Below are 55780 nucleotides of genomic sequence, written 5' to 3'. Positions count from 1 at the left end.
GAGACCATGGAGGACGGTGGTGTACTGGTGGTGGAGGCGGGTACCGGGGTGGGTAAGACCTATGCCTACCTGGTGCCGGCGCTGCTCAGTGGCGCTAAGGTTCTGGTATCCACCGCGACCAAGGCCTTGCAGGATCAGCTTTTTAGTCGTGATATTCCGGAGCTGCTGCAAACCCTAGGCATTGGCTCCCGGGTTGCGCTGTTGAAAGGGCGCAGCAGCTATGTGTGTTTGCAGCGGCTTTCAACCGCCCGGGTCAATGGCAGCTTGCAAACCGCCGCGCCACTGCGGCTATTGGCGGCGGTAGAGGTGTGGGCCCAGGCCACACGGAGCGGTGATGTGGCAGAAGTGCCCGCGGTGGAGGAGTCGGTGCAAGTGCTGCCCCTGGTGACGTCCACCCGGGATAACTGCACCGTGTCCCAGTGCCCCAAATATCAGGAATGTTTTTTGTACAAGGCCCGGCGTGAAGCCATGCAGGCCGATGTGGTGGTGATCAACCACCACCTGTTTTTTGCAGATGCCAACGTGCGTGAGTCCGGCGTGGCCGAGTTGTTGCCCACCGTGAACACGGTGGTGTTCGACGAGGCACACCAACTCAATGAGGTGGGCGTGCAGTTTTTGGGGCGGCAGTGGTCTACCGGGCAACTGCTTGCCTTCGGCAGAGATGTGGTGTTTGCAGGTCTGCAATGGGCGAGGGGCCTGGCCGACTGGCAGTGGCTGGTGGAGCAACTCGAAAGTGCGGTGGTGGATTTGCAGACGGTGTGTCAGGAGTCCGGTCAGGCTGCACCACGTTTGCCATGGCAACAAGCCGTGCCGTCCGGAGTCTCTGCGGCACTGTGGCAAAGGCGTATGGCCCGGCTCAGGGTGGTGTTTGATGCGGTGAAAGATGCCTTGATGCAGCTCGCGCCTGCCCACGCAGATTTGCAGCTAATGGCGGAGCGGGCCGAGGTGCTGTCTACCCACCTCTCCAACGCGGAGTTGCCCGCGCAGGGCGATTGGATACGCTGGATAGACAACGGCACCCGGCTGCGATTCGTGGAGTCTCCCCTCGATATATCGGAAGCCATGCAGACCCGTGTGGGGCCTTCACTCGCCCTGGAGGCTAAAACCAGTTGGATATTTACCTCCGCTACCTTGGCGCAAGGCGCGCAGATGCAATGGTTTTTGGACACCACCGGCTTGCAGGGCGCGCGCACTTTGCAGGTGGAGAGCCCGTTTGACTACGCGACCCAAGCAGCGGTGTACGTGCCAGCCAATTTTCCCGCGCCATCTTCCGTAGACCACAGTGCACGGGTGGCGCAACTGGCGGCAGAGTCTGCCCAAGTGTTGGGCGGGCGTACGCTGGTGCTCACCACCACGCTGCGTGCCATGCGTTTGATCGCGCAGACAGTGCGCGCTTTGCTGCCCGCGCATCTGGATATGCAGGTGCTCGTGCAAGGCGAGTCCTCCAAGCGGGATTTGTTCGCCCGTTTCCAGCAGCCCGGCACAGGGGGCTGCTTGATGGTCGCTTCTGCCACTTTCTGGGAGGGCGTTGATGTGCCGGGTGAGGCCCTGCAGCTCTTGGTGATCGACAAAATACCGTTTGCGCCGCCGGACGACCCGCTGGTCCAAGCGCATTGCAGCCGGGTGGAGGCCGCAGGTGGGAGTGCTTTTGCCGAGGTGCAGCTGCCCATGGCCGCGATAGCGCTTCAGCAGGGCGTAGGGCGATTGATACGTCGGGAAACCGACCAGGGGGTTCTGGTCATTTGTGATGTTCGCTTGGTGCGCATGGGATATGGCCGCCAGCTGTTGGCAGCCCTGCCACCCATGCCATTGCTACGAAAAGAGGAGCAATATCAACAGGCGCTATGGGCGCTTACCAGAGTTTCCACCATGGATCCGTACTTGCCTTACCGCCTTTGAGCACATAGTCGGATTGGGGATAATTTTTCTCCAGGATGCGTTTGGCATCGTCCCGGAGTTGTTCCATACCCAAAGCGTCGTAAGACTTGTACAAAATGAACAAAGCCTCTTCCGTGGCCGGCACATCGCGGTAATCGGTCAGCGCCTGCTGCGCACGATTGGCCGCAGCCAAGTAAGCGCCGCGTTTGTAGTAGTAGCGCGCCACATGCACCTCGTACTGCGCTAGCGAGCCAACGATGTAGTTCATGCGCTGGCGTGCATCCGGGGTGTACTTGGAGTCCGGAAAGCGGCTGGTCAATTCCTTGAAAGCTTCAAAAGACTCTTTGGCCGCTTTTTGGTCACGCTCTGCCAAATCCTGGCGGGTGATGGACGACAGCAGGCCCAAGTCATCGTTGAAGTTGACTATCCCTTTGAGATAAATCGCGTAGTCTAGAGCCGGGCTGGCGGGGTGCAGCTTGATGAAGCGCTCCAGCGTGGCCAGTGATTGGGCTTGCTCACCGGCCTTAAATTGGGCGTACGCCTTGTCCAGCTGGGCTTGTTGCGCCAAGGGTGTGCCGGCAGCGCGGGCTTCCAGTTTCTCCAGCAAGGGAATGGCTTTGTCCCACTGCGACGACCCCATTTCATCCTTGGCTTCCGCATACAGGCGGTTGGGGCTCATGCCCGCAGTCTTGTCCACCGGGGCACTGGAGCAAGCTGCCAGCAGTGTGACCGTGGCCGCCAGCATCGTGGCACAAACGACCGATAATTTCGCACGCAGCATCTTGGGGACTTTCTTGAATCAAACCGTTGGAATTATATCGACGCACTCTATCGAGGCAGAGGCGGATGAGGCTTCTGATATCGCAAGCGAAGCCGAGTTCCGCAGCTTTACCGTAGACCCCGCCTCCCATGCCGAGCGCTTGGACCGTGCGTTGGCAATCCATGTTACAGAGTTCTCTCGCAGTTACTTGCAGCAACTGATTGAGGCCGGTTTGGTTCAAGTCAATCACAAAGTGGTGACCAAAACCTCGGTGAAGGTCAAAGTAGGCGATGCCGTCGCGGTGGAGCTGAAGCCTACACCCCAAAGCCAAGCCTTCAAGCCCGAGGCCATGGCCTTGGACGTGGTTTTTGAGGACGAGCACGTATTGGTCATTAACAAGCCGGCAGGTTTGGTGGTGCACCCCGCGCCGGGCAATTGGAGCGGCACTTTGTTGAATGGATTGCTGTCGTATAGCGCTCACGCAGCGCAAGTGCCCCGGGCGGGCATCGTGCACCGCCTGGACAAAGACACCAGTGGTCTGATGGTGGTGGCGCGTAGCCGGCAGGCCATGGATGCGTTAGTCAAAGCGATTGCTGCCCGGGAGGTAAGCCGCCAGTACTTCGCCATTGCCCACAAAACTTGGCCTTGGATGCAGTTGAAAGAGGTCAATGCGCCTATTGGACGGGACCCCCGCAATCGTCTGCGCATGGCGGTGGTGGATTTGGCGCACCAGTCAGGCAAAGAAGCGCGGACGGACTTTGAGCTCCTCGCCAATAGCCAAGTGGCGTGCTGGGTGCGCTGTATTTTGCACACCGGGCGGACCCACCAGATCCGGGTGCACATGGCGCATATCGGCCACCCTTTGGTGTCGGATGCGGTGTACGGAGGCTCTCCAATGGCGGATATGACGCGTCAGGCCTTGCACGCATGCCGGTTGGCGTTTACGCACCCCTTAACTCAGAAGACGTTGACGTTTGAGTGTGCACCGCCTTCCGATTTTGTAGCGCTTTCCGCTGCATTGGGGCTCAGTTACAATACAGGCCTCAAACCGGGAGGTTTGTAGCTACGTCTCGCGTAGGGTAGTCATGAGAGGTCGATAGCTCTCCTACCGTCGGCAACTGTTTTCCGGTCTGCCCTTATTTCCGGTTTTCCTTCATTACGTCAAGACTATGAACATGGTCGATGCCAAGCGGGTCCTTGAAACCGCTTTAATTTGTGCCCAGCAACCCTTGCCGGTCAAAGCGCTGCGGGAGCTGTTTGCAGACTCCGTCGGGGCGGATACGGTCAAGACCTTGCTGGCTGAGTTGCAGACGGAGTGGGTGGGGCGGGGTGTCGAGTTGGTGAATGTGTCTACGGGCTGGCGGTTTCAGAGCCGTCCGGAAATGCGTGAGTTTTTAGATCGTTTGCATCCGGAAAAACCGCCCAAGTACACCCGGGCCACTTTGGAGACCTTGGCCATCATTGCCTACCGGCAGCCGGTGACCCGGGGGGATATGGAAGATATCCGGGGTGTAACCATCAGCTCTTTGCTGATCAAGCAGCTGGAAGACCGGGGTTGGGTGGAGGTCATCGGACACCGTGAGGCGCCTGGTCGGCCTGCTTTGTTTGCGACGACGAAGCAATTTTTGGATGACCTGGGGCTGGTCTCGCTCGATCAGTTGCCGCTTTTGGTGTCTGCAGAGCGCGGGGCCGATGCGGTGGCTGACTTCAGCGAGTTGCTTGGTGCTGCTGCGAAGGATGCAGAGCTGCCAGTAGCGCAGGCCCTGGATGCCGACGGCCCTCAAATGACAATGCCCCTGCAGGCAACAGCAGGCGAAATGGATAACGGAACACAACTATGAACGAAAACGACAATTTGCCAGAAGCCGCTGGAGTGCCTGTGGACCTGTCTGCCCCGGAGGCAATGCCTGCTGCAGTGGCGGGACTGTCCAACCGATTTGATGATGTGATTTCGGGCCAGTTCGATGCGGATGAGGAGGCGGAAGACGTTGTATTGCCCAAGCGCGTCCTGTTGCCTCAAGCGGAAACTCCCAAGCTGCACAAGGTGTTGGCGCAGTCTGGCATGGGCTCCCGGCTGGAGATGGAGCAGCTGATTCTGGAGGGGCGCATCTCCGTCAACAACGAGCCGGCCCATATTGGCCAACGGATCCAGTTCGGGGACAACATCAAGGTCAACGGCAAGCCCATTCGTTTTCGTATTGATCCGCCGCCCGCCCGTGTAATCGCGTACCACAAGCCTGTTGGTGAAGTGGTCACCCATGATGACCCGCAAAATCGGCCCACCGTATTCCGACGTCTTCCCAAGTTGCACCAGGGCAAGTGGCAGTCAGTAGGGCGCTTGGACTTGAACACCGAGGGCTTGTTGCTCTTCACCAGCTCCGGGGAGCTTGCCAATAACTTGATGCACCCTCGCTTCGGCTTGGAGCGTGAATACGCTGTCCGCGTGCTCGGCGCACTGAGCAAAGACGAAAAGCAGGCTTTATTGAATGGTGTGCAGCTAGACGACGGCATAGCCCAGTTCGGCTCGATTGAAGATGGTGGTGGTGAAGGCTCCAATTGCTGGTACCGCGTCACGATTTCCGAGGGGCGTAACCGTGAGGTTCGGCGCATGCTGGAATCGGTCGGACATGCGGTGAGCCGCCTGATTCGCATCCGCTACGGGGCCATGGTGCTACCGCGAGGCCTGAAGCGGGGTGCTTGGATGGAGCTGGACGAGGCGGACATCCGCGCTTTGGTGCAAGCTGCCGGCGCAGGCAAACCCCGAGCACACGATGAGTCGGTTGCGGGTGGGGGCAACACGCAACGTCCGCGTGGGCGGGGTGGTCGCCAAGGTGGGCGCGGGCCTTCCTTGCCCAAGGCGGGTAATGCCCCGGCTCCGCAGGCACGCCAGCGAGGCGGTAAGCCTGTCCGGCAGGCGCCTCGGCAAGAGGGTGCAGGGCAGCCGGATCCTATGAAGACGTCATTGGGCTACATCGGCGCAGACAGTTTTTCACGCCAGCGCCAAGATGCGAACGGTCGGGGTCGTCCTGGCGGCGGACAACGCCGGAACGGCGGTCGCAGCCGCTGAGCTGAATGCTAGAATCGCGCGCTTTGTCTTTGACAAACAAATAATTTTTATACCTTTTTGGGAATTACTATGGCTATCGAACGCACTCTCTCCATCATCAAGCCTGACGCAGTCGCTAAGAACGTCATCGGCCAGATCTACGCCCGTTTTGAAGCTGCTGGCTTGAAGGTCGTAGCTGCTCGCATGGCGCACCTGTCTCGCGGTGAAGCAGAGGCCTTTTACGCTGTTCACAAAGAGCGCCCCTTCTTCAAGGATCTGGTCGATTTCATGATCTCCGGCCCTGTGATGATTCAAGCGCTGGAAGGCGAAGGCGCTATTGCCAAGAACCGCGACCTGATGGGCGCCACTGATCCTAAGAAGGCTGCACCTGGCACCATTCGCGCTGACTTCGCCGACAGCATTGATGCCAACGCTGTGCACGGTTCTGACGCTCCCGAAACTGCAGCTGTGGAAATCGGGTTCTTCTTCGCTGGCATGAACGTTTACTCGCGTTAATTCACTATGGCGGTCAACCTGCTCGATTTTGATCTCGAGGGTCTGGCCGCCTTCTGTGAAACCTTAGGCGAAAAGAAGTTTCGCGCCACCCAGTTGTTTCGCTGGGTGCATCAAAAAGGCGCCAGCCAGTTTGATGAAATGAGTGATCTTGCAAAGTCGCTCAGAGAAAAATTAAGAGGACACGCGGAGGTCCTGGCCTTACCGGTCATTACTCAGCACATTTCTGCAGACGGCACCATCAAGTGGCTCTTTGATGTGGGCGCGGGTGATGCGGTCGAAGCTGTTTTTATTCCTGAGTCAGACCGTGGCACGTTGTGTGTTTCGTCTCAAGCGGGTTGTGCGGTCGGTTGCAGGTTTTGCTCTACCGGGCACCAAGGATTCAGTCGGAATCTCAAAACCTGGGAAATCCTCGCCCAGCTTTGGTTTGCCGAGCATTTTTTGCGCAAGCACCTGGGTACGCAGGATCGGGTTATTTCCAATGTAGTGATGATGGGAATGGGTGAGCCGCTGCAGAACTACGCAGCGTTGGTCCCCGCTCTCAAGGTCATGCTGGATGATCACGGGTATGGTTTGTCTCGCCGGCGAGTGACCGTGTCCACCTCTGGCGTAGTGCCGATGATGGACCGTCTCGGACAGGATTGCCCCGTTGCACTGGCCGTGTCCTTGCATGCGCCGGATGATGTGCTGCGGGACAACCTGGTGCCGCTGAATAAAAAGTACCCCTTGAATGAGTTGATGGATGCGTGCAAGCGCTACCTCGAGAGGGCTCCACGCGATTTCATCACCTTCGAGTACTGCATGCTGGACGGCGTGAACGACAGTCCGGCGCAAGCGCAAGCGCTGCTCCAGTTTGTGAAGCGTGCGGATGTTCCGTGCAAGTTCAACCTTATTCCATTCAACCCATTTCCCGCATCCGGCCTATTGCGGTCTACTAACCAAGCGGTACAGGCATTTGCTCGCATTTTGGTAGAGGGTGGGGTGGTGACCACCATCCGTAAAACACGCGGAGATGATATTGATGCAGCTTGCGGACAGCTCGCCGGCGATGTCAAAGACCGTACCAACGTAGAGACACGTATTTCCAAGCAGCGCACCGTTATGCTTCAGCAGGTTCACAGCCTTGAACCTCGCGAAGGCCATAGGACAAGCAATGACTGATTTATTCGGCGGTTGGGTGGTGCGCGGGCACTTATTGGTGCGTGTGCTGGGGGCGACTTTGTTGTTGTGCTGCGTCGCTGGTGGCTTGTTTGGTTGCGCCAGTGGGGCACCTAGTTCCGCCTCAACCGGAGACCTCGTTACCGATTCGGATGAGACTCCAGCCCGCAAGCGAGCCAAAATCCGCCTGGAATTGGCTGCGGGTTATTACAACAATGGACAAACAACGGTCGCTTTGGACGAGTTGAAGCAGTCCATCAGCGCCGATGCCGGGCTCTTCGAGGCCCACAATCTTCGAGGCTTGATTTACATGCGCCTGAATGACTTCGCCCTGGCAGAGGAGAGTTTTCGGCGTGCCCTTCAACTGAATCCCCAAGCCGCCAGCGTGCAGCACAACTATGGCTGGTTGCTGTGCCAGAACGGCCGGATGCAGGATTCCTATACGCAATTCCAAGGCGCCATAGCCAATCCTAATTATGCAGACCTCTCCAAATCTTGGATGGCCATGGGTGTCTGCCAGTCCAAAGCGGGTGCGCGTAACGAGGCCATCAATAGCTTGACCCGCGCGAGTGAGTTGGATCCTGCGAATCCGGTGGCCGGTTACAACTTGGCGTTGTTGTTGTTGCAGCGCGGTGAGCTGGCCAAAGCGCAGTTCCAGGTGCGTCGAATCAATAACAGCGATTACGCGAATGCCGAATCGTTGTGGTTGGGTATCAAGATAGAGCAACTTCTGGGCAACAAAGATGCGGTGACTCAATTGGGTTCCCAGTTGCGCAAGCGTTTTGCGCAGTCCAAAGAAGCGGCGTCGTTCGAGAGGGGAGCTTTTGATGAGTGAGTTGGATGTGAGCGAGCAATCCCCAGCAGATGTTCCAGCGGCCCCCAAGCCCGTCACGGCAGGTAGTTTGCTGCGTGCAGCGCGTGAGGCCTCCGGCTTGCACATTGCTGCGTTGTCTGTATCCATGAAAGTACCGGTGAAGAAGCTGGAGGCCTTGGAGTCGGACAGGACGGACTTGCTGTTAGATGCCGTGTTTACGAGAGCGCTGGCCTCTAGCGTTTGTCGCACCTTGAAGATTGATCCACGCCCGGTCTTGGAGCTGCTTCCCCAGACGTTGGCTCCGAGTTTGGGCTCTGGGCAGAAAGCAATTAACGCGCCTTTCAAAGCATCTGGTGCAGCGCGCCACATGAGCTGGGCTGAGTTTTTGCGACGTCCTCCTGTCCTTGCGGTGATCGCTTTATTGTTAGCTGCGCTGGTTGTGGTTTTCATGCCGGACATCGAATGGACGGAGTCAACGACTCGCACCGATGCGGTATCACCTACCGTCGAGACGACCAAAGAGGCGCCGGTTGAGCCAGTGTCTCCCGTAAAACTTGAGGAGAAAACGCCCGCAGTGGAGGTCGTGCCTGCTCCTGTAGCTCCCGATCCCGTGAAATCTCCGGTGGTGGTGGAGGCGGCTGCGGCGGAGGCCGCCCCGGCTTCTGCGCCTGTGGCGAAACCGGCAGATATGGTACTTATCCGCGCCAAGGGAACCACTTGGGTGGAAGTCGTCGACTCTACTGGCGCGGTACTGGTGCGTCGCACGCTGCAACCGGATGGCGTGACCTCTGCCACCGGTGTGGCTCCACTGGCGGTGGTTGTGGGTAAGGCGGACGCGGTAGATGTGCAGGTCCGCGGTAAGCCTTTCAGCCTTACCGGGGTATCAAAAGACAACGTAGCCCGATTCGAGGTGAAATAGTGAGCCAAACTGAGCCTATCGCCCTTGCAAGGCCTTTGTCGCGTTCTACTCTTCAGTCCGTGGTGAAGTGGGGTAGCCACGTCGTGACAGTGGGCGGAGATGCGCCTGTGCGCATCCAGTCCATGACGAATACGGACACAGAAGATGCCGTCGGTACAGCGATCCAGGTTAAACAGCTTGCCGCAGCCGGGTCCGAGCTGGTCCGTATTACCGTGAACACCCCGGAGGCCGCCCAGGCGGTTCCCTATATCCGTGAGCAGTTAGACCGCATGGGCGTGAATGTGCCGCTCATTGGGGACTTCCATTACAACGGCCACCGTTTGCTGAGTGAATTTCCGGAGTGCGCAAAGGCGTTATCCAAGTACCGTATCAACCCCGGCAACGTGGGCAAGGGCGATAAGCGTGATCGCCAGTTTTCTCAGATGATCGAGGCTGCTATTCAGTGGGATAAGCCGATACGTATTGGCGTGAACTGGGGTAGCTTGGACCAAGAGTTACTCGCCAGTTTGATGGACGAGAATAGTCGTCGTCCTGTCCCCTGGGATGCCAAGCAAGTGATGTATGAAGCGTTGATCACTTCTGCATTGGAGTCTGCGCAGCGTGCAGAGGAGATCGGTCTTGCCGCAAACCAAATTACGCTTTCTTGCAAAGTAAGCGGCGTGACCGATTTGGTCGCGGTGTACCGTGAGTTGGCTAAGCGCGCCAAGTATCCGTTACACCTTGGTTTGACCGAGGCGGGGATGGGCACCAAAGGCACGGTTGCCTCTGCAACCGCTTTGGGTATTTTGCTACAAGAGGGTATCGGAGATACCCTTCGCGTTTCTCTCACGCCTGCGCCGGGCGAGGCCCGCACGCAAGAGGTTGTTGTGGCCTCTGAGATTATTCAGTCTCTGGGCCTGCGCACATTCGTTCCCAGTGTGACGGCTTGTCCGGGTTGCGGTAGGACGACCAGTACGACCTTCCAAGAGTTGACAAAGCAGATTGATGACTTCCTCCGTGATCAGATGCCAGTATGGCGGTCGCAGTATCCGGGTGTTGAAAACCTCAAGGTCGCGGTGATGGGGTGCATCGTGAATGGCCCTGGAGAGAGCAAGCATGCTGATATCGGTATCAGCCTCCCTGGCACCGGAGAAGCCCCGGCTGCACCGGTTTTTATTGATGGTGAAAAGCGGATGACCCTGCGTGGGGATGCCATTGCCGTCGAATTTCAGAACGTAGTAGAAACTTATATCCGGGAGCGCTTTACGCCCCGGTCTTCCCCAGTTTGAGGATTTATGTCAGAGAGTCATAGTCTGCGCAAGGCGGACAAAATCGTTGCCGTTAAAGGCATGAACGATATTTTGCCGCCCGAGTCCGCAGTGTGGGAGGCCTTGGAAGCGCGCGTTCGTGATTTGATGCGTCGCTTTGCGTTTGAGAATGTACGCACGCCCATCGTAGAGCCGACTGCGTTATTCGTACGTGGTCTTGGTGAAGTGACGGACATCGTAGAGAAGGAGATGTATTCCTTTGAAGACCGGCTGAACGGCGAGGCGCTTACCCTGCGGCCTGAGAACACTGCCGGTGTGGTGCGTGCGGCCGTGGAGCACTCCTTGCTGTACAACGGGCCCAAGCGGCTTTACTACATGGGACCGATGTTTCGCCACGAGCGCCCCCAGCGAGGGCGGTACCGGCAGTTTCATCAGATCGGGGCGGAGGCATTGGGTTTCGGTGGGGCAGAAATTGATGCCGAGGTCATTTTGATGGCCCATATGCTGTGGCAGGAGTTGGGCCTCACCGGGGTTGAGTTGCAGATCAACAGCTTGGGACAGCCGGCGGAGCGCAATCAACACCGTGCCGCATTGATTCAGTACTTCGAATCTCATGTCGATGTGTTGGATGAAGAAGCCAAACGCCGTTTACACCTGAATCCCTTGCGACTTCTGGACTCCAAAAATCCGGCCATGCAGCCTGTCATTGAAGCTGCACCGAAATTGATTGATTTTCTGGGGGATGCCTCCCGAGCCCATTTGCAGGCAGTTAAAGATATTCTGGACAGTCACGGGGTGCCGTATGTGGTGAATCCTCGTCTCGTCCGTGGCATGGACTATTACAACTTGACGGTGTTTGAGTTTGTTACGACCAAGCTGGGTTCTCAAGGCACGGTGTGTGCAGGTGGGCGCTATGACTATTTGATCGAACAAATCGGCGGCAAGCCTGCTCCCGCGGTGGGGTGGGCTATGGGAGTGGAGCGCGTGCTCGAACTGCTCAAAGAGAGTGGTTCAGCGCCCGCATTGCCGGTGCTGGATGCATTTGCTGTCATTACTGACGTATCGTCCCTCTCAAAGGTCATGCCGGCACTGCAGACACTGCGGCAAGCTGGCGTGTCTGTGCAGATGCAGGCAAGCGGCCCGGAAGGCATGCCCAGCATGAAGGCGCAATTCAAGCGAGCAGATTCCTCGGGTGCACGGTTCGCACTGATTTTTGGTGCGGATGAGGTACAAGCCGGACACGTGACAATCAAATCATTGCGGGATGGGGAGATTCCTCAAAAGACCATTCCACTCAGCGACATGGCAGCATGGGCTGCCGGTATGACGTCAGTCGCATAAATCAATCAGGTACATCATGGCAAATCATTTAGATCTTGAAGAACAAGAGCAGCTGGATCAGCTTAAGCATTTTTGGAAACAGTATGGAAATGCGATTTCTTGGGTGTTGATTATTGTGTTTGGCGCGTTTGCCGCTTGGAACGGATACCAATGGTGGAACAAACGGCAGGCTGAGCAAGCTTCGGCGATGTACGAGGAAGTGGATCGAGTGATTTCTGCTGGCGACACCGTGGCTGCGGAACGTGCATTTGCGGATATGAAGCAACGCTTTCCTTCCACGGTCTACACGCAACAAGCAGGTTTGAACTTGGCCAAAGTGGCATATCTGTCTGGTAAGGCCGATATTGCTCAAGCGACGCTATCCGCGGTTGTGGAGTCTGGTGCAGACGAGGGTTTGAGTAACTTGGCCAGAGTTCGCCAAGCAGGATTGTTTATTGAACTCAAAAATTATGATGCTGCGGCCAAATTGCTGGACGGAAAGTTCTCTGCGGAGTTCGCCGGCTTGGTGTCAGACAAGAAGGCGGATGCCCTATTGGCGCAAAGCAAGAAAGAAGAGGCGGTGGCACTTTATAAAGATGCCATCAAGCAACTTCCTGAGCGTGATCAGTATCGTCGTCTTGTTGAAGTGAAATTGACCGCTTTGGGCGCAGGCGAAAGCAAGTGATTTCAATTCAAAGAATGCGTCGGATTAAAGATTTTCTAATCGTAAGTGCTTTGCTGGCGGGCTTGTGCGCCTGCTCCGGCCCTGCTAAGCCGAAGCCCGCGGAGCTACAGCCCGTAGCCTCTTTGTTGGGGGTCAAAAAGGCGTGGACATTCAACGTGGGGGAAGTGGCATACCCATTGGAAGTCAAGGTTGTTGCGTCCGACTTGTACTTGGCATCCAGTGCCGGGGTTGTCAGCAAGCTCAACGCGGATACCGGAGCGATTCGGTGGTCGGTGGAGTTGGGCTCACGCATCGCGGCCGGTGTGGGGGCAGATGGTGATAAGGCTGCCGTGGTGACGACTTCCGGTGAACTGGTGACGTTACTCAACGGAAAGAAGTTGTGGCAGCAGAAGTTGGGTGCTGTGGCCATTACCCCTCCTTTGGTCGCAGGCGGGCGGGTGTTTGTCATCACTCCGGATCGGACCATTTCCGCCTTTGACAGTGACACTGGCAAACGACTATGGCAACAGCAACGAGGCGCGGACACATTGGTGTTGGACCGTGCGGGCGTTTTGTTGCCTGTGGGTGATACCTTGGTTGCAGGTATCGGCGGGCGTTTGGTCGGGTTGAACCCTTTGAACGGTGCCCAGCGCTGGGATATTCCCATCGCTCTCAGCCGGGGCACCAATGAAGTAGAGCGTTTGGTGGATGTTGTGGCGGGTGTGACCCGTGCTGGTAGCGAGGTGTGTGCCCGTGCTTATCTCAATGCGGTCGCGTGCGTCAATCTGGCGAAGGGGCAAGTAAATTGGACCAAGCCGGCAAATGGATTTACCGGTCTGAGTGGGGATGATCGTCTGCTGTTCGGTGCGGAGTCCGATGGGCGGCTGATCGCATGGCGTCGTATTGACGGTGAGCGGGCTTGGCAGTCCGACGCATTGAAATGGCGCGACTTGGGATCCCCGGTTGTGCTCGGTGAGTCGCTGGTCGTGTCGGATGGCTCTGGCTTGTTGCACTTACTGTCCACTGCCGATGGGTCTTCTTTGGGGCGCTTGTCCCTGGATGGTTCGCCTTTGAGTGCGTCTCCGGTGCTTGCCGGGAAGACATTGGTCGCGGTGACCCAAAAGGGGGGTGTTTACGCCTTCCGCCCGGAATAAGAAAGGTCTTCCATGAAGCCAGTTATCGCCCTTGTGGGGCGCCCCAATGTGGGAAAGTCGACGCTATTTAACCGGCTGACCAAAACCCGTGATGCGATCGTTGCGGACTTTGCGGGGCTCACCCGTGATCGTCACTATGGCAATGGCAAACACGGCAAACACGAGTTTATTGTCATTGACACCGGTGGTTTCGAGCCTGATGCTGGTAGCGGTATTTTCAAAGAAATGGCCAAGCAAACCCGTCAGGCCGTGGCGGAGGCGGATGTTGTCGTTTTTGTAGTGGATGCGCGTGCGGGTTTGTCAGCCCAAGACCATGACATCGGGAATTACCTGAGAAAACTCGGTAAGCCCTGTCTGGTCATCGCCAACAAAGCAGAAGGCATGAAGGCGGGCGCCCAGCTTTCCGAGTTTTTTGAGCTGGGTTTGGGTGAAGTGTTTCCGGTGTCTGCTGCGCACGGGCAGGGTATGCGCTCTTTGATTGAAATGGCATTGGATGCCTTGCATCTTGAGGAGCCAGAAGACGATCCAGAAGCTGCTGACCCGTCCATCATTAAGCTGGCTGTTGCAGGGCGTCCCAATGTGGGAAAATCCACTCTGATAAACACGTGGTTGGGTGAGGAGCGTTTGGTCGCATTCGACATGCCGGGTACCACACGTGATGCGATCTCTGTGCCTTTTGAGCGCAATGGTCAAAAATTCGAGTTGGTTGACACCGCAGGTTTACGTCGCAAAGGCAAAGTGTTTGAGGCGATTGAGAAGTTTTCGGTCGTGAAAACTTTGCAGGCAATTGAGTCTGCCAGCGTGGTCTTGCTCTTGATTGATGCCGAGCAAGGTGTGACCGATCAGGATGCCCACATCGCTGGTTACATTCTTGAATCCGGCCGCGCGGTGGTGGTGGCTGTTAACAAGTGGGATGCCGTCGACGAATACCAGCGTGAGCTGGTGAAGCGCTCATTGGAAACCCGGCTGGGTTTCTTAAAGTTTGCTGCACTGCATTTGATTTCTGCCAAGAAGCGTCAAGGCTTGGGGCCTGTGTGGGATTCGATTGCACAGGCTCACAAAGCTGCAAATTGCAAAATGCCTACTCCGGTTTTGACGCGTCTTTTGTTAGAGGCTGTGCAATTCCAGACGCCCAAGAAAACGGGCGCCTACCGGCCCAAACTGCGCTACGCGCACCAGGGCGGTATGAACCCGCCAATTATTGTGATCCACGGAAACTCTTTGGAGCACGTGACCGAAGCCTACAAGCGGTTTCTGGAGGGGCGCTTCCGTAAGGAGTTCAATTTGATTGGTACGCCACTACGTATCGAAATGAAGTCTTCCCAAAATCCTTTTGCGGACAAAGACTGACTTTGAGAGGCGGCCTCGCACGGTATCTCTCCCGTGGGGCCTAGGTTTAGTGTGGTATCGTCAATCCCTCATCAATTTTTGAACACGGAGAATATCGTGAGCAACAAAGGCCAACTCCTTCAAGACCCTTTTCTCAACGCATTGCGTCGGGAACATGTACCAGTTTCCATCTATTTGGTGAACGGTATCAAGTTGCAAGGGCAAATTGAATCTTTCGACCAATACGTTGTGCTTTTGCGCAATACGGTGACACAAATGGTTTACAAGCATGCCATTTCCACTATCGTTCCGGGTCGTGCCGTCAACTTGGCCACTGCCACCGAAGAGTCTCCCTCTGCGTAATAGTCCCTCAGCAATACCTCTTCGATCGGATATTGCTGGTGTGATGAATTTTTACCATTGACCAATCCGCTTGACAGCAAGGCCGCTCCTACCATTCTGGTGGGCGTTGATCTGGGTGGTCCCAATTTCGATTCTGAACTCGAAGAACTCGGCTTGTTAGCCCAGACGGCCGGGTTGCAACCCGTTGCTCGGGTGGTGTGCAAACGCCGCGCTCCGGATGCTGCATTGTTTGTGGGCTCCGGTAAAGCTGAAGAAATCCGCCAATTGGCGTTGCAGACCGGCGCTACCGAAATTCTGTTTGACCAGGCACTGAGTCCCGGTCAGCAACGCAATTTGGAGCGACACATGCAACTTCCGGTCAATGACCGGACGTTCCTGATTCTGGAAATTTTCGCGCAACGCGCGCGTAGCCATGAAGGTAAGCTTCAGGTCGAATTAGCTCGCCTTCAGTACTTGAGTACACGGCTGGTGCGCCGTTGGTCTCACTTGGAGCGCCAGCGGGGGGGCATCGGTACCCGTGGTGGCCCCGGTGAAACCCAGATTGAGCTGGACCGGCGCATGATCAGCGAAAACATCAAGCGCACTAAAGAGCGGCTCACCAAGGTCAAGAAGCAGCGGCAAACCCAGCGCCGCCAGCGTGAACGACGCGATGCGTTCAATATTTCGCTGATTGGCTACACGAACGCAGGGAAATCAACGTTGTTCAATGCGTTGGTCAAAGCGCGGGCGTACGCTGCAGATCAGTTGTTCGCAACCTTGGACACGACTACCCGCCAGTTGTATCTGGGGGCGGCCAATCGTTCTGTGTCGCTATCCGATACGGTGGGGTTTATCCGGGATTTGCCCCACGGCTTGGTTGACGCTTTTCAGGCTACTTTGCAGGAAGCGATAGACGCTGACTTGCTCTTGCATGTCGTGGATGCTGCCAATCCCGAGTTTCCAGAGCAGATTGCACAAGTGCAGGCGGTGCTTAAAGAAATTGGAGCAGACGACATTCCGCAACTGTTGGTGTTCAACAAGGTAGATGCGATTGCGCCGGATGCGCAACCGCTGCGCATGGAAGACACCTATGACATCGAAGGTTTGCAGACGCCGCGTCTGTTTGTCAGCGCCCGTTCGTTGCTGGGCATACCTTTGCTCCGTCAAAAGTTGGCCGATATCGCGAAGTCCGATGCGGGAGCGCCCGACGAGTTATCACCAATTCACCCTGAGTCATCCGGGGACGACGTCTGAGTTGGCACAATGCAGTTCATAGCACTAAAGAAATTTCCATGAAACTATCTGCGTTTCGAATGAAGAGCATGCCCTTGGCGCTTCGGTTACGTCATGTTTTCAATCTCAACGACTCCCGCTGGGGGCGTGGTGAAGACAAGCAGGGCGACGCCAACCCTGATGGGCAGACAAAGCCTGACGTGGAGCCGCCACGGCAGAGCGCGGGGCCGCAAACCGGTGGCCCCAAAAATACAGCCCAGTCCGGCCCTCCCGATCTGGACGAGTTGTGGCGTGATTTCAACCGCAAATTGGGCGGCCTCTTTGGTGGAGGCAAGAAGCCTCCTGCCGGTAATGGCGGTGGCGGTTTTCAACCGGATATGAAAAGTGCAGGCATCGGGGCCGGGCTGATCGTGGGTGTTCTGGTGCTGATTTGGCTGGGCACGGGTTTCTTTATCGTGCAAGAGGGCCAGCAAGCGGTGATCACGCAGTTCGGCAAGTACAAATCTACTGTAAACGCCGGTTTCAACTGGCGCTTGCCGTATCCGATTGAGAAGCACGAACTGGTCTTTGTGAGCCAGATTCGGTCTGTGGATGTGGGGCGGGATGTGGTGCTGAAAGCCACGGGCTTGAAGGAGTCCGCGATGTTGACGGAAGACGAAAACATCCTCGACATCAAGTTTGCAGTGCAGTACCGGTTGAGTGATGCCCGTGCGTTTTTGTTTGAAAGCAAAAATCCTGGAGATGCGGTGGTGCAAGCGGCGGAAACCGCCATCCGTGAAGTCATGGGCAAGATGAAGATGGACGCGGCGCTCTCTGAAGAGCGTGACCAGATTGCTCCCCGCGTGCGGGCCTTGATGCAAACCATTCTGGATCGCTACAAGGTTGGTGTGGAAGTGGTGGGGGTTAACTTGCAGCAGGGCGGCGTGCGTCCTCCTGAGCAGGTGCAGTCGTCCTTCGATGATGTGCTGAAGGCCGGTCAAGAGCGCGAGCGAGCCAAAAACGAAGCGCAAGCCTATGCCAACGATGTGGTGCCTCGCGCGGTGGGCTCGGCATCCCGTCTGAAAGAAGAGGCGGATGCCTACAAGGCCCGCGTGGTAGCACAAGCGCAGGGCGATGCACAACGCTTCCGCTCGGTGTACGCGGAGTACCAGAAGGCGCCCCAAGTCATGCGTGATCGCATGTATCTGGACACCATGCAGCAGATTTACAGCAATGTCACGAAAGTCATTGTGGATTCCAAGCAAGGCTCCAACATGCTGTACCTGCCTTTGGACAAAGTGTTGCAAATGACCGCAAGTACTCCTGCGGCAGACACTGCCGGCGTGCCAGCAGCTACCTCAACATCCACACAGCCCGCGACGGTTGGCAGTAACCCTGCCAGTGGCGATGTGCGCAGCCGGGATGCATCCAGAACCCGCGAACGTGATGTGCGCTAGGACATTGTTATGAACCGTATTGGATTTATTTTTTCTTCGCTGTTGGTGTTGTTGGCTTTGGCCAGCTCCACGTTGTTTGTCGTGGACCAGCGCCAATTCGGCGTGGTGTACGCCTTGGGTCAAATCAAGGAAGTGATTACGGAGCCTGGCTTGAATTTCAAGTTGCCGCCGCCGTTTCAAAACGTTTCTTACATCGATAAACGCTTGCTGACGCTGGACAGCACCGATGCGGAGCCCATGCTCACTGCAGAGAAGCAGCGTGTGGTGATCGATTGGTATGTTCGCTGGCGCATTACTGAGCCGTCGGATTACATCCGCAATGTGGGGCTCAACGAGAGTGCAGGTGCCAGCCAATTGAACCGTGTTGTGCGCAATGCGTTCCAGGAAGAAATCAACAAGCGCACGGTGAAAGAGTTGCTCTCTCTCAAGCGTGAAGCTCTCATGTCTGACGTGAAGGCTGAGGTGTTGGATAAAGTACGTGGCGCCAAGCCTTGGGGCGTGGATGTGGTGGATGTGCGTATCACCCGCGTGGATTACGTGGAAGCCATAACCGAATCGGTATACCGCCGTATGGAAGCGGAGCGCAAGCGGGTTGCCAACGAACTCCGATCCACAGGTGCTGCGGAGGGCGAAAAAATTCGTGCGGACGCAGATCGCCAGCGCGAAATTGCGATCGCCAATGCCTACCGGGATGCACAGAAGATCAAAGGCGAGGGTGACGCCGAGGCTGCACGTATTTATGCCGAAGCATTCGGTAAAGATCCTCAGTTCGCACAGTTCTACCGCAGCTTGGAAGCCTACAAGAGCAGCTTTGCGAACAAGAGTGATGTGATGGTTCTCGACCCTTCCGGCTCCGAATTTTTCAAAACCTTTCGCAATGGTGGCGGCTCGGCGCCTGCCGCCAAAAAATAGGTGAGCTCTGACGCGGTGTGGCTGGCACTGGCCTTGGTGTTGGTCGTGGAAGGCCTCTTCCCTTTTGCGTCACCCCAAGGGTGGCGCAAAATGTTTTCCCAACTGTTGCAATTGCAGGACGGGCAGATCCGGTTTTTTGGTTTGTGCAGCATCTTGGCCGGATTAGTCTGCATTTGGTGGTTGCTGCCCTGAAATCCGGGGCCCAAGGCCGGTAAAATCTCGGTTTTAACAGCCTCCCTTCAATTCCATGTCTGCTTGGGTCCTTCCGGATCACATTGCCGATGTGCTGCCTTCCGAGGCTCGCCACATCGAAGAAATACGTCGAGATCTGCTGGACATGGCCCGTTGCTATGGCTACGAGCTCGTGATGCCGCCCATGTTGGAGCATCTGGAGTCCTTGCTCTCCGGCACCGGCAAAGCGCTGGACCTGCAAACCTTCAAGCTGGTAGACCAGATTTCTGGCCGCATGCTGGGTTTGCGTGCCGACAGTACGCCTCAGGTCGCCCGTATCGACGCCCATTTGCTCAACCGCAACGGCGTGACACGTCTTTGCTACTGCGGCCCGGTTTTGCACACCATGCCTGCGGCTCCTCATGCCACGCGGGAACCGTTGCAGTTTGGCGCCGAAATTTATGGCCATGCGGGTCTGGAAGCGGACCTGGAAATCCTTACCTTGACCTTGGATGCTCTGAAGGCCTCCAAGGTAGGCGCCGTGACCGTTGATTTGGCAGATGCCCGCATTGTCAGCAGCCTGCTGGACCAATCGCATTTGGCCGCCTCGCAAAAAAATGAGGTGCTGGCGGCTCTTGTGTCCAAAGACAGCAGCACTTTGCATGCATTGACTGCTGCTTGTCCTGCCGAGATTGCGCAGGCGTTGCGGAGCCTGGTCGGTTTGTATGGCGGTGCTGATGTGTTGGTGCAGGCGCGCGCAACGTTGCCCGCCTTGCCGGGTATCACCGAAGCCTTGGACCATTTGCAATGGTTGGCCGGTCATCTGGATGGCGTCAGGGTGTCGCTTGACCTTGCAGATTTGCGAGGCTACGCCTATTACACCGGCATGCGTTTCTCCATCTATGCAGCAGGCGCCAGCGACGCCTTGGCCCGTGGTGGTCGCTACGACGAAGTCGGCTCCGTGTTTGGGCGTAAACGTCCTGCCGTGGGCTTCAGTTTGGATGTGAAAGTATTGGCCCAAGCGGCACAAGTGCGTCCCCTGCGGGCCGCCATCCGTGCACCTTGGGGCGAGGCCGCGGCCTTGCGTGCAGCAATTGCGGATTTGCGCCAACAGGGCGAAACCGTGGTGTGTGTCCTCCCCGGGCATGAAAGTGAAGTCGATGAGTTCCATTGCGACCGTGAGCTGGTGCAAGCCGCTGGTCAGTGGGTCGTAACAGCTATTTAATCCAGAGCGAAATGAATACAACCAAAGGTCGAAATGTAGTGGTCGTCGGCACCCAGTGGGGCGATGAAGGCAAGGGCAAACTGGTCGATTGGCTCACGGAAAGCGCCCAAGGTGTGGTGCGCTTTCAGGGCGGTCACAACGCAGGTCACACCCTGGTGATCAATGGCGTCAAGACCGCTTTGCATCTGATTCCCTCCGGCATCATGCGTCCGGGCGTCAAGTGCTACATCGGCAACGGCGTGGTGCTGTCGGCTGCCAAGCTGTTTGAAGAAATCGAAGGTCTGGAAAAAGCAGGCGTGGAAGTCCGCTCCCGCCTGCGCATCAGCGAGGCCTGCCCGCTGATCTTGCCTTTCCATGTGGCCCTCGATGTGGCCCGTGAAGCCTTCCGTGAAAAGGGCGGCACCGCCAAGATCGGCACCACCGGCCGCGGTATCGGACCTGCTTACGAAGACAAAATTGCCCGCCGTGCCCTGCGCGTGCAAGACTTGAAGCACCCTGAGCGCTTCGCAGCCAAGCTGCGTGAGTTGCTGGACCTGCACAACCATGTGTTGGCCACCTACCTCGGCTCCGAAGCCTTCGACTTCGGCCCCTTGCTGGCGCCTTTTATGGCTAACGGCCGTGTTCAGTTTGAGGCAGTGTTCCAGCAAGCCATGGAACATGCTGCCTTGCTCAAGCCCATGATCGCCGACGTGTCCCGCGAGTTGAACGAAGCCAATCTGGCCGGCGCCAATCTGCTGTTTGAAGGTGCCCAAGGCACCTTGTTGGACGTGGACCACGGCACCTACCCGTATGTCACCTCCAGCAACTGCGTGGCAGGCAATGCGGCTGCGGGCTCCGGTGTGGGCCCCGGCATGTTGCATTACATCCTCGGTATCACCAAGGCGTATTGCACCCGTGTGGGTGGTGGTCCGTTCCCCACCGAGTTGGAGTGGGAAGTGCCCGGCACCCCCGGTTACCACATGAGCACCATCGGTGCCGAAAAAGGTGTGACCACAGGTCGCTCACGCCGTTGCGGCTGGTTTGATGCTGCTTTGCTCAAGCGCTCGGCCCAAGTCAATGGCTTGTCCGGTTTGTGCATTACCAAGCTCGACGTGCTGGACGGCCTCAAGGAGTTGAAGCTGTGCACTGGCTACGAAGTGGATGGCGAGAAAGTCGACATCCTGCCCATGGGTGCCGATGAGATCGAGCGCTGCAAGCCCATCTATGAAGTCATGGAAGGCTGGAGCGACAGCACGGTCGGTGTGACCCAGTACGACAAGTTGCCCGTGGCAGCGCGCCTGTACTTGCAGCGCATTGAGCAGGTGACCGGTGTACCTATCCACATGGTGTCCACCAGCCCGGACCGCGACCACACCATCATGATGCGCCATCCCTACCTGGCTGACTAAGCCGGTTTGGATGCCATTTGAACCTCTAGCCCCCGTAAATCCTGCGCGAGCAGCTACTTTTTTAGGAGCACTCTGATGTTGACTGAAGACGGCAAACACCTCTACGTAAGCTACGACGAGTACCACAACCTGATCGAAAAGCTGGCCATCAAGATCTTCCAGTCCGGCTGGGAGTTCGACACCATTTTGTGCCTGGCCCGTGGCGGCATGCGCCCTGGTGACATCCTGTCGCGCGTGTTCGACAAGCCCTTGGCCATCATGTCCACCAGCTCGTACCGCGCCGAAGCCGGTACCCAGCAAGGCAACCTGGACATCGCGCGCTACATCACCACACCCAAGGGTGAGATCGCCGGCAAGGTATTGTTGGTGGACGATTTGGCCGACTCCGGCCACACCCTGAATGCGGTGATCAACCAGCTCAAAAACAACTACGCGCCCATCACCGAGCTGCGCAGTGCGGTGATCTGGACCAAGGCCGTCAGTGTGTTCACGCCGGATTACTCGGTGGAATTTTTGCCGACCAACCCCTGGATTCACCAGCCCTTCGAGAGCTACGACTCCCTGCGTCCGCAGCAGCTGATCCAGAAGTGGAGCGTCTGACGCCCCCAGGCTTTCGGAATTACGTGGCATGACAGACCGGATTACCCACCTCATTCACCATCCTTACCAGCCGCCGGGCGGTTTTGAAGCGCCCCAGGCGGGCGTCTTCAAGGCCTCCACGGTGTTTTTCCCCACGGTGGCCGCCATGCGCAGCCGCGAGTGGAAGGACAAGTCGGCCTACACCTACGGTCTGCATGGCACGCCGACCAGCTACGCGCTGGAGGAGCGTTTGGCGACGCTGGAGGGGGGCGCAGAGTGCCTGCTGGTGCCCAGCGGTTTGGCTGCCTTGGGCTTGGTGGCGATGTCATTGCTCAAAAGCGGTGATGAGGTGCTGGTGCCCGACAACGCCTATGGGCCCAACAAATCCATTGTGGAAGGTGAGTTGAAGGGCTGGGGCATTACGCATCAGTACTACGACCCCATGGATCCGCAGGACCTTGAGGCCCAGATTTCCAGCCGCACCAAGCTGGTCTGGCTGGAGGCCGCCGGCTCCGTGACCCTGGAGTTCCCCAACCTGGTGGAGATGGTGCGCATTTGCCAGCGCCGGAAAGTGTTGACCGCCTTGGACAACACTTGGGGTGCGGGCCTGGCCTTCAATGCGTTTGATCTGGTACCCGGTGCCCAGGTGCCGGTGGCCGTTGATATCTCGGCCCATGCGCTGACCAAATACCCCAGCGGAGGGGGTGATGTGCTCATGGGCAGTGTAGTCACCCGCAACCCGTCCCTGCACCTCAAACTCAAGCTCACGCACATGCGCTTTGGCATTGGCGTGGGCATGAACGATGTGGAGGCCGTGCTGCGCTCCTTGCCCACCATCGGCCTGCGCTACCGCGCGCATGATGTGGCTACGCGGGCCTTGGCGGTCTGGGCACAAACCCAGCCCGAGTTTGTGCAGGTGCTGCACCCGGCTTTGCCCAAGTCGCCGGGTCACGGCCATTGGATGGCACTGACCGGGGGCGAAGAGGGCACTGCGGCAGGGCTGTTCAGTGTCATGCTGGATGCCCGCTTTACCCAGGCCCAAACTGATGCGTTTTGCGATGCGCTCAAGCTCTTCAAACTGGGCTACAGCTGGGGCGGGCCGATCAGTCTGGTTGTGCCTTACGAATTGGAGACCATGCGCACCGCGTGGCCTGCCCATTTGCTGCCGGGCACGCTGGTGCGTTTCTCGGTCGGCCTCGAAGACGCTGCCGACCTGCAGGCCGACATTGCGCAAGCGCTGGAAGTCTTGCGCTGACTGCGTGTTTTCCTGAGTAGTCAAACGCCGCCATGCCGCATACGCTGGCGGTTATGACTACCACCGCATCTAGCCGCTCTACCGCAGAGTCTCCCGTGATCGATCCGGTGGACAGTGCACCGGAGCCGTATTTCCCTCCACCGTCTGAGGCTCCCCGCAAAACCGTGCGGGTGCTGCCGTTCAGCGCACCGTTCGGGTGGTTGGCTGCTGCGTGGCGTGATCTGGTGTCTCAACCCGGCATTGCGGCTTTCTATGGGGTGGCCTTCACCATCATGGCGGTGATTTTGAGCGCGGTGTTTCGCAACAGCCCGGAGTACACCATGACGATTGCCTCTGGCTGCTTGCTGGTGGGCCCGTTTCTGGCCATGGGCTTGTACGAGGTGAGCCGTCGACGGGAGGCTGGCATCACGCCTACGCTGGGGTCGTCCATTACCTGCTGGGATGCACATTTGCCCAGCATGGCGATGCTGATTCTGGTGTTGATGGTGCTGGAGTTGCTGTGGGGCCGCGCGTCCTTGGTGGTGTTCGCGGTATTTTTCAACACCGGCATGCCTTCCACCACGGGGGTGATCCAGGCGGTGTTCAATCCGGAGAACTGGGAGTTCGTGGCGGCCTACACGGTGGTCGGGGGGGCTTTTGCGGTGCTGGTGTTTGCGACCTCAGTGGTGTCCATTCCGATGATTCTGGATCGCGATACCGATGCCATTTCTGCCGCTATCACCAGCATCGAGGTGTTTTTCCGCAATGTGGCGGTCATGGTGCTGTGGGGTGGCTTGCTTACCGGGCTGTTGGTACTGGGCATGTTGTTGCCTTGGCACACCGGCCTGCTCGTGGTCGGCCCCTGGTTGGGGCACGCGAGCTGGCATGCCTACCGCGGCGCCGTGCTGTGGCCGGAGGCCGAAACGCCCCCAGAGGCCGCCGAAAACGCAGCAGGCCCGGGTGACCGGAGCGCCTGAGGTGGTAAAGTGCTTCCAATTAACGAAAGCACACATTGGCAACACCCAACTACGGATACGAAAAACGTCAGAAAGAACTGGCTAAACGCAAGAAAAAAGAAGAAAAGCTCAAGCAAAAAGCAGAGCGCAAAACCGGTGACGGCGTGGAGCTGACGCCCAACGAAGCCGCTGAACAAGCCGCTTCGGCAGGCGGCGAAGCCCCGGCAGAACCCGAAGCTTCTTAAGCCTTCTGATTTCCCCTTGGCGCGCCAGCGCCGGCAACGACCTCTTGTGGCTTTACGACCTCAAGAGGTTTTTTATTGCCGGCCACATGGTGTTGAGGATGGTGGGATGCGCCTCTTCCTTGGGGTGGATGCGATCGGCCTGAAACAAGGCAGTGGCGTTCGGGGCATCGGCCACCCCCTTCAATAAAAACGGCACCAGGGCTGCCTTGGTGCTTTTGGCCACGGTGGCAAAGGTGTCGCTGAAGCGCTTGGTGTAGTCCTGCCCGTAGTTGGGCGGCACCTGCATGCCGGCGAGTACTACCTTGGCGCCGCTGGCCTGGGCGGTCTGGGTCATGGCCAGCAGGTTGTCGTGCGTCATGGTGAGCGGCAAGCCGCGCAGGGCGTCGTTACCCCCCAGCTCAATCACGACCACCGTGGGTTGGTGCTGGGCTAACAGCGCGGGCAGGCGGGAACGGCCACCGGAGGTGGTGTCGCCGCTGATGCTGGCGTTGACGACGCTGGCTGCGAGCTTGTCTTTGGCCATGCGCTGTTCCATCAGGGCCACCCAACCGGTGCCGCGCTTGAGGCCGTATTCCGCGCTCAGCGAGTCGCCCAGCACCAGCACCTTGGCAGGGGCATCCTTGGCATGCGCGGCATTTGCCCCTGCAAAAGAGGCCAAAATGAGCAGCGCGATACAGTGTCTACGAACTACAGAGAGCCCCATGAGTGATTCCATTATTTCGGTTGAGCATGTTTTCAAGGCGGTGACAGATTCCACCGGCACGCTGGAGATCCTGCGTGACATTGATTTTGCACTCAATGCCCGTGAGACCGCAGCCATTGTGGGGGCTTCAGGCTCGGGCAAAAGTACCTTGCTGTCCATCATTGCCGGGCTGGATACACCCACCGGCGGCACCGTGCGGCTGGCCGGGCAAGACATTTTTGCGCTGGACGAAGATGCCCGCGCCGCGCTGCGTGCCCGGCAGGTGGGCTTTGTGTTCCAGAGCTTTCAGCTCTTGGGCAACCTGACCGCGCTGGAGAATGTGATGCTGCCGCTGGAGCTGGATGGCCGAAAGGATGCCCGCACCGCCGCCACCGAAATGCTCTCGCGCGTGGGCTTGTCGCAGCGCTTGAACTCGTACCCCAAGGTGCTGTCAGGTGGTGAGCAGCAGCGCGTGGCGCTGGCCCGGGCCTTTGTGGTCCAGCCCGCTGTGCTGCTGGCCGACGAGCCTACCGGCAGCCTGGACTTCGCCACCGGCGAAAAAATCATGGAGCTGATGTTTGACCTGAACCGTGAACAAGGTACCACGCTGGTCATGGTGACCCATGACCGCAGCATTGCTGCACGCTGCGACCGCCGCATCCTCATCGAAGCGGGTCGGGTGGTGGCTGAGTAAATACGGCCGGTCTGTGGTTTTGCTATTGAATTGATAGCTTCTTGCGTACGTTTTATAAGCGCTGGAGCCCGATAAGGCTCTAAATCTCCCCTTGGGGGATCTGTAGCTCCACCACTGTGCCGAGCCCGGGGTGGCTCTCAATCTGCAGCCGGGCCTTGTGCAGGTCAGCGATCAGTTTGGCGGTACTCAGCCCCAAGCCGAAGCCCGGGTGTTTACCGGACTCGTCTGCGCGGTAAAAGCGCTCAAACAGGTGCTGCTGCACCTCCTGCGTCATGCCCTGGCCCTGGTCGGCAATGCGAATGCGCACGCCCCCGGGGTGGTCTGCATCGTTGTGCAAGGGGCCCACATGTACCGTGACCGGCGTACCCGCTGGGCTGAAGGCATAGGCGTTGTGCAGCAGCTCGGTCACCGCCATGGTGATGGCCACCGGGTCCACCCGGCACCAGGGAATCGGGTCGGCGTGCTGCAGCACAGGCGGCTCGCGCCCCTCGGGGAGCTTGAGGGTCTGGGCGGCGGTGGCGCAGAGGGCGCCCAGGTCGGTGAGGCGGGTACGGCGCAGGTCCAGGCCGTTCATGTCCAGCTCCGAGAGGTCCAGCATGCGCTGTAGCAGCTGGTTCAGGTCCTGCGATTTGCGCAGGATGTGTTGCCCCATTTCCTTGACCGCCGCCGTGTTGTGTTCGCGTGCGGCCAGCAGGTCGGCATAGCCATGGATCACCGTGAGCGGCGTGCGTATTTCATGCGCGGCAAACGACATGAATTGCGATTTGCTGCGCTCCAGCTGCATCTCCGGTGTGGTGTCGTGCAGCAGCACGATGGTGCGCAGGCCGGGGTCTTCAAAGGTGTGCACCCGCATGTCCAGGTACCGGGCGGCTGTGTCGGAGCGCACCGGAATGAGGTCGCGGTAGACGTGGTGCTCTTTGTTGTTGCGCACACTCAGCATGCTTTGGGTGACCGACAGGGCCTGCGCCTGCTCCAGCTGAAAATGGCTGCCGATGTGGCGTGCCACCGTGAGGTAGCTGCCGCGCTCCGGCCCCGGCGGCAGGGCCACGAGGGTAAAGCTCTTATCGTTGGACAGCACCAGTTGGCCATCGGCGTCGAAGCCCATGTAGCCCTGGTCCATGGCTTCGAGCACCGAGCGCAGTTGCACCGATTGTTGTTGCAGGCGCAGGTTGGTGGCTTGCAGGGCGTCGTCCGCCTGCTGGAGTTGCCGGGTGCGTTTGTCCACAGCAAGGGTGAGGCGCTGGGTGGAGCCGGTCAGCATCAGGCTGGCCGCCAGCGCGACCCAGGTGAGGGCCATGCCGATGCCCAGCGCCAGAAAGGGCGTGCGGTTGAGTTCATCGGTCCAGAAGTCGCCATGGGGCAGGGCTTGCAAGGCGTATTGCCGGTCGGCAAAGGTGAGGGGGCGGCTCACCGGCTCGGGCACCCGCAGGCTGAGCAAACCGTAGGTGTGGAAGGGGTTGGTCAGCGCGGGCTTGGCCGTGTTGCCGTCTTCAAACAGCACCTGGGTGTCGGCGGGCTCGCCTAGGTCCACAAAACGGTAATGCACCACATGGCGGCGCGCGCTCTCGCCACTGGCGAGGCGGAAGTTGGCAAACCGCAGGGCTTGCACCGCACTGCCCACAATGTCTTCCATGCGCAGCACCGCCACCGTGAAGCCTGCCGGCAGCGGGCGTGCTGCCGCGTTGGTGGACGCAGTGCCGGGGTGGTGGGTGTAAAGCGGGCTGAGGTAGAGCGCGCCCCAGGACTTGCCCGTTTCTTGTGCCAGCTGAATGCGCGGGGTAATGGCCGGCTGGCCGTTGGCAATCGCCCGGTCAATGGCGGCGCGGCGTGCCGGGTTGGCGTGGATATTCAGGCCCAGAGCCGGGCGGTTGCTCTCCAGCGGGGTGATGTGCTCCACCGCGACATAAAAATTGGCGTCCCGGCTGGGCACCAGTTGGCCATCCGGTGCACGGTCGCGCAACGCGGCCTCGGGGCCATAGGCGGCCCGAAGACGGGCCTCAAACGCGGGGCGCTGCGCTTGCGGAATCAGCGGGTTCCAGCTCAGGGCCTGCAGATGGGGGGAGCCGGCGCGCAGGGCGGTGGCGACCTCTTTGAAGTCGTCGGCTTGGTTGCGCGGGCTGGTCAGCAGATAGCTTTGCAGCACATGCACCGCTTGCCGGGTGCTGTGCAGGTCGGTGTTCAGGCGGCTGGCCAGGGCGGCGTTGGAGTCTTGAAAGCGGGTGAGGGTTTGCTGCTCGTTGGTCCAGATGGCGCGTGCCGTCAAGCCCAGGGTGACGGCGCCGGCCAGGGCCACCAAGAGCGTTACCCGCCACTTGCGGGGCTCGTACCAGGCGTCGTCTTGCAGCCAGAGAATGATCAGTGGCAGCAGAATGGCAATGCCCGCCCACTCCGGCAGCAAAAGGCCCGCCGCTTGCAGGCCCCAATGGTTTACCGGCATGGAGCCGGGCCACAGGGCCAGGCCCAGCAGTTGCACCGCGGTGCCCACGCTGGTTGCGAGCAGACCCACACCGCAGATTTGCAGGCTCTTGCGCAGGCGGCGCAATTTGCTGGGCAGTATTTGCAGGGCCAGAATCGCCAGCCGGGCCAGCTCGGTTTGCAGCACCAAGGCGCTGGCCTCTAGGGCGGCCAAGCCCCCATCGTCGGGGGTAGGGGCGCCTTCTCCGAGGCACAGGCTCCACAGCAGGCGCGCGATCCACAGCCCCGGCAGAACCTGGCGGCCGCACATCAGCGCCATGGCCACCGCCACCCCCGAGGCTGCCGAACCGGCTACCCACAAGGCGTTGGGCAGCGCGTAGGTCAGCTGCACCACGGCAGCCACCAGCAGGTACGCCACAGCACTCACGCCATTGGCCGCCAACGGCGACAAGGCCATGAGCCAGGCTGCGGGTCGGCCCACGGTGAGGGCAGGGAGGTCGGGGGTATTCATGAAATTGAAATACTGAGCGAATATCACATTAAAACACCTTAAATGATAAAAGTGAACATTTTTGATTCAATAAGTGTTGAAAAAGACGCTGCCGCCAGTCCGATCGCTGCCCGCCTGTGGGGCTGTGTGTGGTGGCTGCGGGGATAATCCGGGTATGTCATCCCCCAAAGTTCTATTCGGCTTTCATGCCGTGGGTGTGCGCCTCAAGACGGCACCCAAATCCATCATCGAGATTTACTACGAGCCCACGCGCCGTGATGCGCGTATGCGCCAGTTTTTAGAGAAGGTGGCGGAAAGCGGCGTGCGCCTGATTGAAGCCGATGGCATGCGCCTGGCCAAGCTCGCGGGCAGCCACGGCCACCAGGGTGTTGCGGCCCGCGTGCAAGAGATCAAGCAAGTGCATTCGCTGGACGAGCTGCTGGAAAACCTTGAAGCCGCCAACGCCGAGCTGCCGCCAGCAGAGCGCACTAATCCGCTCATTTTGGTGCTGGATGGTGTGACCGACCCGCACAACCTCGGCGCCTGCCTGCGGGTGGCCGATGGCGCGGGCGCCCACTGCGTGATTGCCCCCAAGGACCATGCCGCCGGCATCAACGCCACCGTGGCCAAGGTGGCCAGCGGTGCGGCGGAGACTGTGCCCTACTTCATGGTGACCAACCTGGCGCGCACGCTCAACGAGCTCAAAGAGCGCAACATCTGGATCATCGGCACCAGCGACCAAGCAACTGGCACGCTGTACCAAGCCGACCTCAAAGGTCCCGTGGCCCTGGTGCTGGGCGCTGAGGGCGATGGCATGCGCCAGCTCACTGCCAAGACCTGCGACCAGCTCGTCAGCATTCCCATGCAAGGCGCGGTGGAGAGCCTGAACGTGTCGGTGGCCAGCGGCGTGTGTTTGTACGAGGCCCTGCGCCAGCGCACCGCCGTTGCCCCTTAGTTTGAACCGCAGGGAGTGAGCATGATTGCTATGAAATCAGGAGCTGTTCGGGCATTGTTGGTGAGCGCAATGGCTGCTTTTGTCTTGATGGGCTGCACCCAGGAGCAGCAAAACAAGATCAGCCGCGACATCCAGAACTGGACCGGCACCGATGGTGTGCTGGAGTTTTATGCGGGCGACAAGCTGGTGCGCCGCTTTCTCAAGATCGACAAACTCAGCACCGCCATGGGCACGGACGATGGCAAGCCCCGCAGCTACCGCTTCGGCTATGGCGTGCTGGATGAAAACCTGAACATGCAGGCGGACCCGGGCGAGAAGAAGGTGTACTTCGAAATCAGCGACTTCGGCTCCAACTATCTGTTCTTCGAGAACCCGCGCTAAACGCATTCGCAATGCAGCCCTCCACCGCCTCCCTCAAGCTGGTTGCCGTGGTGGGTGTGCTGTGCTTTTGCGGTCTGACGGTGTACCTGGCACCGCTGCAACCCAGTGTGGTGGCACTGCAGTTCACCTTCACCCCCGATGCGTTTGCCCGCGTGCTGCAATCTTGGGGCCCGGAGGGCGTGCAACTGTTTCGCCGCCACCTGCCGATTGACGGGCTTTTGCTTCTGAGTTACGGCGCTGTCGGATATCTGGCCGTGGTGCGCACCTGCTTTTTTGGCCCCCTCACAATCCGGCTGCCCGTGCGCGGGCTCGCCTTGCTGTTGCCGGTGGCGGCGGCTTTTGATGCGGCAGAAAACTTGCTGCACTGGACGCTGACCGGGGCTGATGCAGGGGTGACGCCAGCCAGCACTGGTTGGTATCTCGCCGCTGGTCTCTGTGCGTCGCTCAAGTGGGCGGGGATTGCGGCGTTTGCGTTTGCCGCAGTGATTGCGTGGGTGCGGCGTTAGGAGGGCTCGGTAGGGCACAAGTGCTGAGTGGTTGTAGACCCAAAACGGCCCTCCGCACGCTTGGAATACCTGCCCAATAGCGGGCATTCGATCTGTTACAAATGAGTCGCCTCTACCGAGGTCGCCTATGCAGCGGAAGCAGACGTTTTTCGAGATAGCCTTTCACATTCGTTCTGATGGATAGACGCAAGAAGTTGTTGTACCGAGGCACGTTCGGCACACTGGCACCACGTGTAAAAGCAATGAAACATACCTTCGCATCATTCCTGGTTTTACTTTGCACCGATGTGAGTGCGAGAGGAGGCTGGTACGGGTTATCGCGTTCAGAAGCTCGCGGGTTTGTTGGGATTTTGTTAGTGGTCTTGACCGCGGTCTACATCTCCGCATTAGTCAAAAATCCAAAATCCACAATCATCTATTCCATATCCCTGATTGCTATCTTGTCGGCGTTCTACGGGTGTTTGTATCTACTCCATGAAGCATGGGGCCTCCCGAGTTCGATTGCTCTAGGTTTGGTGCTCGCAATTGCCGTTTATAAAATTTGCGAGCATTTTTTTCTGCCTGAAATCAAGTAGAAAGCAACAAATGCTCTGGTAAGTTCGGCTGTTTCATTCTCTCGCATTCATGGTTGATTGAATGTCCGGAGATGCCTACGAGAGGGACGTGCGAGAGTAGTCAAATTCCAATAGGATACCCAGAACCTTCTACCTCTCGGCCTTCTCAGATTTACTGTTGGGTTCGCTGCTGCGACTATTGCGTCATTTGAGTGACTGCTTTGGGGCGTCGCGTATGACGCCAATCAGCCTCTTGGCGCCTCGTCTTTGCAGCGAAAGCAGTCGTACAAACAGCCCACCCGTTTCGGAACTTACATTGCAATGGACGCAGCATTCACGAGTCGTTGGAGAACACCGAAACCCTATATTTGGAGCTGCGTAATTGCATCACTTGCCGGTTGGTTTCCAATGTTCATCCTGCAACCGATGATGCATGGTGGAACTCTTGTTGGCGAAGTATTTGTGTTTGCCGGAGTGGTTGTTGGGGGATATTGCACCCTAGAGGTTGTTCGCACCCGTAAGAACATTTGGTCGAAGGCCCTGTGGTCAATTTGGCTTGCCCCGTACGCGGCTACCGTCATATATGGTTTGGTTGAGGCAATTCCCTATGTACCGCGCTTGCTCGTTTTCTAGCTGTACGCCTTTGCAGCGGAGGCAGTCACTCGGAGATATATGTCTGAAACACCCCAACGAACACTAGAGCCAATGTCCCGCTCGGACGTAAACATCTTTTACTTCTTTGAGGCAGTAATTCTTGCGTACTTCATCTTCAAGTCGTTTCAAGGGAGCTTAGGTCTGCCAAGTAGACATGGAACCTTGTTTCTGCAGGGCTGGGCTGCGTGGCTTGGTTGCCTGTCTCATTTAGGCCTTATAGGGCTCACATACTTTCGTTTTGACCCATCGTCTGTACGTTTTACTCATTACGTACGCAGGTGTTGCGGAGTTGTTTGCGTAATTTATTTCTGTGTAGCACTCGGTGTTGCTTCATATTTGGGAACAAGCGTTTGAACCACTGAATATCCGCAATCAGCCTTACGCGTCTATCGCATTGCCGCATTAAAGGCCTCAAATCCAGCCCATCCAACCCGCAATGGCGCCCGCTGCCAGCATCCACAGCAGGTGCAGGCGGGTTTTCCAGACCAGCAGGCAGCTCACCGCGCTCACGGCCCACAGGGCCAAGTGGTGTTCATCCCCTTTGTTATTGGCGGCCAGCAGCCAGCCGGTGGCCACCAGCAGCGCGATCACGATAGGGGCCGTGCCCTGTTTGAAGGCGCGCACGGCCCGGAACTCACGGTTGCGGTGGCCCCAGCGCGAGGCCACAAAGGTGAGGGCGGTGCTGGGCAGCATGATGCCGCTCATGGTGACAGCCACCCCGCCCAAGGCCAGCGCATACGCCTGGCAGGTGGTGGCTGCGGTGCCGGGCGGCACGCCGGCAGCGCCCAGGCCGATGTTCCAGCCCAACAGGGCCACAAACAGGATGTTGGGCCCGGGGGCGGCTTGAGAGAGCGCAATGCTGGAGCTGAATTGCTCGTGGTTGATCCAGCCGCGCTCCACCACCAGGTAGCGCTGCATGTCCGGGGCGGTGGTGATGGCACCGCCGATGGCGAGGATGGAGAGCGAGGCAAAGTGCAAAAAAAGGTCCAGCCACTGGACGGCGGGCAGGGCGGTCATGGGCGTTCCTTGTCAGGGGGCGTGGCGCTGGGGCGGATGCGCCCCAGGCAGTGGTAAGCCCACAGGCAAGCGGGCAGGCCGATCAGGAGGAGCAGCCACGCCAGCGGCAAACGCACAAGGGCCACCGCAACAAAGGTGGCCGCAATGAGCGCCCAGCAGGCCCACAGGCCCATGGTGTTGCTGCGCAGGGCAGGGGTGAGGCGCAAGCCTGCCGCAACGATGAGCCCGGCGGCGACCGCACCCATGCCGCGCAAGGCGCCTTGCACTTGCGGCACATCGGCTACGCCGGCAAACAGGGCGGCAATCAGCAGCACTACCACGGTGGGAAAGCACAGCATGCCGGCCACCCCGGCAAGGGCTCCCCGCCAGCCGAAGTAGCGGTCGCCCAGCATGAGCGAGAGATTCACCACATTGGGGCCGGGCAGAATTTGGGCCACGGCCCAGTCTTCCACAAACTCTTCTGCGGTGAGCCATTTGCGCTTGTCCACCAGCTCCCGCTGCACCACGGCCAGCACGCCACCAAAGCCTTGCAGGGCGAGGATGGAGAAGGCAAAAAACAGCTCGCTTTTGGATCGGGGGGCCGGTCGCGCAGGGGCGGCTGCAGGCGCTGAAGGCGGGGGCGTAGGGGTATCGGGCATGGGCGGCAAGGTGGGGTGCCGTGGCGCCCGAACTGTCCAGCGTCAGGAGGCTGGTGCGCTCGCGGCCCCCACGGGCGTGAACTGGTCGCTATTGTCGCGCAGCCACTGCACGGATCGGGCGGCGCTGTGCTGGCTGGGGTGAAAATCTTCGCGCAGGTAGTCCCGCCACAGGCCGATGTTGCTGCGGATGATGCCCTGCCGGCCGAACAGAAAGGGGCCGGCACTGCGCCAGGTGCTCCAGCGGAACAGGGCTTGGTCGTTCCACAGGTTGCGCACGGTCTGGCGGGTGACGTCGCTCAAAAACGTCCAGGTGATGTAGCGGAACAAGCGCAGCCGCCACGTGTGGTTGCCGCCGATGGCGTGGTACACGTCAAAAGCGGTGCTGCGGTGCTCGCTCTCTTCGGCGCTGTGCCACAGCCACAGGGTGCGCAGGCGCGCTTCGCTGCCGTCCAGGGTGTCGGGATGGGCCAGCATCCAGTCGGCAAACATGGCGGTCAGGTGCTCGGTGGCCGCCGTGGCAGCCACATGCATGCGCACATCCAGGTGGGCGTGGGCCTGCAGGCGGCGCGCAATGCGGCGTTCCATGGCGTTGGTCAGGCCTTGTGCTTCCAGCTGCTGGTTGAAAAGGCTGTGGATACGGCGGTGGGTGGCCTCCTGGCCGACGAAGCCTTGCACCTCGGCGGCAAAACCTTGCTGCACGTCGGGCGGCAGGGTTTTGAGGCCGGCGCGCACCGAGTCCATGAAGTATTGCTCCCCCAGCGGAAAGCTCATCGACAGGGCATTGAAAAATGCTGACTTGAATGCATCGCCACCGCACCAGCGCACCGCAAACGGGGCTTGCAGGTCAATCAGAAGCTTGCGCACGGTGAGGTGGCTCATGGCGGGTTGTTCAGGTAGGGGCGTTCAGGTGCTGGAGTTCGCGGCTCACCCAGTCGATCACTTCGGGTGCGGAGCACATTTGCACATGGCCCAGGCCCTCAAATAACGTGGGGGTGATGCCGGGCAGCGTCTGGGCCCGTTGTGGAAACACAATGTTGTCTTGCGGGGTGAGGGCGATGCGCAGGAGCGCGCGCCGCTCGGGCGACTCGGATTCCGCCAGGCCTTGGAGCCAGGCGCTGTCCCACAACATTTGGCGGCCGTTGGGGGTGGCGTTCTTCTTGGCCGCTTTGGTGCCGGCGTGCGGGGTACCCAGGGTCAGGATGCGCGCGACGCGATCGCTCCCGTGCTGTCGCATCCAGGCGCGAATAGCCAGGCCGCCCATGCTGTGGCCCACCAGCGCAACCCGGGTTTGGCCGCTGTGTTGCAGCAGTTGCTGCACCGAAGTCTCGATATGCGCCGCGTAGTGGTCGATGGACACGAACAGCGGTTCCAGGTTGATGGCCAGTACGTCATGCCCGGCTTCGCGCAGGCGGGGTGTCAGATCGTCCCAGAGCCGGTGGTTGCACACATAGCCATGCACCAGCAATACCGGCACTTGCGGCGTACCACCGGTCGCCGGCAGCACGGCGGGCGGGGCCTCTGCCCAGGGCTGGCGCAGCACAAAGGCCCGGAAGGTGGCCACCGTCTCGCCCCACCAGGCGCGGTAAAACTGGGCCGCTGGCGCATCATGCGCGCGGCTTTTGAGCATGCTGTACGAGGTGGCCAGCACCACGGCCAGCCAGGGCATGAGCAGCGCGCCCAGCATCACATCTCCGGTAGCGCCGTGCCACAACACGGCCAGACCGGCCCCCGCAAGAGCCAGTGCCAATAAAAAGCGTTGCAGGAGTCGGGCGAGCATAGTTTCAGTACACGGGTTGGAAGCGCCGGACGGCGAGTTTCACATCATCGCTGATGGCAAAACCGCCTCCAAATTGTGTGGCCAATGCAGCAGCACGCGCTTCAAACACCTCGATGCCCATGCCGTAGATGAACTGCAGCGCGCCGCCGGTCCACGCCGGAAAGCCGATGCCGAAGATGGAGCCGATGTTGGCGTCGTGCACGCTGGTCAGCACACCCTCGGCCAAGCAGCGTGCGGTCTCCACCGCCTGGCGGTAGAGCAGGCGGTCTTTCAGGTCGGTGATGGTCCAGGGGGCATCGGCCTTTTCAAACAGGGGTTTGAGTTCAGGCCACAGAAACTTCTTGGCACCTTTCTCTGTGGGGTATTCGTAGAAGCCGGCGCCACCCGCGCGGCCCGGGCGGTTGTGCTGCTTGACCATGGTCTCCACCACCAGTTCGCCCGGTGTGGCGGTGTAGGTCTTGCCCTCGGCCTCAAAGTCTTTGCGGGTCTGCTCCATCACATGCAGGCTCAGCGTGAGTGCGGTTTCATCCAGCACGGCCAACGGGCCGACGGGCATGCCGCACTGGATGCCGGCGTTCTCGATGGCGGCGGCTGGAATGCCTTCGCCCAGCATGGCTGCGCCCTCCATCACAAAGGTGCCAAACACGCGGCTGGTGAAGAAGCCGCGCGAGTCGTTCACCACGATGGGGAACTTGCCCAGGGCCTGCACATAGTCGTAGGCGCGGGCCACGGTTTCGTCGTCCGTCTGTTGGCCCTTGATGATTTCCACCAGCTTCATCTTGTCCACGGGGCTGAAGAAGTGGATGCCGATGAACTTCTCGGGTTTGGCGCTCGCCGTGGCCAGACCGGTGATGGGCAGGGTGGAGGTGTTGGAGGCGAAGAAGCCGCCGGGCGCGAGCAGCGGCTCGGCCTCCTGTGTCACGCGGGCTTTCAGTTCCCGGTTCTCAAACACGGCTTCGATGATCAGGTCGCAGCCCTGCAGGTCGGCCGCGCTGCCGGTGGGGTGGATCAGGTCGAGGATGGCCTGTTGCGCCTCGGGCTTCATGCGGCCCTTGTCCACGCGGCCCTGGGTGATCTTGGCGCTGTAGCTTTTGCCTAGGTCAGCCTTCTCCTGGCTCACGTCCTTCAGCACGGTGGAAATGCCTTTGCTGGCCTGACTGTAGGCAATGCCCGCGCCCATCATGCCGGCTCCCAGCAGGCCTACCTTGGCGGGCTTGAAGCGCGGCACGCCGGCGGGGCGACTCTGGCCGCTCTTGATGGCGTTGAGGTTGAAGAAAAAGGTGTTGATCATGGCCTTGGCCTGCGCGCCGGACATGAGCTTGGCCAGATACCGGCTCTCGATGCGCAGCGCGGTGTCCAGGTCCACCTGCAGGCCTTCCACCATGCAGGCGATGATGGCTTCGGGCGCGGGGTAGAGGCCGCGGGTGTTCTTCTTGATGACCGCTGGCACCACCGGCAACATGCCAGCCACGGCGGGCGAGGAGGGCAGGCCGCCGGGCACCTTGTAGCCCTTGGCTTCCCAAGGGTGCTGGGCGTTGGGGTTGGTGGCGATCCAGGTCAGGGCCCGGGTTTTCATCTCCGCTGCGGCATCGGGGCCAGACGCTACCAGCTCGTGCACCAGGCCCAGGCTCTTGGCCTGGCTGGGGCTGAAGGTCTTGCCCTCCACCAGGTAGGGCTGTGCGCCCATCAGGCCCAGGTGGCGTGTCATCTTGGTCACGCCGCTGGCGCCGGACAGCAGGCCCAGCGTCACCTCGGGCAGGCCGAACTGGGTCTTCTTGTCGTCCACGGCGATGCGGTAGTGGCCCACCAGCGCTACCTCCCAGCCGCCACCCAGCGCTGTGCCGTTGAGCAGGCTGACCACCGGTTTGCCCAAGGTCTCGATGGTGCGGAAGTTCTTTTTGACACGTTCGATCTCTTCAAAGATGCGTGGCGCGTCCGCCGGCGTCAGGCGCATAGCGGCCTTGAGGTCGGCACCAGCAAAGAAGGTGCTCTTGGCGGACGCCAGCAGGATGCCGGTGATGCTGTCCTTGTCCTGCAGCACGCGGGCGGCCACGGCATCCATGTCTTCCTGCCACTGCAGGCACATGGTGTTGACGGGGGAGTCCGGCTCGTCAAAGGTGATGGTGGCGATGCCGGCGTCCAGGGAGTAACGGATGGTTTTCATGGTCGGTGAATGCTATTGAATTAGGAGCTGCTTACGCAATGAATACGGGCGCTAGAGGCCAAAAGTGCTTTAAATTCGCTCGATGATGGTGGCAATGCCCATGCCGCCGCCCACACACAGTGTGGCCAGGCCGTAGCGCAGCTTGCGGCGGTGCAGCTCGTCAATCAGCGTGCCCAGAATCATGGCGCCGGTAGCGCCCAGCGGGTGGCCCATGGCTATGGCGCCGCCGTTCACGTTCACCTTGTCGTGCGGCACCTTCATCTCTTTCATGAAACGCATCACCACGGCGGCAAAGGCTTCGTTCACCTCAAACAGGTCGATATCGTCCACCGTCAGCCCCGCCTTGGCCAGTGCCTTGCGCGTGGCGGGCATGGGGCCGGTGAGCATGATGGCGGGGTCGGCACCGCTCAGCGCGGTGGCGACGATGCGGGCGCGCGGCGTCAATTTATGCGCCTTGGCGGCGGCCTCGTTGCCCACCAGCACGGCGGCTGCGCCGTCCACAATGCCCGACGAGTTACCCGCATGGTGCACATGGTGGATGCGCTCCACCTGCGGGTAACGCGTGAGCGCCACGGCGTCAAAGCCCATGCCGCCCATGTCGGCAAACGCGGGCTTGAGCCCGGCCAGTCCTTCCAGCGTGGTGCCGGGTTTGATGAACTCGTCGCGCGCCAGAATGGTCTGGCCCAGCGCGTCTTTCACGGGCCGTACGGACGCATCAAAGTAGCCCGCCGCCTGCGCCTTGGTGGCGCGGCGCTGGGACTCGAGCGCGTAGGCATCCACATCGGCGCGGGTGAAGCCTTCCAGCGTGGCGATCAGGTCGGCGCCAATGCCTTGCGGCACAAACAGGGTTTGCGAATTGGTTTCGGGGTCCATGGCCCAGGCGCCGCCGTCGGAGCCAATCGGCACGCGGCTCATGCTCTCCACACCGCCGGCCACCACCAGGTCTTCCCAACCCGAGCGCACCTTTTGCGCTGCCATATTCACTGCTTCGAGGCCGGAAGCGCAGAAGCGGTTGATCTGCACGCCCGCGGCCTGGAAGTCCCAGCCCGCCTTGAGCGCGGCCACCTTGGGGATGACGGCGCCCTGGTCGCCCACGGGGGAGACCACGCCCATCACCACGTCGTCCACACGAGCCGTATCAAAGCCGTGGCGCTGCTGCAAGTCGGTCAGCAGGCCGGCCAAGAGAGTGACGGGCTTGACCTCGTGCAGGCTGCCGTCTTTCTTGCCCTTGCCGCGCGGGGTGCGGATGGCGTCAAACACAAATGCTTCGCTCATGGGGTGTCTCCTCGGGATGTGCGGGCGCAGGTCAGGGCCTGCTTTTTCAGTTGGAATGCAGTATATTCATTTCACCAAGCATTTGCTTTGTAAAAATAAATTCAACGACCCGAGGAAACCCCATGATTGAACGCAGCCTGTTTTCCCCCGACCACGAAGCCTTCCGCGACAGCTTCCGCAAATTTGTGGAGAAAGAAATCAGCCCCTTCCATGCCGAGTGGGAAGAGCAGGGTTATGTGGCGCGCGAGGTGTGGCGCAAAGCCGGAGAGAACGGGTTTTTGTGCATGTCCATGCCCGAGGCCTATGGCGGCTCGGAGGCGGACAAGCTGTATTCGGTGGTGCAGATGGAAGAGCTGGCGCGTGCCGGCACCACGGGCATAGGCTTCGGGCTGCACAGCGAAATTGTGGCGCCCTACATCCTCCACTACGGCACCGAGGCGCAGAAGGCCCGCTACCTGCCCAAACTCGCCAGCGGGGAAATGGTGGGCGCTATTGCCATGAGCGAGCCCGCCGCGGGCTCAGACTTGCAGGGCATCAAGGCTACTGCCTTGGAGCAGGCTGACGGCAGCTATGTGCTCAACGGCAGCAAGACCTTCATCACCAACGGCTGGCACGCGGACTTGGTGGTCGTGGTCGCCAAGACCAACCCGGCGGCAGGCGGCAAAGGCACCAGCCTGATGCTGGTGGAGCGCGGCATGTCGGGCTTTAGTGTGGGCAAGCGCCTCAAAAAAGTGGGCATGAAGGCACAAGACACCTCCGAGCTGTTTTTTGACAACGTGAAGCTGGGCCCTGAGCACTTGCTGGGCGGCAAAGCGCATGAAAACCGGGGTTTTATCTGCCTCATGGAGCAGCTGCCCTGGGAGCGCTTGCAGATTGCGATTGGTGCCGTTGCCTCGGCCCAAGCGGCCATCGACTGGACAGTGGACTACGTGAAAGAGCGCAAGGTGTTTGGCCAACCGGTGGCCAGCTTTCAGAACACCCGCTTCACCCTGGCGGAGCTGCAGACGGAGGTGCAGGTGGCCCGCGTATTTGTGGACAAATGCTGCGAGCTGATTTGCCAGGACAAGCTCGACACCGCCACGGCCAGCATGGCCAAGTACTGGACCACCGACCTGCAATGCAAGGTGATGGACGAATGCGTTCAGCTGTTTGGTGGCTACGGCTATATGTGGGAGTACCCGATTGCCCGCGCCTATGCCGATGCCCGCGTGCAGCGCATTTATGGCGGCACCAACGAGATCATGAAAGAAGTGATCACGCGGTCCATGGGCTTGGGCGCACGATAAGCGAGGCGGCCGTCAGGGCGGTGTGGCATTGGCGCGCGGGGCGAGGCCGAATTCGGCGGCCAGCTGGCGGTATTGGGTGACTTGCTCGTCCACCGCTTGCTCCAGCGGGCGCCCGGTGAGCCACACCGGGTTCATGCCGGCCCGGGCCAGGGCGCGTGCGGTGGCCGGCTGGTTGGCGGCTTTGCCGAGGGCGTCCACCCACTCTTTGTACTCGCGCTCCGGAGCCCCTGGCGCCATGTAAAGACCGCGCAGGATGGGCCACACCATGTCGTAGCCCTGCTCGCGCGCCGTGGGCACGCTGGCCCAGCGTCCGCCGAGCCGTTTGTCGGCCAGTACCGCCAACACGCGCACCGCCACGCCTTGCTCGATCTGGCGGCCCACCTCGGCGGCGTCGCCGGCCAGCACTTGCACATGGTTGTCGCCCAGTGCGGAGAGCGCTTCGCCACCCCCTTCAAACGCCACAAAACGCATCACCTTGTGGCTGACACCGGCTGCGCGGGCGAGCAGGGCGGCTTTCATCCAGTCCTGGCTACCAATAGAGCCGCCCGCACCAAAGACGATGCCGGCCGGCTGCGCGCGCAACGCCTCCAAAAGCTGTGGCAGCGATTTGTAGGGGGACTCACGCGAGACCGCCACCACGCCATAGTCCATGCCCACGGCGGCCACCCAGCGCACGCTGCGCGTGGTGTAGGGGCCGAAGCGGTTTTGGGCCAGGTTCAGCAGGGAGCCGGAAGAAAATGCCACCACCGTTTTGCCATCCGGCGCCGCTTGGTTGACCGTGGCTTTGAAGGCCAGCGCGCCTATGCCTCCGGGTTGGTAGGCAATCGTCAAGGGCGCACGGCCGCCGGTGGCTTGGGCGAGCATGTCCCGGGTGAGCTGGCAGGTCAGGTCGAAGCCTCCCCCCGGTTTGGCGGGGGCTACGCAGCGCCGCCCGTCGGCACTCGCAGCGTGGGCAGTACCGACGCAGGCCCCTAGCCATACCAGCGCACATGCCACGTAGGGTGGAGCAAAGCGCTTCATGCCGGCCACCTCAGGGTGGCGCACAGGCCGGGGTGCAACAGGGTGACGCTGAGTTGCCCGCCGTGGGCTTCCACCACCGAGCGGGCGATGGCCATGCCCAGGCCCGAGCCCTTGCTGTGGCGTCCTTTGACAAAGCGTTGGCCTACGCGTGCCAGCAGGTCTGCATCCATGCCATCTCCATCGTCCATGACTTGTAGTTGGTATTCCGTTGCGCTGTGGGCGGCAAGCAGGGTGACGGTGCCGTGGTCGCGCCCGTGCTGAATGGCGTTGTGGGTCAGATTGAGCAGGGCTTGGCGCAGCAAGCCGCGGTCGCCCGTGCAGGGCAGTGCGGCCTCCGGCGCCTCCACGCCCAAGTCCACCCCGCGTTCGCGGGCCAGGGGCATCAACTCCATGGCCACTTCGCGTGTCAGCGCACCAAGGTCAAACTGCTCGGATTGGGCCAGCCCGGTGTCACTGCGGGCCAGTGCCAGCAGTTGGTTGGTGGCCCGGATGGCGGCCTCCAGTGCATCAGACAAAGCCCGCAGCGCCAGTGCCTTGGCCGCCGGATCGCGCTCCCGCAAGATGTAGTCCAGCTGCGCGCGCAGCACGCTCAAGGGGGTGCGCAGTTGGTGCGATGCATCGTCTACAAAGCCACGTTGTTCGGCCATGAGCTCGTCGGTGCGTTGCAATTGTTGGTTGATGGCGTCGACCAAGGGGCGCACATCACTGGGCAAGTCTTGCACCGACAGGGGGCGCAAATCGTCGGCACGGCGCTCCGCCGTTTGGCGGGCTAGGCGGGACAGCGGGCGCAGGGCCAGCGGCAGCCCGACGAGCACCACCAGCACCATGGCGGCCAGAAACGCGATGTCGCGCAGCAGGCTGCGTTGTAAAAAACCGGCGGTGAACTGCTCGCGGGACGCCGTGCTCTCGGCCACCTGGATGACGACAAACCCGCTGTCCGAACTCTCCAGGGCTTGCGCCAGCGGGCGCATGAAGGCGCCTACGCGCACGGTCTCGCCGAAGTAGCGTGCATCGTAAAACTGCGGGTGCCCCGGCCGCAGTGGAAACGGTGGCGCCGGGAGGTCCGGGTTGCCTATTTCCACCAGACCATCCGCCGTGGCGACCCGGAAGTACACACTGCCGGTGGCGGTGAGCTGGAAAAATTCAAACAAACGGTAAGGCAGCTCGACTGCCAGCCCGCCGGACACGGTGGAGATGTTCAGGTCCAGCGCCTTGATGGCACCCAGGAGCGAGCGGTCGTACGCGGCATTGGCTGCAGCTGCGGCATCGCTGCGGGTCATCCACAAGTTGCTCGCAGTCACCAGTGCCATTGCGGGCAGCAGCAGGACGAGCAGGCGGACTTTAAGACTGGCCTGGTGAATCCGATTCCAGAACATAGCCCAGTCCCCGGTAGGTGTGGATGCGCACGCCGCTGTACTCCAGGCGTTTGCGCAGGCGGTGCAGCAGCATGTCGATGGCGCTGGGTTGCACATCGGACTCGTCGCTGAAGATGCGGTCCATCACCTGCTGGCGCGACAGGGGTTCCCCGCTGCGCATGATGAGGGCCTTGAGCAGTGCATGTTCACGGGGCGACAGTGAGAGGGTGCTGCCCTCCAGGGTGAACTGGCGGGTCACGGTGTCGAGGGCGAGGGGGCCGCAGGCGAAGCGGGGGTGTTCGCTGCCGCGTGCGCGCCGCACCAAGGCCGTGAGGCGGGCCTCCAGCTCGGCCAGTGCAAAGGGCTTGGCGAGGAAATCGTCCGCCCCCTGGTTCAGCGTGTTGACGCGCTCGGTGAGGGAATCGCGCGCGGTGAGTACCAGCACGGGCAGGCGGTTGTCCTGGCTGCGCAGGCTGCGCAAGATTTCGGTGCCGCTGCGTCCGGGCAGGCCGAGGTCCAGCACCAGGGCGTCGTAGTCGGTGTCGCTCAGGGCCTGGGCGACCAAGCGGCCGTCGTTGCGCCAATCGACCCGGTGGCCGCTCTGCTCCAGGGCTTTGCTGAGCCACTCGCCCAAGCTGTGTTCGTCCTCTGCCAACAGGATATGCATGCGCCGGATTATGGGTCAGCCCTTGCGGCGGTCTTGATAGGAAGTTGTTAGGTTGGCGCTTGCATCATGCGGGCCGCAAGTGTTTTTTGATTCTCACCATAACAAGGAGACCGACATGACTGATTTTTCCCTTAACCGTCGCCATTGGCTGGGTACTGGTGCCGCAGCCGCCGCCAGCCTTTGGCTGCCGCCCGCCTTTGCACAAGGCACCTGGCCCAACAAGCCGTTGCGGCTGGTGGTGCCGTTTGCGCCCGGGGGCAGCTCCGAAATTGTGGCGCGTGCGATTGCGGGCGAAATGGCCAAAACCATAGGCCAGAACGTGTTTGTGGAAAACAAGCCGGGCGCAGCGGGCAACATTGCCATGCAGGAAGTGGCCAACAACAGCGACGAGCATTCTTTCATCCTCGGGCATATCGGCACCTTGGCGGTGAACCCCTTTATCTTCCCCAAGCTGCCCTATGACGCCGACCGTGACTTCGCCCCGGTCACACTGATTTCCAAAGTGCCCAGCCTCTATGTGGTGCACCCGGAGCTGCCCATCCACAACCTCAAGGACTTTGTGGCCTATGCCAAGGCGCGGCCCGGTCAGCTGAACTATGGCTCGGCAGGCAATGGCAGCGCGGGGCATCTGGCGTTTGAGTACCTCAAGATGGTCAGCGGTACCTTCATGTTGCATGTGCCTTACCGTGGCACCGGCCCCATGCTGACTGACTTGATGGCAGGGCGCTTGCAGGCGGCTTCGGTGGGGGCGCCAGCATTGCTGGCGTTCATCAAGGCGGGCAAGCTGCGGTGCATAGCCACGGGTACTTCTGAGCGGCTGCCCCAGTTGCCGGATGTGCCCACCGTGGCCGAGCAGGGCTACAAGGGCTTTGAGATGACCCAGTGGTACGGCCTGCTGGCACCCAAAAAATGGGCCAAGCCGAACATCGACAAGCTTGAGGCCGAGGCCATCAAGGCGGCGCGTGGTACCGCAGTGAAAGACAAGCTCTCCCAAGAGACCGCCTTGGCTGTCGGCAACACAGGCAAAGAGTTCGACACCTTTATCAAGGCCGAGAAAGTCCGCTGGAAGGCTGTGATCGAGCGCGCCCAGATCAAGCCCGATGGTTTGAGCTGAGCTCTTCCTCCCCCCGTTCTTCCATAAGCAGCAGCCCGATTTCGGGCTGCTGTGGGTGCGTGCCCGACATGGGCACGGATGCATTGTTTTTTATTTCAAAGGTTGAATGTGATTCTTCACAGCCAAAAAGACTTCTACTCCGGCCTGATGTTCAGCGTGGTCGGTGGCAGCTTTGCCATGGGCGCCAGCGGCTACCAGATCGGCACCGGCGCGCGCATGGGCCCGGGCTACTTCCCGCTCATCCTGGGGCTGATGCTTACCGTACTGGGCTGTGCCATCGCAGCTAAGAGCATGCTCACCCCCACGCCGGATGGCGACAAAATAGGCAAATTCGCTTGGAAGCCGCTCTTCTTCATCATTGCCGCCAACCTCGTGTTCGGCGCCTGCATCGGTGGCCTGCCCATCATTGGCTTGAAACCTCTGGGCCTGATCGTAGGCATCTATTTGCTCACCTACATCGCCAGCCACGCCGGTGAAGAACACAACTTCAAGGAAGTGGCGGTTCTTGCCACCATCCTGGCCGCACTGAGTTTTGTTGCCTTCATCCTCCTCCTCAAGCTGCAGTTCCCCGTCTGGCCTGCGTACTTCACCGCCTGATCACCGCCTACTGAGACTGCACCATGGAACTCTTTGAACACCTCTCCTTAGGTTTTGGTGTGGCCTTCACCGGCCAGAACCTGATCTACGCCTTCATCGGCTGTCTGCTGGGCACTTTGATCGGGGTACTCCCCGGCATCGGCCCCTTGGCCACCATCGCCATGCTCTTGCCCGCTACCTATGCCTTGCCTCCTGTGGCGGCCTTGATCATGCTCGCCGGTATCTACTACGGCGCCCAGTACGGTGGATCCACTACCGCCATTCTGGTGAACCTGCCCGGCGAGTCTTCCTCGGTGGTCACGGTGATTGACGGCTACCAGATGGCCCGTAACGGGCGAGCCGGTCCTGCGCTGGCAGCTGCCGGCCTGGGTTCCTTCTTCGCCGGTTGCGTGGGTACCTTGATCCTGGCGGCCTTTGCAGGCCCCTTGACCGAACTGGCCTTCAAGTTCGGCCCTGCCGAATACTTCAGCCTGATGATTCTGGGCCTGATCGGTGCAGTGGTGCTGGCTTCGGGCTCCTTGCTCAAGGCCATTGCCATGATTGTTCTGGGTCTCTTGCTGGGCATGGTGGGCACCGATGTGAACTCCGGGGTGGCCCGTTTCAGCTTTGATATTCCGGAACTCACCGACGGTATCGGCTTCATCGTGATCGCCATGGGCGTGTTCGGCTACGGAGAAATCATCAGCAACCTGGCCAAGAGCGAGAGTGAACGTGAAGTCTTCTCGGCCTCCGTCTCCGGTCTCTTGCCCACCAAGGAAGACTTCAAGAACATGTTTCCTGCGGTTCTGCGGGGTACTGCTTTAGGCTCCTTGCTGGGTATCCTGCCAGGTGGCGGTGCGGTGATGGCGGCCTTTGCGGCCTACACCCTGGAGAAGAAGACCAAGCTCAACCCCGGTGAAGTACCTTTCGGCAAGGGCAACATCCGTGGGGTAGCAGCACCTGAAGCGGCCAACAACGCAGGAAGCCAGACGTCTTTCATTCCCTTGCTGACCCTGGGTATCCCCCCCAATGCGGTGATGGCTTTGATGGTGGGTGCGATGACCATCCACAACATCCAGCCCGGACCGCAGGTGATGACGAGTAACCCCGAGCTCTTCTGGGGTCTGATTGCCTCCATGTGGATCGGCAACCTGATGCTGGTGATCCTGAACCTGCCGCTCATCGGTATCTGGATCAAGCTCTTGACCGTGCCTTACCGCTGGCTCTTTCCCTCCATCGTGCTGTTCTGTGCGATCGGGGTGTATTCGACCAACAACAACACCTTCGATATCTGGATGGTGGGCTTGTTCGGGGTGATTGGCTATCTCTTCATCAAGCTGGGGACGGAGCCTGCTCCGCTGCTCTTGGGCTTCATTCTGGGGCCGATGATGGAGGAGTATCTGCGCCGGGCGCTCTTGCTGTCCCGCGGGGACTGGAGTGTGTTTGTGACACGGCCGCTGTCTGCGAGCCTGTTGGTGGCGGCTCTGGCGCTTCTGGTGATTGTGCTGCTGCCTTCTGTCAAGGCTAAGCGCGAGGAGGCTTTTGTGGAGGATTGAGGTGGCGGCGGCCACTATCATCGCCGCATGACGTTTGATGCATTGTTTCTTTTGGCGGGCTTGGCAGCTTTTCTGGTGGGCCTGTCCAAAGGTGGTTTACCCGCAGTCGGCATGCTGGCCGTACCGATTCTTTCCATGGCCATGTCACCGGTGCAAGCGGCGGTGCTTTTGCTGCCGATTTTTGTGATCTCAGACGTGGCCGGTGTGTGGCTGTACCGACATGTCTACAGCGCAACCAATTTGAAAATATTGATTCCCGCCGGTATCGCGGGTGTGGGCGTGGGATGGGCCACTGCTTCCATGGTGTCGGATCGGGCCATCATGCTCATGATTGGCCTGGTGGGGGTCGGCTTCTGCCTGAACCTGTGGCTGCGCGATCAGAGTTCGGCAGTGGCCCAGCCGCCGCGTACCGGCAAGGGCTGGTTTTGGGGCATGTTGGCTGGTTTCACCAGCTTTATTTCCCACGCGGGTGCACCGCCGTATCAGGTTTACATGCTGCCGCAAAAGCTGCCCAAAGCGGCGTTTGCCGGCACCTCCACCATTGTGTTCGCGGTGATTAACGCGGCCAAAATCATCCCCTACCAAAACCTGCGGCCGTACTCTGGCGAGTCGCTGCACTATGCGGCGTGGCTGGTGCCGTTTGCGCTGGTCGGTGCGGTGCTTGGTGTGTACCTGACCCGCCGATTGGCAGACCAGTGGTTCTACCGTATCGTGCAAGTGAGTTTGTTTGTGGTGTCTGTCAAATTGATTGTGGACGCCTTGTTTGTGGCCCATTGAAGGAGTGCACCGATGTCCACACACTCTCCCGAATTCGCATTGACGTTAGAGCGCACCTTGGTTGCGCCGCGCGCCGCAGTGTGGCGCTGCTGGACAGAGCCCGCCTTGTTGTGCCAGTGGTTTTGCCCCAAGCCTTGGGGTGTGAGCCATGCGGAGATCGAGTTGCATGCGGGAGGCCGTTTTTTCACCCATATGGTGGGGCCTAATGGTGAGCAAGCGCCGAACGCCGGTGTGTTTCTGACAGTGGACACGGGCCGCCAACTGGTGTTTACGGACGCCTTTGTCAGTGCCTGGGTGCCCAGTGGCAAACCGTTCATGGTGGGGGAAATTACGCTGTCGGATGCCCCGGAGGGCGGTACCCACTACCTGGCACGCGCGCTGCATTGGTCGGAAGCCGACCAGAAACAGCACGAGGCCATGGGCTTTCATGAAGGGTGGGCGGCTGCTGCCCGACAACTGGAGGCCTTGGCTACCAGCTTATGAATGCATTTGGTTTTCCGGTCCGGGTGTACTGGGAAGACACCGACGCTGGCGGCGTGGTGTTCTATGCCAATTACCTGAAGTTTTTTGAGCGTGCCCGCACCGAATGGTTACGGGCCGCAGGGGTGGGTCAACAACAACTGCGTGAGGACACCGGTGCCATGTTTGTGGTGGCGGAAGTTAGCACCCGTTACCTCAGCGCCGCAAAGCTGGACGACATGCTGCACATCACCGTACGTGTTGAAGAACAGGGCGCCGCCAGCATGGTGATTGCGCAAGAGGCGTGGCGTGGGGATACCTTGTTGGCGCAAGGCCGTATCCGCATTGGCTGCGTGCAGGCTGCCAGCTTGAAACCCTGCCGCATACCGAAGCAGGTGCTGGCCGCGCTTTCGGTGGCCGATTCAGCTGCCTGAGCCCTGCGCCGGCCCAAAGCCGAACAGGCGGACCGGGTTGTCCCACATCATTTTTTGCAGGTCCTCTGGCCCAAACCATTGGGCTGCCAGTTGCAGCAGGGTGCCGTAGTCCATGCGGTAGGGTGCCCGCAAAAAGGGCCAGTCAGACGCCCACAGGCAGCGGTCGGCACCAAACACGGCATGCATGCGCTGGGCGTGCTGCCGGCTATCCTCAAACGGGTAGGCTTGCTCTGAAAACTTGGCAAAGCCCGAGAGCTTGATCACCGATTTGCCGTCAGACGCCAGCTGTTCCAGTGCGCGCTGTCCCGGGCTGTGGGGGCCGTCTTTCAGGTCCGGGCGCCCGCAGTGGTCGATCAATACCTTGACGCCAGTGGTTTGAATCATGGGGAGCAGGTCGAGCAGCTGGTCTTTGGTGACCTGAATTTGAGCCCACATGTCCAGGCTGGCCAACCGGTGCAGCAGTGGCTCGATGTCGGCGTAATACCCGAAGCCATGCAGTGCTACGTTGAATGCCACACCCAAGATGCCGGCGTCCCGTAATCCGCGCAGCTCATGGGATGTCGCGCCATTGGGCACGACGGCGATGCCTTTGAAGCGGCCTTCCCCAAGTGCGATAGCGTCGAGCAAACAGCGATTGTCCAGCCCATAACCGGAATTGGGGCCTACCAACACAGCGTGCCGCACACCGTAGGCTTGCAACACGTGGGTGAAGTAATCTGCTGTGCCCAGTTCGTGGCCGCTGGGGTGGTAGGCGATATCCTGGCCGTAGGGAAAACGTGCCGGCTCAAACACATGGCAGTGGCTGTCGATTTTCGGTAGCTCAAAGAGGTGCATAGGGGTGTGTTCTGATTCGTCGCAGTGGGCTGCGGCTAGCGTTGACGCGGATACTGCTGCTCCAGCGCTGTCAGGGTGGCTTCTTTTTCTTGCCACAGTGCGGCAACCCAGGCGGCAAAGTCGGCGCGGAATGCGGCGTCCTGGCCGTAATCGCCCAGGCACAAGGCCGCCGGTACGGGCACAGACCGGGCACGGACCACAACACGACGCACCCGTCCGCACAAAAAATCCCAGAAGGTGGGAATGCCGTCGGGGTAATAAATCGTCACATCCAGAATGCTGTGAAACTTGCTCCCCATGGCCTGCAGCGCCAGGGCCAAGCCGCCGGCTTTGGGCTTGAGCAGGTGCGGGTAGGGCGATTGCTGGCGGGCGTGTTTGGCGGGGGTGAAGCGCGTGCCCTCCAGAAAGTTCATCACGCTGGTGGGAATCAGCGCAAACTTTTCGCACGCCTTGCGGGTGGTCTCCTGGTCTTTGCCCCGCATCTCGGGGTGCTTCTTTAAATAGGCTTCGCTGTGCCGGCGCATGAACGGAAACTCCAGGGCCCACCAGGCCAGGCCCATCACCGGCACCCAGATCAGCTGCTGCTTGAGGAAAAACTTGAGCAAGGGAATGCGCCGGTTCAGCAGGTGCTGCAGCACAAAAATGTCGACCCAGCTTTGGTGGTTGCTGCTAACCATGGTCCAGCTGTCTGCCCGCAGGCCGTCCAAGCCCTGCACGTCCCACACGGTGCGCTGCGTCAGGGCCATCCAGCCGCTGTTGCAGCTGATCCATCCCTCTGCAATCGCCAGGATGACGGGGTCTAGCCGCAGCCGCACGGCTCTCAACGGCAGCAGTAGCTTGATGGCCGCCAACACCAGCAGAATGGGCACCCAGAAGAAAATATTGATGACCAGCAGCAAGCTGGCTATGCAGCCAACCAAGAGCGGGGGAAGAAAGTTCAGCATACAAACCTCAGTGGAAGCAGTTGCACAAGGGAGCTGCTTTGCGCTATGAAATCAATAGCTGCTCACGCAGATTTGGCGGGCGCTAGGGGCGGTATTTCTTCGTAAAAGCAGACGTTGTTGCGCCCCCGCTGCTTGGCGCAGTACATGGCCACGTCGGCTTTTTTCAGTACTTCGGAAGACGTGGTGGGCGCCCCCGCAAACAAGGTAACCCCGATGCTCGGTGTGGTGGTGTGCGGCGTGTCTTTGAGCAGGTAGGTTTCGTTCAGGCTCGCCAGAATTTTGGAGCCCACCATGGAGGCATGCAGGCGTGCGCCCTCGAGGTCGGCCCCGAGGTTCTGGATGAGCACCACAAACTCATCACCGCCCAGGCGGGCCACGGTGTCGACCGCACGGATGCCGTTTTGCAAGCGCCGCGCGACCTCTTGCAGCAGCAGGTCGCCCATGTCGTGTCCGCGGGTGTCGTTGAGCTCTTTGAAACGGTCCAGGTCCAGAAACATCAGCGCGCCATGCTCCTGGTTGCGCTGGCTGTGGCCGATCGCAATCTGCAAGCGGTCCATCAACAAACGCCGGTTGGGCAGGCCAGTCAGCGTGTCGTGGAAGGCGAGGTGGCGTATGGCCTCTTCCGCCTGTTTGCGCTCGGTGATGTCGCGGGCAATGGCAATAAACCGGAGCTCTTCATCGCCCACCGCCGGCTTGCGCACGACCGAGAGCTCAAACCACAGCTTGCCCGCAGGCAGCTCCAGGCTGTATTGCATGCCGTCCGAGCGACCTTCGTGGGCTGCCTCGTGCAGCGCCGACATGCAGGCCGCCGCCGCTTCTCGCGGCAGCACTTCCTGGATGGTGCGACCTATCAGCATCTCGGGGGAGCGGGGCAGCATGGCCGTGTTTTGGCTGTGTACCGCGCGGTAGTGCCCTTGGGCGCTGAACTCGAACAGCAAGTCGGGCAGGGCGTCCAGCGTGGCCTGTAATTCCGCTTGGGTGGCGCGCAGGTTTTCTTCTGCCCGTTTGCGGCTGGTGATGTCCATCAGCGTACCCACCATGCGCAGCGGCGTGCCGTCCTTGCGGATTTGCACCACCTTGCCACGGCTGCTGAGCCAGATCCAGCTGCCATCGCGGTGCTGGGCGCGGTACTCGGTTTGGTAAGCATCGCTATGGCCTTGCAGATGACTTCGCAGGGCCTGGGCGACGTGGGCCATGTCGTCGGGATGCACAAATTGGCTCCACACGCGGGCCATGTCGGTTTCCGAGGCGGGGCGCCCCAGCATGGCGCAGGCGCGACCATCCATGTGGTAGCCGGCATCCACACTCAGGTCGTGGTCCCAGCGGCCCAAATCGGCGCCCATAATGGCCAGCTCCAGCTGCTCGGTGGTGTCCCGCAGCAGGGTTTCGGCGTCTTTGCGCGCCTGGATGTTGCGGGAAATACCCAGCACCCCGATGGTTTTGCCCTGCGCATCCCGCATGGGGGTCTTGCTGACTTCAAAAAGTGCGCCGTGCGGGTTGATTTGGGTGGCGGTGTTTTCTTCGAACGTGACAGTGCGCCCGGCTTGCAACGCCCATTGGTCTGAGAGCAAAAAGCCGTGGGCCACTTGCTCGTCCACCCAGTGCGCATCGCGGGTGCCGATGACGTCCTGCGGCTCCATGCCCAGCGCGGCGGCGAATGCGTCGTTGCAGGTCACGTACACCCCCTCCAGGTCTTTCACCCAAATCTGGTCGGGAATGGTGAGGAGCACATTGCGCAGCATGGCTTCGCTTTTGCGCAAGGCAGAGCGGGCTTTGCGCTCCAGGGTGATGTCTTCGATGGTGCCTTCGTATTGCAGCACCTGGCCCTGTGCGTCGGTGAGGGCGTGGGCATGTTCGCGTACCCAGACGCGCTTGCCGTCGCTCAGGCGCACCATTTCGGACACGAAATCGCTCACCTTGCCGTGGCGCTGCATCTCTTGGGCAAAGTCGCGGTGACGCAGCGGGTTGGCGTAGGGATTGAAGGGCCGGCCTTGCAAGATGTCATGCAGGTGGGCCATGGTGTTCAGGCGGTGCAGTTCCAGAAAGGCCTGGTTGACCTGCAGGATGTGCCCCTCCACCGAGACCCGGTAGGCCCCGATCGGCAGATGCTCAAAGAGCGAGGAGGACTCCGGCCTGGATTGCACCTGGGCGTCTCCCGGCCCTTATTTCAGGCTGCCGGACAGGAACTGGGCCAAGCGCTCGCTCTTGGGCGCGCTCAGCACCTGGGCGGGGTGGCCTTGCTCTTCGATCAAGCCTTTGTGCAAGAAGATCAGGTGGTTAGACACCTCGCGCGCAAAGCCCATCTCGTGGGTGACCACCACCATGGTGCGGCCTTCCTCGGCCAGGCTCTTCATCACCCGCAGCACTTCGGACACCAGCTCCGGGTCCAGTGCGCTGGTGGGCTCGTCAAAGAGCATCACCTCAGGCTCCACCGCCAGGGCGCGCGCAATCGCCACGCGCTGTTGCTGGCCACCGCTCATGTGGGCAGGGTAGCGGTCTTCCACATTGGACAGACCCACCTTGGCCAGGTACTTGCGCGCAGTGGCAATGGCTTCGTCTTTGGGCACGCCCAGCACGTGTACCGGCACTTCAATGATGTTCTCCAGCACCGTCATGTGGGCCCAGAGGTTGAAGTGCTGGAACACCATGGCCAGCTTGGTGCGCAGACGCTGCAGTTGTTTGGGGTCTTTGGCCACCAGCTCACCGGTGGGGCCGGTGACCAGGGCCAGCTCTTCGCCCGCGACGTTGATGCGCCCCTGGTGCGGCTTCTCCAGCATGTTGATGCAGCGCAAAAAGGTGCTTTTGCCCGAGCCGGAGCTGCCGATGATGCTGATCACATCGCCGGCATGGGCAGACAGGGACACACCTTTGAGCACTTCGTTGCTGCCGAAGCGCTTGTGGATGTTTTCGACCTGGAGTTTGAGGGGCTTGGTGTCGGTCATGGTCAATGGGGCTTGTCAGGGGCGGTCTGGTGAGCGGGCTAGTTTGATGGCATTCAAGCGCCCAGCAACTCACCGGTTCGGAAGGCGGTAGCGCCGGCAATCTTGCCGATTTCGGCGCCGGCATGGGCGTAGCGGTCACGCACCCGGGCGTAAAAAACACCAGCAACACCGGCATGCACTGCATGGCGCGTGTTCTCCAGCGGGTTGATGACTTCGGCCACCAAATCACCCACCTGCAGGGTCTGGCCGACGTCTGCGGTGTACACCACCACGCCGGGTACCGGCGTGCGCAGTGTTTCAGAACCCGCCAGCGGCGTGGGCTGTGCGGCGGGTGCGGGGATGGATACAGGTGCCGTGCTTTGCACGGTGCCGGTGTGCACCAAAAAGTCGAACACGGCCTGGGCATCTGCTTGTGCCCACGCGTGGGTCACGTCGGCCTCGCCGCGCAACTCCACGGTGGTGCTGTTGCACCCCTGGGGCAGGGGCACCTGTATGCCTTCGGCGGCCAAACGGTCTGCCAACTGCCACCAAGCGCCGGAGAGGCACTCGTCAAATGGGCCACTGCCTGAGTTGCGCGCCAGCAAAATGGCCTGGGCTTGCAGCAGGTGGGCCAGGGGTTCGAGCTGGGGCCAGCACGGTTCTTCGGTGTAGAAGTGCATCACGCCTTCGCAGTCGCAGTGCAGGTCAATCACATGGTCGGCATCATGTGCCAGCAGCAGCAGGGTGCGGCGCAGGCTTTGCAGCTCGGTCGCGGGTTGCCACTGTTGCAGGTAACGCCCCATGGCCTGACGCACGGTGGCCACATTGCCAGCCGCGTCCTGCGTGAGCTGGGTTTTAACGGTGTCAAACACCTCTTTGGCCAGGTCGGGGTAGTGGCGGTTGAAGTTCTCCGAGCTGTCTAGCTCAAAGCGCCCCATGGGTTTGTGGTCAATGCGCTGGGCCAGCCCAATCGGGTTGGCCACCGGCACCAGAATGACTTCACCCCGGATGCGGCCTGCGGCTTCCGCCCCGTCCAGCAGGGCACGCAAGTGGAAGGCGGCCAGCATGCCCGGCAGCTCTTCGGCGTGCAGGCTGGCCTGGATGTACACCTTGGGCGCAGCACCCGCCTGGCCGTAGTGAAAACTGCTCAGGCTGCGGTGGCTCCCCAGGCTGTTGGAGAGCAGCGTGTGGTCTTTGCGTTGCATGGTGCTTCAGTGTTTGCGTGGCGCCAGGTAGGCCAGAAAGTGCTTTTCTGCCAAACGGAACATGCCGATCAGGCAGAACGATGCTACTAAATAGATAGCGGCTGCCGCAATGTAGGCTTCGAAAGGCAGGTAATAGTCCGAGTACACCCGGCTGGCGGCAGCGGTCACATCGAGCATGCTGGGCACGGCACTGGCCAGGCTGGTGCTTTGCAGCATCATGACCACTTCGTTGCTGTAGGCGGGCAGGGTGCGGCGCAGGGCGCTGGGTAGCACGATGCGGCGCATGGCCTGGAAACGGCTCATGCCATAGGCCTGCGCAGCTTCCAATTCGCCGGCAGCGGTTTCCCGGATGGCACCCGCCAGCATTTCGGCGGTGTAGCCGGCCGTGTTCAGGCTGAATGCCAGCAGGGCGCAGAAGAAGGGCTCTTTAAAGTGTGTCCAAGGCCACACATCGTCCCAGCGGGCTTGGATCCACTCCAGTTGGCCCAGGCCGTAGTAAATCAGGTAGACCTGAATCAACAGCGGTGTGCCACGGATCACATAGGTGTAGCTGCCCACCACCCAGCGCAGGAGGGCCCAGCGGCTGGTCAGCGCGAGCGCAAAAATCAGGGCCAGCACGGCGCCGATCGCCAACGACGAAGCCAGCAAGCCCAGTGTGGTGTAGATGCCGGTGATGTAGAGCTGCAGGTTTTGCGGCTCAAAAATGACATGCCATTTCATAGCTCACCCCGCTTGGTGCCCAGGCTGTAGCGCGCATTCACTTTGCGCAACACCCACAGCGAAACACTGGTGTAAATCAAAAACAGCGCTGCGGTGAACAAGAAAAACTCAAACGGCGAGCGGGTGGCCGCACTGGCCTGCTTGGAGAGATACGTCATCTCCTTGAGGCCGATCAGGCTGACCAGCGCGGTGGACTTGATGAGCACCAACCAGTTGTTGGTAAAACCGGGCAGGGCGTAGCGCACCATTTGAGGGGCGGTAATGCGCATGAAGGCACGCACGCGCCCCATGCCGAAGGCCCAGGCGGCTTCCATCTGGCCTTTGGGGATGGACAAAATGGCGCCGCGGAAGGTTTCCGTCATGTAGGCGCCATAGATAAAGCCGATGGTGAGTACCCCGGCCAGAAAAGGATTGATATCGACGGTTTTCTTGCTGCCGGAGAGTTCCAGCAGATGATTCAGGCCGATCGTGCCGCCGTAAAACACCAGCAGCATCACGACCAGATCCGGTACGCCCCGGATGACGGTGGTGTAGGTGGTGGACAGGGCTACCAGTACCGGACGCCCTGACAACTTGGCTGCCGCTCCCAGCAGCCCGAGGACGATGGACACCAGCAAGGCACACAGCGATACACCAATGGTGAGTACCGAGCCTTGCAATATGGCGACGTAATAAGAATTCATGGAAGCCTGAGAGGGCAATGAACACAATGGGGCGCACGATGCGCCCCATTGCATGCGGGTTTACAAGATTTATTCGCCGTAAACGTCGATGTTGTACTTGGCAAAGTACTTGTCGTTCAGGGTCTTGTAGGTACCGTTGGCACGTATGGCCTTGATGGCTTCGTTCAACTCACCCTTGAGCTTGTCTTCGCCTTTGCGCAGGGCCACAGCGACACCAGCGAAGTACTTCGCGTCGCTCAGGACAGGTCCCACCAACTCATACTTGGCACCTTCAGGCTTGGAGAGGAAACCACCGGTCACTTCTAGGAAGTCGGCCACGGTACCGTCCAGACGGCCGGACTTGATGTCCAGGTACACCTGGTCTTGGGCTTCGTAGGAGTTCACCACCACGCCAGCGGGCTTCAAGTTGTCCAGGGCGTACTTTTCTTGGGTGGAGCCCTTCAACACGCCGATTTTCTTGCCCTTGAGGGAAGCAATGTCAGTGAACTTGGTGCCCTTCTTCAG

At 60.2% G+C, this 55780-nt stretch carries 56 protein-coding genes (2 of these 56 cut by a window edge); 36 read left to right on the top strand and 20 right to left on the bottom strand.

All coding sequences use genetic code 11. The features are described 5' to 3' along the window. On the top strand, window positions 1-1899 hold the 3' portion of the coding sequence (locus tag FDM28_RS12885; protein ID WP_240792001.1) for a DNA repair helicase YoaA. 156 nt of this gene lie to the left of the window's left edge; 1899 of the gene's 2055 nt are visible here — the last part of the coding sequence; its start codon lies beyond the left edge, outside the window; its stop codon occupies window positions 1897-1899. Here FDM28_RS12885 and FDM28_RS12880 read toward each other — a convergent pair. Continuing rightward, window positions 1853-2659 carry an outer membrane protein assembly factor BamD gene (locus FDM28_RS12880; protein WP_138515698.1) on the bottom strand — a complete coding sequence of 269 codons (807 nt, stop codon included), beginning with the start codon at window positions 2657-2659 and terminating at the stop codon, window positions 1853-1855. The genes FDM28_RS12885 and FDM28_RS12880 overlap by 47 nt on opposite strands. Between FDM28_RS12880 and FDM28_RS12875 the strand changes: the two genes are divergently transcribed. The 23 genes from FDM28_RS12875 to FDM28_RS12765 all read left to right on the top strand — a co-directional run bounded on the left by FDM28_RS12875 (window position 2556) and on the right by FDM28_RS12765 (window position 24523). Beyond that, on the top strand, window positions 2556-3701 hold the full coding sequence (locus FDM28_RS12875; RefSeq protein ID WP_138515696.1) for an RluA family pseudouridine synthase: 1146 nt from the start codon (window positions 2556-2558) through the stop codon (window positions 3699-3701). The two genes, FDM28_RS12880 and FDM28_RS12875, sit on opposite strands and share 104 nt — an antisense overlap. A gap of 106 nt (window positions 3702-3807) precedes the next feature. Next, window positions 3808-4479: an SMC-Scp complex subunit ScpB gene (gene scpB, locus FDM28_RS12870; RefSeq protein WP_138515694.1), complete on the top strand. Its 672-nt coding sequence runs from the start codon at window positions 3808-3810 to the stop codon at window positions 4477-4479. Further along, window positions 4476-5705, top strand: coding sequence for a pseudouridine synthase (locus tag FDM28_RS12865; protein WP_138515692.1), 1230 nt, complete (start codon window positions 4476-4478; stop codon window positions 5703-5705). The genes scpB and FDM28_RS12865 overlap by 4 nt, the downstream gene beginning before the upstream one ends. 69 nt (window positions 5706-5774) lie before the next feature. Continuing rightward, window positions 5775-6200 (top strand): nucleoside-diphosphate kinase, encoded by a 426-nt coding sequence (gene ndk / locus FDM28_RS12860; RefSeq protein ID WP_138515690.1) that lies wholly within the window; start codon window positions 5775-5777, stop codon window positions 6198-6200. A 6-nt stretch (window positions 6201-6206) separates the two neighbouring features. Continuing rightward, a complete protein-coding gene (rlmN, locus tag FDM28_RS12855) occupies window positions 6207-7358 on the top strand; it encodes a dual-specificity RNA methyltransferase RlmN (protein ID WP_138515688.1) in 1152 nt (383 codons plus the stop codon). After that, window positions 7351-8190, top strand: coding sequence for a type IV pilus biogenesis/stability protein PilW (gene pilW / locus FDM28_RS12850; protein ID WP_138515686.1), 840 nt, complete (start codon window positions 7351-7353; stop codon window positions 8188-8190). Before rlmN ends, pilW begins: the two co-directional genes overlap by 8 nt. Continuing rightward, a complete protein-coding gene (locus FDM28_RS12845; RefSeq protein ID WP_138515684.1) occupies window positions 8183-9088 on the top strand; it encodes a helix-turn-helix domain-containing protein in 906 nt (301 codons plus the stop codon). The genes pilW and FDM28_RS12845 overlap by 8 nt, the downstream gene beginning before the upstream one ends. Beyond that, window positions 9088-10356: a flavodoxin-dependent (E)-4-hydroxy-3-methylbut-2-enyl-diphosphate synthase gene (gene ispG, locus FDM28_RS12840; RefSeq protein ID WP_420853021.1), complete on the top strand. Its 1269-nt coding sequence runs from the start codon at window positions 9088-9090 to the stop codon at window positions 10354-10356. Before FDM28_RS12845 ends, ispG begins: the two co-directional genes overlap by 1 nt. Window positions 10357-10362: 6 nt before the next feature. Then, the gene (gene hisS / locus FDM28_RS12835) at window positions 10363-11676 is read left to right on the top strand and encodes a histidine--tRNA ligase (RefSeq protein ID WP_138515680.1); all 1314 of its coding nucleotides are present in this window, start codon (window positions 10363-10365) and stop codon (window positions 11674-11676) included. 16 nt (window positions 11677-11692) lie between these two features. Beyond that, window positions 11693-12340, top strand: coding sequence for a YfgM family protein (locus FDM28_RS12830; RefSeq protein ID WP_138515678.1), 648 nt, complete (start codon window positions 11693-11695; stop codon window positions 12338-12340). A 14-nt stretch (window positions 12341-12354) separates the two neighbouring features. After that, window positions 12355-13473 carry an outer membrane protein assembly factor BamB gene (gene bamB, locus FDM28_RS12825; protein ID WP_138516294.1) on the top strand — a complete coding sequence of 373 codons (1119 nt, stop codon included), beginning with the start codon at window positions 12355-12357 and terminating at the stop codon, window positions 13471-13473. 12 nt (window positions 13474-13485) lie between these two features. Beyond that, window positions 13486-14823 (top strand): ribosome biogenesis GTPase Der, encoded by a 1338-nt coding sequence (gene der / locus FDM28_RS12820; RefSeq protein ID WP_138515676.1) that lies wholly within the window; start codon window positions 13486-13488, stop codon window positions 14821-14823. Between the two features lie 96 nt (window positions 14824-14919). After that, a complete protein-coding gene (hfq, locus tag FDM28_RS12815; protein WP_420853020.1) occupies window positions 14920-15165 on the top strand; it encodes an RNA chaperone Hfq in 246 nt (81 codons plus the stop codon). A gap of 57 nt (window positions 15166-15222) precedes the next feature. Then, entirely contained in the window at window positions 15223-16398 is a 1176-nt protein-coding gene (gene hflX, locus FDM28_RS12810) for a GTPase HflX (RefSeq protein WP_138515672.1), read from the top strand. Window positions 16399-16436: 38 nt separating this feature from the next. Further along, a complete protein-coding gene (hflK, locus tag FDM28_RS12805; RefSeq protein WP_138515670.1) occupies window positions 16437-17813 on the top strand; it encodes an FtsH protease activity modulator HflK in 1377 nt (458 codons plus the stop codon). Window positions 17814-17822: 9 nt separating this feature from the next. Beyond that, a complete protein-coding gene (hflC, locus tag FDM28_RS12800) occupies window positions 17823-18725 on the top strand; it encodes a protease modulator HflC (RefSeq protein WP_138515669.1) in 903 nt (300 codons plus the stop codon). Further along, complete coding sequence (locus tag FDM28_RS12795; RefSeq protein ID WP_138515668.1) at window positions 18726-18917, top strand: DUF2065 domain-containing protein; 192 nt, start codon at window positions 18726-18728, stop codon at window positions 18915-18917. It begins immediately after the preceding gene. 55 nt (window positions 18918-18972) lie between these two features. Then, window positions 18973-20121, top strand: a complete 1149-nt coding sequence (locus FDM28_RS12790; protein WP_138515667.1) for an ATP phosphoribosyltransferase regulatory subunit — start codon at window positions 18973-18975, stop codon at window positions 20119-20121. A gap of 11 nt (window positions 20122-20132) precedes the next feature. Beyond that, window positions 20133-21509 carry an adenylosuccinate synthase gene (locus FDM28_RS12785; protein WP_138515665.1) on the top strand — a complete coding sequence of 459 codons (1377 nt, stop codon included), beginning with the start codon at window positions 20133-20135 and terminating at the stop codon, window positions 21507-21509. Between the two features lie 75 nt (window positions 21510-21584). Next, window positions 21585-22109, top strand: coding sequence for a phosphoribosyltransferase (locus FDM28_RS12780; protein WP_138515662.1), 525 nt, complete (start codon window positions 21585-21587; stop codon window positions 22107-22109). Between the two features lie 28 nt (window positions 22110-22137). Then, window positions 22138-23343, top strand: coding sequence for a PLP-dependent transferase (locus FDM28_RS12775; protein ID WP_138515660.1), 1206 nt, complete (start codon window positions 22138-22140; stop codon window positions 23341-23343). Between the two features lie 53 nt (window positions 23344-23396). Beyond that, window positions 23397-24299: a DUF2189 domain-containing protein gene (locus FDM28_RS12770; RefSeq protein ID WP_138515658.1), complete on the top strand. Its 903-nt coding sequence runs from the start codon at window positions 23397-23399 to the stop codon at window positions 24297-24299. Window positions 24300-24334: 35 nt separating this feature from the next. Further along, window positions 24335-24523, top strand: a complete 189-nt coding sequence (locus FDM28_RS12765; RefSeq protein WP_138515656.1) for a hypothetical protein — start codon at window positions 24335-24337, stop codon at window positions 24521-24523. Window positions 24524-24575: 52 nt separating this feature from the next. On the opposite strand, the gene FDM28_RS12760 is transcribed toward FDM28_RS12765, so the two are convergent. After that, entirely contained in the window at window positions 24576-25226 is a 651-nt protein-coding gene (locus FDM28_RS12760; RefSeq protein ID WP_138515654.1) for an arylesterase, read from the bottom strand. Between FDM28_RS12760 and FDM28_RS12755 the strand changes: the two genes are divergently transcribed. Next, complete coding sequence (locus tag FDM28_RS12755) at window positions 25225-25899, top strand: ABC transporter ATP-binding protein (protein WP_206021969.1); 675 nt, start codon at window positions 25225-25227, stop codon at window positions 25897-25899. The two genes, FDM28_RS12760 and FDM28_RS12755, sit on opposite strands and share 2 nt — an antisense overlap. A 79-nt stretch (window positions 25900-25978) precedes the next feature. Here FDM28_RS12755 and FDM28_RS12750 read toward each other — a convergent pair whose 3' ends face one another. Continuing rightward, window positions 25979-28825 carry a CHASE domain-containing protein gene (locus FDM28_RS12750; protein ID WP_138515650.1) on the bottom strand — a complete coding sequence of 949 codons (2847 nt, stop codon included), beginning with the start codon at window positions 28823-28825 and terminating at the stop codon, window positions 25979-25981. A gap of 154 nt (window positions 28826-28979) precedes the next feature. On the opposite strand from FDM28_RS12750, the gene rlmB reads away from it, so the two are divergent. The 4 genes from rlmB to FDM28_RS17675 all read left to right on the top strand — a co-directional run bounded on the left by rlmB (window position 28980) and on the right by FDM28_RS17675 (window position 31221). After that, on the top strand, window positions 28980-29759 hold the full coding sequence (gene rlmB / locus FDM28_RS12745; RefSeq protein ID WP_138515648.1) for a 23S rRNA (guanosine(2251)-2'-O)-methyltransferase RlmB: 780 nt from the start codon (window positions 28980-28982) through the stop codon (window positions 29757-29759). 69 nt (window positions 29760-29828) lie between these two features. Beyond that, complete coding sequence (locus FDM28_RS12740) at window positions 29829-30140, top strand: hypothetical protein (protein ID WP_240791999.1); 312 nt, start codon at window positions 29829-29831, stop codon at window positions 30138-30140. Between the two features lie 11 nt (window positions 30141-30151). After that, a complete protein-coding gene (locus tag FDM28_RS12735) occupies window positions 30152-30646 on the top strand; it encodes a hypothetical protein (RefSeq protein ID WP_138515646.1) in 495 nt (164 codons plus the stop codon). Between the two features lie 176 nt (window positions 30647-30822). After that, window positions 30823-31221 (top strand): hypothetical protein, encoded by a 399-nt coding sequence (locus tag FDM28_RS17675; protein ID WP_206021968.1) that lies wholly within the window; start codon window positions 30823-30825, stop codon window positions 31219-31221. Window positions 31222-32265: 1044 nt separating this feature from the next. Here FDM28_RS17675 and FDM28_RS12730 read toward each other — a convergent pair. From FDM28_RS12730 to FDM28_RS12705, 6 genes are all read right to left on the bottom strand, one after another. Then, window positions 32266-32871 carry a chromate transporter gene (locus FDM28_RS12730; RefSeq protein ID WP_138515644.1) on the bottom strand — a complete coding sequence of 202 codons (606 nt, stop codon included), beginning with the start codon at window positions 32869-32871 and terminating at the stop codon, window positions 32266-32268. Further along, on the bottom strand, window positions 32868-33509 hold the full coding sequence (locus FDM28_RS12725; RefSeq protein WP_138515642.1) for a chromate transporter: 642 nt from the start codon (window positions 33507-33509) through the stop codon (window positions 32868-32870). The genes FDM28_RS12730 and FDM28_RS12725 overlap by 4 nt, the downstream gene beginning before the upstream one ends. A gap of 42 nt (window positions 33510-33551) precedes the next feature. After that, complete coding sequence (locus tag FDM28_RS12720) at window positions 33552-34388, bottom strand: metal-dependent hydrolase (RefSeq protein ID WP_138515640.1); 837 nt, start codon at window positions 34386-34388, stop codon at window positions 33552-33554. A gap of 10 nt (window positions 34389-34398) precedes the next feature. Further along, window positions 34399-35286 carry a lipase family alpha/beta hydrolase gene (locus FDM28_RS12715; RefSeq protein ID WP_138515638.1) on the bottom strand — a complete coding sequence of 296 codons (888 nt, stop codon included), beginning with the start codon at window positions 35284-35286 and terminating at the stop codon, window positions 34399-34401. Between the two features lie 4 nt (window positions 35287-35290). After that, window positions 35291-37450 carry a 3-hydroxyacyl-CoA dehydrogenase NAD-binding domain-containing protein gene (locus tag FDM28_RS12710; RefSeq protein WP_138515636.1) on the bottom strand — a complete coding sequence of 720 codons (2160 nt, stop codon included), beginning with the start codon at window positions 37448-37450 and terminating at the stop codon, window positions 35291-35293. Between the two features lie 69 nt (window positions 37451-37519). After that, window positions 37520-38725 (bottom strand): acetyl-CoA C-acetyltransferase, encoded by a 1206-nt coding sequence (locus FDM28_RS12705; RefSeq protein ID WP_138515634.1) that lies wholly within the window; start codon window positions 38723-38725, stop codon window positions 37520-37522. 122 nt (window positions 38726-38847) lie between these two features. Here FDM28_RS12705 and FDM28_RS12700 point away from each other — a divergent pair, with 122 nt between their 5' ends. Further along, a complete protein-coding gene (locus FDM28_RS12700) occupies window positions 38848-40011 on the top strand; it encodes an acyl-CoA dehydrogenase family protein (protein WP_138515632.1) in 1164 nt (387 codons plus the stop codon). Window positions 40012-40023: 12 nt separating this feature from the next. Here FDM28_RS12700 and FDM28_RS12695 read toward each other — a convergent pair whose 3' ends face one another. From FDM28_RS12695 to FDM28_RS12685, 3 genes are read right to left on the bottom strand one after another with little or no spacing between them, the layout of a single operon-like run. Continuing rightward, the gene (locus tag FDM28_RS12695) at window positions 40024-41031 is read right to left on the bottom strand and encodes a tripartite tricarboxylate transporter substrate binding protein (protein ID WP_138515630.1); all 1008 of its coding nucleotides are present in this window, start codon (window positions 41029-41031) and stop codon (window positions 40024-40026) included. Further along, complete coding sequence (locus tag FDM28_RS12690; RefSeq protein ID WP_138515628.1) at window positions 41028-42407, bottom strand: sensor histidine kinase; 1380 nt, start codon at window positions 42405-42407, stop codon at window positions 41028-41030. The genes FDM28_RS12695 and FDM28_RS12690 overlap by 4 nt, the downstream gene beginning before the upstream one ends. Further along, window positions 42373-43053, bottom strand: coding sequence for a response regulator transcription factor (locus FDM28_RS12685; protein ID WP_138515626.1), 681 nt, complete (start codon window positions 43051-43053; stop codon window positions 42373-42375). The genes FDM28_RS12690 and FDM28_RS12685 overlap by 35 nt, the downstream gene beginning before the upstream one ends. Window positions 43054-43168: 115 nt before the next feature. Between FDM28_RS12685 and FDM28_RS12680 the strand changes: the two genes are divergently transcribed. From FDM28_RS12680 to ybgC, 6 genes are all read left to right on the top strand, one after another. After that, complete coding sequence (locus tag FDM28_RS12680; protein ID WP_138515624.1) at window positions 43169-44167, top strand: Bug family tripartite tricarboxylate transporter substrate binding protein; 999 nt, start codon at window positions 43169-43171, stop codon at window positions 44165-44167. A 108-nt stretch (window positions 44168-44275) separates the two neighbouring features. After that, window positions 44276-44764 carry a tripartite tricarboxylate transporter TctB family protein gene (locus tag FDM28_RS12675; protein ID WP_138515622.1) on the top strand — a complete coding sequence of 163 codons (489 nt, stop codon included), beginning with the start codon at window positions 44276-44278 and terminating at the stop codon, window positions 44762-44764. A 23-nt stretch (window positions 44765-44787) separates the two neighbouring features. Further along, on the top strand, window positions 44788-46299 hold the full coding sequence (locus tag FDM28_RS12670) for a tripartite tricarboxylate transporter permease (protein ID WP_138515620.1): 1512 nt from the start codon (window positions 44788-44790) through the stop codon (window positions 46297-46299). Between the two features lie 27 nt (window positions 46300-46326). Then, a complete protein-coding gene (locus tag FDM28_RS12665) occupies window positions 46327-47076 on the top strand; it encodes a sulfite exporter TauE/SafE family protein (RefSeq protein WP_138515618.1) in 750 nt (249 codons plus the stop codon). Between the two features lie 12 nt (window positions 47077-47088). Beyond that, window positions 47089-47559, top strand: coding sequence for an SRPBCC family protein (locus FDM28_RS12660; RefSeq protein ID WP_138515616.1), 471 nt, complete (start codon window positions 47089-47091; stop codon window positions 47557-47559). After that, the gene (gene ybgC / locus FDM28_RS12655) at window positions 47556-47969 is read left to right on the top strand and encodes a tol-pal system-associated acyl-CoA thioesterase (RefSeq protein ID WP_138515614.1); all 414 of its coding nucleotides are present in this window, start codon (window positions 47556-47558) and stop codon (window positions 47967-47969) included. The genes FDM28_RS12660 and ybgC overlap by 4 nt, the downstream gene beginning before the upstream one ends. On the opposite strand, the gene FDM28_RS12650 is transcribed toward ybgC, so the two are convergent. From FDM28_RS12650 to FDM28_RS12615, 8 genes are all read right to left on the bottom strand, one after another. Next, complete coding sequence (locus tag FDM28_RS12650) at window positions 47958-48803, bottom strand: amidohydrolase family protein (RefSeq protein WP_138515612.1); 846 nt, start codon at window positions 48801-48803, stop codon at window positions 47958-47960. The two genes, ybgC and FDM28_RS12650, sit on opposite strands and share 12 nt — an antisense overlap. Window positions 48804-48838: 35 nt before the next feature. Further along, entirely contained in the window at window positions 48839-49747 is a 909-nt protein-coding gene (locus FDM28_RS12645; protein ID WP_138515610.1) for an acyltransferase, read from the bottom strand. 62 nt (window positions 49748-49809) lie between these two features. Next, entirely contained in the window at window positions 49810-51891 is a 2082-nt protein-coding gene (locus FDM28_RS12640; protein WP_138515608.1) for a PAS domain S-box protein, read from the bottom strand. Between the two features lie 18 nt (window positions 51892-51909). After that, window positions 51910-52689, bottom strand: a complete 780-nt coding sequence (locus FDM28_RS12635; protein WP_138515606.1) for an ABC transporter ATP-binding protein — start codon at window positions 52687-52689, stop codon at window positions 51910-51912. Window positions 52690-52742: 53 nt separating this feature from the next. Continuing rightward, window positions 52743-53873, bottom strand: a complete 1131-nt coding sequence (locus tag FDM28_RS12630) for a succinylglutamate desuccinylase/aspartoacylase family protein (protein WP_138515604.1) — start codon at window positions 53871-53873, stop codon at window positions 52743-52745. 6 nt (window positions 53874-53879) lie between these two features. Further along, window positions 53880-54593, bottom strand: a complete 714-nt coding sequence (locus tag FDM28_RS12625; RefSeq protein ID WP_138515602.1) for an ABC transporter permease — start codon at window positions 54591-54593, stop codon at window positions 53880-53882. Continuing rightward, window positions 54590-55276, bottom strand: a complete 687-nt coding sequence (locus FDM28_RS12620) for an ABC transporter permease (protein ID WP_138515600.1) — start codon at window positions 55274-55276, stop codon at window positions 54590-54592. The genes FDM28_RS12625 and FDM28_RS12620 overlap by 4 nt, the downstream gene beginning before the upstream one ends. A gap of 69 nt (window positions 55277-55345) precedes the next feature. Beyond that, window positions 55346-55780 carry the 3' portion of an ABC transporter substrate-binding protein gene (locus FDM28_RS12615; RefSeq protein ID WP_138515598.1) on the bottom strand. The gene runs 408 nt beyond the window's last position, so only the last 435 of its 843 coding nucleotides appear in the window; its start codon lies off the right edge, out of view; the stop codon is at window positions 55346-55348.

The organism is Rhodoferax bucti, assembly GCF_005876985.1.
Classification (GTDB): Bacteria; Pseudomonadota; Gammaproteobacteria; order Burkholderiales; family Burkholderiaceae_C; genus Allorhodoferax; species Allorhodoferax bucti.
The sequence above is the reverse complement of the archived record's forward strand: the minus strand, read 5'-3'. Positions and strand labels throughout refer to the sequence as shown.

Bases quoted from the DNA above. Each gene is read 5' to 3' on its own strand.
- FDM28_RS12875 (WP_138515696.1), top strand. From the start codon at position 2,556: ATGCCCGCAGTCTTGTCCACCGGGGCACTGGAGCAAGCTGCCAGCAGT.
- FDM28_RS12880 (WP_138515698.1), bottom strand. From the start codon at position 2,659: ATGCTGCGTGCGAAATTATCGGTCGTTTGTGCCACGATGCTGGCGGCC.
- scpB (WP_138515694.1), top strand. From the start codon at position 3,808: ATGAACATGGTCGATGCCAAGCGGGTCCTTGAAACCGCTTTAATTTGT.
- FDM28_RS12865 (WP_138515692.1), top strand. From the start codon at position 4,476: ATGAACGAAAACGACAATTTGCCAGAAGCCGCTGGAGTGCCTGTGGAC.
- ndk (WP_138515690.1), top strand. From the start codon at position 5,775: ATGGCTATCGAACGCACTCTCTCCATCATCAAGCCTGACGCAGTCGCT.
- rlmN (WP_138515688.1), top strand. From the start codon at position 6,207: ATGGCGGTCAACCTGCTCGATTTTGATCTCGAGGGTCTGGCCGCCTTC.
- pilW (WP_138515686.1), top strand. From the start codon at position 7,351: ATGACTGATTTATTCGGCGGTTGGGTGGTGCGCGGGCACTTATTGGTG.
- FDM28_RS12845 (WP_138515684.1), top strand. From the start codon at position 8,183: ATGAGTGAGTTGGATGTGAGCGAGCAATCCCCAGCAGATGTTCCAGCG.
- hisS (WP_138515680.1), top strand. From the start codon at position 10,363: ATGTCAGAGAGTCATAGTCTGCGCAAGGCGGACAAAATCGTTGCCGTT.
- FDM28_RS12830 (WP_138515678.1), top strand. From the start codon at position 11,693: ATGGCAAATCATTTAGATCTTGAAGAACAAGAGCAGCTGGATCAGCTT.
- bamB (WP_138516294.1), top strand. From the start codon at position 12,355: ATGCGTCGGATTAAAGATTTTCTAATCGTAAGTGCTTTGCTGGCGGGC.
- der (WP_138515676.1), top strand. From the start codon at position 13,486: ATGAAGCCAGTTATCGCCCTTGTGGGGCGCCCCAATGTGGGAAAGTCG.
- hflK (WP_138515670.1), top strand. From the start codon at position 16,437: ATGAAACTATCTGCGTTTCGAATGAAGAGCATGCCCTTGGCGCTTCGG.
- hflC (WP_138515669.1), top strand. From the start codon at position 17,823: ATGAACCGTATTGGATTTATTTTTTCTTCGCTGTTGGTGTTGTTGGCT.
- FDM28_RS12790 (WP_138515667.1), top strand. From the start codon at position 18,973: ATGTCTGCTTGGGTCCTTCCGGATCACATTGCCGATGTGCTGCCTTCC.
- FDM28_RS12785 (WP_138515665.1), top strand. From the start codon at position 20,133: ATGAATACAACCAAAGGTCGAAATGTAGTGGTCGTCGGCACCCAGTGG.
- FDM28_RS12780 (WP_138515662.1), top strand. From the start codon at position 21,585: ATGTTGACTGAAGACGGCAAACACCTCTACGTAAGCTACGACGAGTAC.
- FDM28_RS12775 (WP_138515660.1), top strand. From the start codon at position 22,138: ATGACAGACCGGATTACCCACCTCATTCACCATCCTTACCAGCCGCCG.
- FDM28_RS12770 (WP_138515658.1), top strand. From the start codon at position 23,397: ATGACTACCACCGCATCTAGCCGCTCTACCGCAGAGTCTCCCGTGATC.
- FDM28_RS12755 (WP_206021969.1), top strand. From the start codon at position 25,225: ATGAGTGATTCCATTATTTCGGTTGAGCATGTTTTCAAGGCGGTGACA.
- FDM28_RS12760 (WP_138515654.1), bottom strand. From the start codon at position 25,226: ATGGGGCTCTCTGTAGTTCGTAGACACTGTATCGCGCTGCTCATTTTG.
- FDM28_RS12750 (WP_138515650.1), bottom strand. From the start codon at position 28,825: ATGAATACCCCCGACCTCCCTGCCCTCACCGTGGGCCGACCCGCAGCC.
- rlmB (WP_138515648.1), top strand. From the start codon at position 28,980: ATGTCATCCCCCAAAGTTCTATTCGGCTTTCATGCCGTGGGTGTGCGC.
- FDM28_RS12740 (WP_240791999.1), top strand. From the start codon at position 29,829: ATGGCTGCTTTTGTCTTGATGGGCTGCACCCAGGAGCAGCAAAACAAG.
- FDM28_RS12735 (WP_138515646.1), top strand. From the start codon at position 30,152: ATGCAGCCCTCCACCGCCTCCCTCAAGCTGGTTGCCGTGGTGGGTGTG.
- FDM28_RS17675 (WP_206021968.1), top strand. From the start codon at position 30,823: ATGGATAGACGCAAGAAGTTGTTGTACCGAGGCACGTTCGGCACACTG.
- FDM28_RS12730 (WP_138515644.1), bottom strand. From the start codon at position 32,871: ATGACCGCCCTGCCCGCCGTCCAGTGGCTGGACCTTTTTTTGCACTTT.
- FDM28_RS12725 (WP_138515642.1), bottom strand. From the start codon at position 33,509: ATGCCCGATACCCCTACGCCCCCGCCTTCAGCGCCTGCAGCCGCCCCT.
- FDM28_RS12720 (WP_138515640.1), bottom strand. From the start codon at position 34,388: ATGAGCCACCTCACCGTGCGCAAGCTTCTGATTGACCTGCAAGCCCCG.
- FDM28_RS12715 (WP_138515638.1), bottom strand. From the start codon at position 35,286: ATGCTCGCCCGACTCCTGCAACGCTTTTTATTGGCACTGGCTCTTGCG.
- FDM28_RS12710 (WP_138515636.1), bottom strand. From the start codon at position 37,450: ATGAAAACCATCCGTTACTCCCTGGACGCCGGCATCGCCACCATCACC.
- FDM28_RS12705 (WP_138515634.1), bottom strand. From the start codon at position 38,725: ATGAGCGAAGCATTTGTGTTTGACGCCATCCGCACCCCGCGCGGCAAG.
- FDM28_RS12700 (WP_138515632.1), top strand. From the start codon at position 38,848: ATGATTGAACGCAGCCTGTTTTCCCCCGACCACGAAGCCTTCCGCGAC.
- FDM28_RS12695 (WP_138515630.1), bottom strand. From the start codon at position 41,031: ATGAAGCGCTTTGCTCCACCCTACGTGGCATGTGCGCTGGTATGGCTA.
- FDM28_RS12690 (WP_138515628.1), bottom strand. From the start codon at position 42,407: ATGTTCTGGAATCGGATTCACCAGGCCAGTCTTAAAGTCCGCCTGCTC.
- FDM28_RS12685 (WP_138515626.1), bottom strand. From the start codon at position 43,053: ATGCATATCCTGTTGGCAGAGGACGAACACAGCTTGGGCGAGTGGCTC.
- FDM28_RS12680 (WP_138515624.1), top strand. From the start codon at position 43,169: ATGACTGATTTTTCCCTTAACCGTCGCCATTGGCTGGGTACTGGTGCC.
- FDM28_RS12670 (WP_138515620.1), top strand. From the start codon at position 44,788: ATGGAACTCTTTGAACACCTCTCCTTAGGTTTTGGTGTGGCCTTCACC.
- FDM28_RS12665 (WP_138515618.1), top strand. From the start codon at position 46,327: ATGACGTTTGATGCATTGTTTCTTTTGGCGGGCTTGGCAGCTTTTCTG.
- FDM28_RS12660 (WP_138515616.1), top strand. From the start codon at position 47,089: ATGTCCACACACTCTCCCGAATTCGCATTGACGTTAGAGCGCACCTTG.
- ybgC (WP_138515614.1), top strand. From the start codon at position 47,556: ATGAATGCATTTGGTTTTCCGGTCCGGGTGTACTGGGAAGACACCGAC.
- FDM28_RS12650 (WP_138515612.1), bottom strand. From the start codon at position 48,803: ATGCACCTCTTTGAGCTACCGAAAATCGACAGCCACTGCCATGTGTTT.
- FDM28_RS12645 (WP_138515610.1), bottom strand. From the start codon at position 49,747: ATGCTGAACTTTCTTCCCCCGCTCTTGGTTGGCTGCATAGCCAGCTTG.
- FDM28_RS12635 (WP_138515606.1), bottom strand. From the start codon at position 52,689: ATGACCGACACCAAGCCCCTCAAACTCCAGGTCGAAAACATCCACAAG.
- FDM28_RS12630 (WP_138515604.1), bottom strand. From the start codon at position 53,873: ATGCAACGCAAAGACCACACGCTGCTCTCCAACAGCCTGGGGAGCCAC.
- FDM28_RS12625 (WP_138515602.1), bottom strand. From the start codon at position 54,593: ATGAAATGGCATGTCATTTTTGAGCCGCAAAACCTGCAGCTCTACATC.
- FDM28_RS12620 (WP_138515600.1), bottom strand. From the start codon at position 55,276: ATGAATTCTTATTACGTCGCCATATTGCAAGGCTCGGTACTCACCATT.